This window comes from Acinetobacter sp. EKM10A (assembly GCF_011075215.1).
Classification (GTDB): Bacteria; Pseudomonadota; Gammaproteobacteria; order Pseudomonadales; family Moraxellaceae; genus Acinetobacter; species Acinetobacter baumannii.
The window spans coordinates 340,183-393,975 of record NZ_JAALLK010000002.1 but is presented as its reverse complement, the minus strand read 5'-3'; the positions used below and the strand labels follow the sequence as shown (position 1 = coordinate 393,975).

At 38.0% G+C, this 53,793-nt stretch carries 43 protein-coding genes and 2 pseudogenes; 27 read left to right on the top strand and 18 right to left on the bottom strand.

Features of this window, described 5'->3' with window-relative positions:
- The 3 genes from G9371_RS04695 to G9371_RS04685 form a co-directional block, all read right to left on the bottom strand.
- On the bottom strand, nucleotides 1-89 hold an 89-nt coding region (locus G9371_RS04695), incomplete at its 3' end, for a hypothetical protein (protein ID WP_371745839.1).
- Nucleotides 90-105: 16 nt separating this feature from the next.
- Entirely contained in the window at nucleotides 106-1,893 is a 1,788-nt protein-coding gene (locus G9371_RS04690) for an IlvD/Edd family dehydratase (RefSeq protein WP_000999643.1), read from the bottom strand.
- Between the two features lie 87 nt (nucleotides 1,894-1,980).
- Nucleotides 1,981-3,156 carry a fumarylacetoacetate hydrolase family protein gene (locus G9371_RS04685; RefSeq protein WP_029424000.1) on the bottom strand — a complete coding sequence of 392 codons (1,176 nt, stop codon included), beginning with the start codon at nucleotides 3,154-3,156 and terminating at the stop codon, nucleotides 1,981-1,983.
- A gap of 111 nt (nucleotides 3,157-3,267) precedes the next feature.
- Here G9371_RS04685 and G9371_RS04680 point away from each other — a divergent pair, with 111 nt between their 5' ends.
- The 4 genes from G9371_RS04680 (at nucleotide 3,268) to G9371_RS04665 (ending at nucleotide 7,667) form a co-directional block, all read left to right on the top strand.
- Nucleotides 3,268-4,203, top strand: coding sequence for a LysR family transcriptional regulator (locus G9371_RS04680; protein WP_000774594.1), 936 nt, complete (start codon nucleotides 3,268-3,270; stop codon nucleotides 4,201-4,203).
- A 210-nt stretch (nucleotides 4,204-4,413) separates the two neighbouring features.
- Nucleotides 4,414-5,385, top strand: a complete 972-nt coding sequence (denD, locus tag G9371_RS04675) for a D-erythronate dehydrogenase (RefSeq protein ID WP_029424001.1) — start codon at nucleotides 4,414-4,416, stop codon at nucleotides 5,383-5,385.
- 33 nt (nucleotides 5,386-5,418) lie between these two features.
- The gene (locus tag G9371_RS04670; protein ID WP_000389455.1) at nucleotides 5,419-6,795 is read left to right on the top strand and encodes an MFS transporter; all 1,377 of its coding nucleotides are present in this window, start codon (nucleotides 5,419-5,421) and stop codon (nucleotides 6,793-6,795) included.
- Complete coding sequence (locus G9371_RS04665) at nucleotides 6,795-7,667, top strand: NAD(P)-dependent oxidoreductase (RefSeq protein ID WP_000090984.1); 873 nt, start codon at nucleotides 6,795-6,797, stop codon at nucleotides 7,665-7,667. The genes G9371_RS04670 and G9371_RS04665 overlap by 1 nt, the downstream gene beginning before the upstream one ends.
- Nucleotides 7,668-7,761: 94 nt before the next feature.
- Here G9371_RS04665 and G9371_RS04660 read toward each other — a convergent pair whose 3' ends face one another.
- Nucleotides 7,762-8,646 (bottom strand): AraC family transcriptional regulator, encoded by an 885-nt coding sequence (locus tag G9371_RS04660; RefSeq protein WP_000013631.1) that lies wholly within the window; start codon nucleotides 8,644-8,646, stop codon nucleotides 7,762-7,764.
- Nucleotides 8,647-8,931: 285 nt separating this feature from the next.
- Between G9371_RS04660 and G9371_RS04655 the strand changes: the two genes are divergently transcribed.
- On the top strand, nucleotides 8,932-9,984 hold the full coding sequence (locus tag G9371_RS04655; RefSeq protein ID WP_000206303.1) for an NAD(P)-dependent alcohol dehydrogenase: 1,053 nt from the start codon (nucleotides 8,932-8,934) through the stop codon (nucleotides 9,982-9,984).
- Nucleotides 9,985-10,055: 71 nt separating this feature from the next.
- On the opposite strand, the pseudogene G9371_RS19370 reads toward G9371_RS04655, so the two are convergent.
- Nucleotides 10,056-10,166, bottom strand: a pseudogene (locus G9371_RS19370) (hypothetical protein); the annotation flags it as partial.
- Between the two features lie 256 nt (nucleotides 10,167-10,422).
- On the opposite strand from G9371_RS19370, the gene G9371_RS04650 reads away from it, so the two are divergent.
- Genes G9371_RS04650 through G9371_RS04635 form a run of 4 tightly spaced genes read left to right on the top strand, consistent with a single transcriptional unit; the run spans nucleotide 10,423 to nucleotide 13,704 of the window.
- Nucleotides 10,423-11,442 carry an ABC transporter substrate-binding protein gene (locus tag G9371_RS04650; protein WP_029424002.1) on the top strand — a complete coding sequence of 340 codons (1,020 nt, stop codon included), beginning with the start codon at nucleotides 10,423-10,425 and terminating at the stop codon, nucleotides 11,440-11,442.
- Between the two features lie 2 nt (nucleotides 11,443-11,444).
- Entirely contained in the window at nucleotides 11,445-12,455 is a 1,011-nt protein-coding gene (locus G9371_RS04645) for a FecCD family ABC transporter permease (protein WP_086221551.1), read from the top strand.
- Nucleotides 12,452-13,216, top strand: coding sequence for an ABC transporter ATP-binding protein (locus tag G9371_RS04640; protein WP_002047393.1), 765 nt, complete (start codon nucleotides 12,452-12,454; stop codon nucleotides 13,214-13,216). Before G9371_RS04645 ends, G9371_RS04640 begins: the two co-directional genes overlap by 4 nt.
- A complete protein-coding gene (locus G9371_RS04635; RefSeq protein WP_032009207.1) occupies nucleotides 13,213-13,704 on the top strand; it encodes a GNAT family N-acetyltransferase in 492 nt (163 codons plus the stop codon). Before G9371_RS04640 ends, G9371_RS04635 begins: the two co-directional genes overlap by 4 nt.
- Here G9371_RS04635 and G9371_RS04630 read toward each other — a convergent pair.
- The gene (locus tag G9371_RS04630; protein ID WP_029424005.1) at nucleotides 13,699-14,487 is read right to left on the bottom strand and encodes an AraC family transcriptional regulator; all 789 of its coding nucleotides are present in this window, start codon (nucleotides 14,485-14,487) and stop codon (nucleotides 13,699-13,701) included. The genes G9371_RS04635 and G9371_RS04630 overlap by 6 nt on opposite strands.
- A gap of 98 nt (nucleotides 14,488-14,585) precedes the next feature.
- Here G9371_RS04630 and G9371_RS04625 point away from each other — a divergent pair, with 98 nt between their 5' ends.
- The 12 genes from G9371_RS04625 to G9371_RS04575 all read left to right on the top strand — a co-directional run bounded on the left by G9371_RS04625 (nucleotide 14,586) and on the right by G9371_RS04575 (nucleotide 28,981).
- Entirely contained in the window at nucleotides 14,586-15,395 is an 810-nt protein-coding gene (locus G9371_RS04625; RefSeq protein WP_032009209.1) for a sulfite exporter TauE/SafE family protein, read from the top strand.
- A 181-nt stretch (nucleotides 15,396-15,576) separates the two neighbouring features.
- Nucleotides 15,577-16,461, top strand: a complete 885-nt coding sequence (locus tag G9371_RS04620; RefSeq protein ID WP_029424007.1) for a phosphoribosyltransferase family protein — start codon at nucleotides 15,577-15,579, stop codon at nucleotides 16,459-16,461.
- Between the two features lie 11 nt (nucleotides 16,462-16,472).
- A complete protein-coding gene (locus G9371_RS04615) occupies nucleotides 16,473-17,966 on the top strand; it encodes a nicotinate phosphoribosyltransferase (RefSeq protein ID WP_029424008.1) in 1,494 nt (497 codons plus the stop codon).
- 60 nt (nucleotides 17,967-18,026) lie between these two features.
- A complete protein-coding gene (locus G9371_RS04610) occupies nucleotides 18,027-18,794 on the top strand; it encodes an NUDIX hydrolase (RefSeq protein WP_029424009.1) in 768 nt (255 codons plus the stop codon).
- Between the two features lie 72 nt (nucleotides 18,795-18,866).
- Complete coding sequence (locus G9371_RS04605) at nucleotides 18,867-20,261, top strand: methylenetetrahydrofolate reductase C-terminal domain-containing protein (RefSeq protein ID WP_029424010.1); 1,395 nt, start codon at nucleotides 18,867-18,869, stop codon at nucleotides 20,259-20,261.
- A gap of 167 nt (nucleotides 20,262-20,428) precedes the next feature.
- The gene (locus G9371_RS19335) at nucleotides 20,429-20,551 is read left to right on the top strand and encodes a hypothetical protein (RefSeq protein WP_000737386.1); all 123 of its coding nucleotides are present in this window, start codon (nucleotides 20,429-20,431) and stop codon (nucleotides 20,549-20,551) included.
- A 756-nt stretch (nucleotides 20,552-21,307) separates the two neighbouring features.
- The gene (locus G9371_RS04600) at nucleotides 21,308-22,369 is read left to right on the top strand and encodes an HlyD family secretion protein (protein ID WP_029424011.1); all 1,062 of its coding nucleotides are present in this window, start codon (nucleotides 21,308-21,310) and stop codon (nucleotides 22,367-22,369) included.
- 24 nt (nucleotides 22,370-22,393) lie between these two features.
- Entirely contained in the window at nucleotides 22,394-23,941 is a 1,548-nt protein-coding gene (locus tag G9371_RS04595) for a DHA2 family efflux MFS transporter permease subunit (protein ID WP_005110806.1), read from the top strand.
- Between the two features lie 187 nt (nucleotides 23,942-24,128).
- Entirely contained in the window at nucleotides 24,129-24,917 is a 789-nt protein-coding gene (locus G9371_RS04590; RefSeq protein WP_075874782.1) for a hypothetical protein, read from the top strand.
- Complete coding sequence (locus G9371_RS04585; protein WP_029424012.1) at nucleotides 24,914-26,500, top strand: GH3 auxin-responsive promoter family protein; 1,587 nt, start codon at nucleotides 24,914-24,916, stop codon at nucleotides 26,498-26,500. The genes G9371_RS04590 and G9371_RS04585 overlap by 4 nt, the downstream gene beginning before the upstream one ends.
- Entirely contained in the window at nucleotides 26,497-27,825 is a 1,329-nt protein-coding gene (locus G9371_RS04580) for a TolC family protein (protein WP_029424013.1), read from the top strand. Before G9371_RS04585 ends, G9371_RS04580 begins: the two co-directional genes overlap by 4 nt.
- Nucleotides 27,818-28,981 carry a hypothetical protein gene (locus G9371_RS04575; protein ID WP_029424014.1) on the top strand — a complete coding sequence of 388 codons (1,164 nt, stop codon included), beginning with the start codon at nucleotides 27,818-27,820 and terminating at the stop codon, nucleotides 28,979-28,981. The genes G9371_RS04580 and G9371_RS04575 overlap by 8 nt, the downstream gene beginning before the upstream one ends.
- 198 nt (nucleotides 28,982-29,179) lie before the next feature.
- On the opposite strand, the gene G9371_RS04570 is transcribed toward G9371_RS04575, so the two are convergent.
- Complete coding sequence (locus G9371_RS04570; RefSeq protein ID WP_029424015.1) at nucleotides 29,180-29,620, bottom strand: HD domain-containing protein; 441 nt, start codon at nucleotides 29,618-29,620, stop codon at nucleotides 29,180-29,182.
- Between the two features lie 294 nt (nucleotides 29,621-29,914).
- Between G9371_RS04570 and G9371_RS04565 the strand changes: the two genes are divergently transcribed.
- Both G9371_RS04565 and G9371_RS04560 read left to right on the top strand, forming a co-directional pair.
- Entirely contained in the window at nucleotides 29,915-30,226 is a 312-nt protein-coding gene (locus tag G9371_RS04565; RefSeq protein WP_029424016.1) for a helix-turn-helix domain-containing protein, read from the top strand.
- A 722-nt stretch (nucleotides 30,227-30,948) separates the two neighbouring features.
- Entirely contained in the window at nucleotides 30,949-31,497 is a 549-nt protein-coding gene (locus G9371_RS04560) for a TetR/AcrR family transcriptional regulator (RefSeq protein ID WP_029424017.1), read from the top strand.
- Between the two features lie 88 nt (nucleotides 31,498-31,585).
- Here G9371_RS04560 and G9371_RS04555 read toward each other — a convergent pair whose 3' ends face one another.
- Nucleotides 31,586-32,320: a hypothetical protein gene (locus tag G9371_RS04555; protein ID WP_002064743.1), complete on the bottom strand. Its 735-nt coding sequence runs from the start codon at nucleotides 32,318-32,320 to the stop codon at nucleotides 31,586-31,588.
- Between the two features lie 129 nt (nucleotides 32,321-32,449).
- Here G9371_RS04555 and G9371_RS19190 point away from each other — a divergent pair.
- Nucleotides 32,450-32,569: pseudogene (locus tag G9371_RS19190) on the top strand (TetR family transcriptional regulator); the annotation flags it as partial.
- Nucleotides 32,570-32,670: 101 nt separating this feature from the next.
- Here the strand turns inward: G9371_RS19190 and G9371_RS04550 are convergent.
- The 6 genes from G9371_RS04550 to G9371_RS04525 all read right to left on the bottom strand — a co-directional run bounded on the left by G9371_RS04550 (nucleotide 32,671) and on the right by G9371_RS04525 (nucleotide 42,205).
- The gene (locus tag G9371_RS04550; protein ID WP_029424018.1) at nucleotides 32,671-33,567 is read right to left on the bottom strand and encodes a hypothetical protein; all 897 of its coding nucleotides are present in this window, start codon (nucleotides 33,565-33,567) and stop codon (nucleotides 32,671-32,673) included.
- 35 nt (nucleotides 33,568-33,602) lie between these two features.
- Nucleotides 33,603-38,216, bottom strand: a complete 4,614-nt coding sequence (locus G9371_RS04545) for a hypothetical protein (protein WP_029424019.1) — start codon at nucleotides 38,214-38,216, stop codon at nucleotides 33,603-33,605.
- A gap of 260 nt (nucleotides 38,217-38,476) precedes the next feature.
- Nucleotides 38,477-39,112 carry a PolC-type DNA polymerase III gene (locus G9371_RS04540; RefSeq protein WP_029424020.1) on the bottom strand — a complete coding sequence of 212 codons (636 nt, stop codon included), beginning with the start codon at nucleotides 39,110-39,112 and terminating at the stop codon, nucleotides 38,477-38,479.
- A 399-nt stretch (nucleotides 39,113-39,511) separates the two neighbouring features.
- Nucleotides 39,512-40,354 carry an SDR family NAD(P)-dependent oxidoreductase gene (locus G9371_RS04535; RefSeq protein WP_029424021.1) on the bottom strand — a complete coding sequence of 281 codons (843 nt, stop codon included), beginning with the start codon at nucleotides 40,352-40,354 and terminating at the stop codon, nucleotides 39,512-39,514.
- Between the two features lie 45 nt (nucleotides 40,355-40,399).
- The gene (locus G9371_RS04530; RefSeq protein ID WP_029424022.1) at nucleotides 40,400-41,260 is read right to left on the bottom strand and encodes an SDR family NAD(P)-dependent oxidoreductase; all 861 of its coding nucleotides are present in this window, start codon (nucleotides 41,258-41,260) and stop codon (nucleotides 40,400-40,402) included.
- 30 nt (nucleotides 41,261-41,290) lie between these two features.
- Nucleotides 41,291-42,205: an alpha/beta hydrolase gene (locus tag G9371_RS04525; protein WP_029424023.1), complete on the bottom strand. Its 915-nt coding sequence runs from the start codon at nucleotides 42,203-42,205 to the stop codon at nucleotides 41,291-41,293.
- Nucleotides 42,206-42,396: 191 nt separating this feature from the next.
- Here G9371_RS04525 and G9371_RS04520 point away from each other — a divergent pair, with 191 nt between their 5' ends.
- Nucleotides 42,397-43,422, top strand: a complete 1,026-nt coding sequence (locus G9371_RS04520; protein WP_029424024.1) for an AraC family transcriptional regulator — start codon at nucleotides 42,397-42,399, stop codon at nucleotides 43,420-43,422.
- A gap of 73 nt (nucleotides 43,423-43,495) precedes the next feature.
- Here the strand turns inward: G9371_RS04520 and adeT1 are convergent, their stop codons facing one another.
- From adeT1 to adeR, 3 genes are all read right to left on the bottom strand, one after another.
- Complete coding sequence (adeT1, locus tag G9371_RS04515; protein ID WP_000373596.1) at nucleotides 43,496-44,491, bottom strand: putative multidrug efflux protein AdeT1; 996 nt, start codon at nucleotides 44,489-44,491, stop codon at nucleotides 43,496-43,498.
- A gap of 123 nt (nucleotides 44,492-44,614) precedes the next feature.
- Nucleotides 44,615-45,688 (bottom strand): two-component sensor histidine kinase AdeS, encoded by a 1,074-nt coding sequence (gene adeS / locus G9371_RS04510; protein ID WP_029424025.1) that lies wholly within the window; start codon nucleotides 45,686-45,688, stop codon nucleotides 44,615-44,617.
- A 31-nt stretch (nucleotides 45,689-45,719) separates the two neighbouring features.
- Nucleotides 45,720-46,463: an efflux system response regulator transcription factor AdeR gene (gene adeR, locus G9371_RS04505; protein WP_000459546.1), complete on the bottom strand. Its 744-nt coding sequence runs from the start codon at nucleotides 46,461-46,463 to the stop codon at nucleotides 45,720-45,722.
- Nucleotides 46,464-46,608: 145 nt separating this feature from the next.
- On the opposite strand from adeR, the gene adeA reads away from it, so the two are divergent.
- On the top strand, nucleotides 46,609-47,799 hold the full coding sequence (gene adeA / locus G9371_RS04500) for a multidrug efflux RND transporter periplasmic adaptor subunit AdeA (protein WP_029424026.1): 1,191 nt from the start codon (nucleotides 46,609-46,611) through the stop codon (nucleotides 47,797-47,799).
- On the top strand, nucleotides 47,796-50,906 hold the full coding sequence (adeB, locus tag G9371_RS04495) for a multidrug efflux RND transporter permease subunit AdeB (protein WP_029424027.1): 3,111 nt from the start codon (nucleotides 47,796-47,798) through the stop codon (nucleotides 50,904-50,906). Before adeA ends, adeB begins: the two co-directional genes overlap by 4 nt.
- Before the next feature lie 131 nt (nucleotides 50,907-51,037).
- Here adeB and G9371_RS04490 read toward each other — a convergent pair whose 3' ends face one another.
- Entirely contained in the window at nucleotides 51,038-53,299 is a 2,262-nt protein-coding gene (locus G9371_RS04490; protein WP_029424028.1) for an ATP-binding cassette domain-containing protein, read from the bottom strand.
- Nucleotides 53,300-53,793 lie beyond the last annotated feature (494 nt).

The window sequence follows — 53,793 nt, the reverse complement described above, 5'->3', positions numbered from 1 at the left end:
TCACCAGTCGTAGCATGAATACTTTTTATTAAAGTGGAACTTTGTGCGCTGCGTGAACCGCCAATAAAGTTGTGTCCGATAATGGTCATAACAAATATCCTGAAATTAATGAGAGTGTCTTGGAAGGTTGTCTTGGTTTACGACCCGCATATATAAAGTTGCGGGTTCCAAACAACCACCAGTAGATAATTGACCTACCATGTTGCGATACATTTCTTGCCAAGGTGTTTGAGATGGAGATACCGTCGGTTTCCATTCACGGCGGCGTTGTTCTAACTCTTCGTCAGAAATGAGCACGTTGACAGAACGTTTATTTAAATCAATACGTAAACGGTCATTGGTTTTAAGTAAGGCAATTCCACCGCCTACAGCCGCTTCGGGTGACATATTGAGAATAGATGGGCTGGCAGAAGTTCCACTTTGGCGGCCATCTCCTAAGCAAGGCAGTGAATCAATCCCTTTTTTAATTAACTCTGCTGGTGGAGCCATATTGACGACTTCAGCACTGCCCGGATAACCCACTGTACCTGCGCCACGAATGACTAAAATACAATGTTCATCAATGTTTAAGGCAGGGTCATTGATACGTGCGTGATAGTCTTCGGGACCTTCAAAAACGATTGCGCGTGCTTCGAAGCTATTTTCATTGTTTGGATCTGATAAATAGGTTTTTTTAAATGCTTCGCCCACTACAGACATTTTCATAATGGCGCTGTCAAAGAAGTTGCCACTGAGCACAATGAAACCGGCACCATGTTTAAGAGGTTGTTCATAAGGGAAAATGACATCCGCATTTGAGGTTTTTGCATTTTTGGCAATTTCCCCAATTGTTTTACCGCTAACCGATGCACAATCTTCGTGTAATACACCAGCTTTTTGTAATTCGTGTAAAACGGCAGGAACACCACCCGCACGGTGGAAACCTTCACCCAAATATTTACCCGCTGGCATACAGTTCACAATAAGCGGAATGTTTTCACCCACACGTTGCCAGTCTTCTAAACTCAGCTCAATACCCATATGACGGGCAATTGCAATGAGGTGAGGAGGGCAGTTGCTCGATGCGCCTAAAGCTGAGGCTACTGCGATTGCATTTTCAAAAGATTGTTTGGTCATAATTTTAGAAGGACGTAAATCTTCTAAAACCATTTCACATATTCTTTTGCCGGTCATATAGGCCATTTGCCCACGTTCGCGGTAAGGAGCGGGAATACTTGCACATGTCGGTAAAGACATACCCAATGCTTCTGCCAAAGCATTCATGGAAAGTGCAGTGCCCATGGTGTTGCAATGCCCGACCGAAGGTGAAGCAGAAGTGGTCATTTCCATGAACCCTTCATAATCAATTTCACCAGTGGCAAGTAAGTTTCTTGCATGCCAAAGCACAGTGCCGGAACCAATTAACTCACCTTTAAAATGACCATCTAGCATTGGCCCACCAGACAACACAATTGCAGGTATATCTGTTGTGGCTGCTGCCATTAAACATGCAGGGGTAGTTTTGTCACAACCAGTGGTCAGCACTACACCATCAAGCGGATAACCATGCAAGATTTCAACCAAACCTAAATAGGCCAAGTTGCGGTCAAGTGCAGCAGTTGGACGACGGGTTTGTTCTGCAATCGGGTGAACAGGGAATTCCATTGGAATACCACCCGCGTCTCGAATACCCGCTTTAACGCGTTCAGCAAGTTCTTTGTGGTGACGGTTACATGGGGTCAAATCACTACCGGTTTGTGCAATTCCAATAATCGGGCGACCTGATTGTAACTCGGCGCGGGTCAAACCATAGTTCATGTAACGCTCAACATATAAAGCGGTCATGTCGGCATGTTCAGGATCATCAAACCATTCTTGGCTACGTAAAAAAATCCGTTTATTTTGATCATTCATTTTTTGATCCTTTCACTCATACTTTTTGAAATTTAGTTTATTTACGGGATGAATCTTGCAATTCAACCGATCGATAATACGTGAAAATTATAGTAATTCACGCTGCTTCAAATTACGCATCAAAGCATTTATTCCAAAATTCCACGGCGTTGCTTTATCACTGGTCATAACCGTGTTGTACAAAGTACCAAGTTTAGGTGAATGAATACGGACGACATCTCCGACTTTATGGGTAAAGCCAGCCCCAGCTTGTTCTCGGTCTTGAGTCGGTGCAAATAAAGTACCCAAGAACAAAACAAAACCGTCTGGATATTGATGGTTTTCATTAAGAGTTTGTTGAATTAAATCTTCAGGATCTCGGCTAATTTGCGACATAGAACTTACCCCATTTAACACAAAGTTATCGGTGCCTTGAATTTGCAGTTCAACATCGCAAGTACGAATATCATTTAAAGTAAAAGTATGGTCAAAAAGGCGAATAAATGGGCCAATCGCACAAGATGCATTGTTATCTTTCGCTTTACTCAACAGTAAAGCGCTACGGCCTTCAAAGTCCCGTAAATTCACATCGTTACCTAAAGTCGCGCCTAAAATCTTACCTTGGCTGTTGGCAACTAATACGACTTCCGGCTCTGGATTATTCCACTCAGACTTTGGGTGAATACCAATATTTTGTCCTGTGCCTACAGCTGCTAAAACAGGGGCTTTAGTAAAAATCTCGGCATCTGTACCAATACCCACCTCAAGATATTGAGACCACATTTTTTGTTCGATTAAATATTCTTTGAGTTGTAGCGCTTTTTCAGAACCGGGTTCGATTGTTTTTAAATTATCACCGATTACGCCTTGTACAACCTCACGAATCGATTGAGCTTTTTGTGCATCGCCACCGGCTTGTTCTTCAATCACTCGTTCTAACATGCTGGCAGCAAAGGTAACACCTGCCGCTTTAATTACTTGTAAATCAATAGGGGCTAAAAAATATGCCTTGTTGGTATCTGGCTCGGCGACAGTATTGGCAAATAATTCATCAATTGAACCAACTGGTCTTCCTTCAATTTCAGATAAAGCTTTTAAAGGATCGGCACTTTCAAGTAACTCGGAAATAGTATGAAATTTTTCCGAGATATCAAAAACTTGATTGCCTCTTAAAATAATAGGGGATGGACCCGAAATTTGATTTGGAATCCACGCACGGCCAATTAAGCATCCTTGAGTTGCATCATCTGGTAATGAGTTCTGGGAATTTAACGTAAAGTTCATTTAAAGCTTCCTTCTTTTATTTGAAATCATGATATGTTTCTTATTTAATAAACACCAATCGTAATAATTTAATTATTAATAACCAGTGGTTATCAAAAAGGAATTTTAAAAATGGCAGATTTGACTTACTCAAGTTTAAATAACTGGCTTAAATTCAAGCACTTGGTTTTGTTAGAGACGTTAGCTCGAACCAATAACATGCATTTGGCTGCCGAGCAGATGAATTTAAGTCAACCTGCCGTAAGTAAAATGCTAAAGGAAATTGAGGGCCTTCTTGGGTTTCAGGTCTTTGAGCGACTGCCCCGAAATATGCCTGTAACGGCATTGGGTGAACATGTCATTCGTTATGCCCAGCGGGTTTTGAATGACGCAAAGCATTTTGTCGAAGACATCGAGATTTTACGGTTGGGTGGACATGGGTTTTTAAAAGTAGGAGGAATATTTGCAGCAACCGCCGTGGTAATTCCAAACTCAATTATCGAAATTAAGAAACAATGGCCTCTACTTTCTATCGATGTTGTTGAACAGACCAGTGACCATTTAATGGAAATGTTGAGTGAACATACTCTAGATTTAGCCATAGGTCGCTTTACCGATGTGACGCAAAGTCAGTTTTTCGATTTCCAGCCGTTAGGCCCTGAACCGTTCTGCATTGTTGTCAATAATGCGCACCCATGTGCCCAGAAAAAGTTTTGTACATTAGAAGAATTATTAAAATGGCCGTGGGTACTTTATCCTAAAGGCACACCCATTCGGGAGCGTATGGAAGGTGCATTTGCCCGAGCTAAAGTCAAAATTCCTTTAAATACGGTAAATACCATGTCGATGCAGACCTTTTTACAGATCTTAAAAGGCGCACCTATGGTGGGTATGTTGCCAGAAGCAATGGTGATTGATCAGGTGAAAGAAGGACAACTACAGATTTTAGAAACAGACCTGATTTTAGATGCCCAAGATTATGGAATTTTGACACGTAAAGATGAACCAGTGTCTGATATAGCCGCAGCATTTATTAATATTTTACTTAAAAATGCAAAACGTAAGTAAAGTCCTCAGCCTCAAGTCATAGAAGACTTGGGGCTTTTAAATTAAAAGAAAGCCTATTTAATTTAGTCAAAGTTTCATCATAAAACTGATATTAAAAAGTTATCAATATTTAGAAATTATTCATTGGAAATTATTGCAAGGACTCCTTATCGTTTAATTCATGATGATTAAAAATCTTTAAGTGAATAAGAATTAGGAAAGGATCCCTGTATGAATGTGTTAATTACTGGTGGCACGGGTTTTATTGGAAAGCAAATCGCCAAAGAGATTTTAAAAACCGGAAGCCTGACTTTAGACGGTAAACAAGCTAAGCCCATCGATAAAATTATTTTGTTTGATGCGTTTGCTGGTGATGATTTACCGCAAGACCCAAAAATTGAAGTGGTGATTGGCGATATTACCGACAAAACCATAGTGGCAAATATTACAGAAAAAATTGATGTTGTTTGGCACTTAGCCGCCGTGGTGAGTTCGGCAGCAGAGGCCGATTTTGACTTGGGAATGGATGTAAACCTTTATGGCCTTTTAAATTTATTAGAAGAATTAAGAAAAAAACAAACCACGCCTCGAGTCATTTTTGCGAGTGGCTGCGCTGTATTTGGTGGTCAATTACCAGAAGTTGTAACAGATGATACGGTGGTTACACCAAAGTCCTCTTACGGTATGCAAAAAGCAGTAGGAGAATTGCTCGTTTCAGATTATTCACGTAAAGGCTTTATTGATGGCCGTGTTTTAAGATTACCGACTATTGTGGTTCGTCCGGGTAAGCCTAATAAAGCCGCATCTACATTTTTTAGCTCAATTATCCGCGAGCCTTTAAAAGGTGAAACGGCAGTTTGTCCAGTCCCGCCAGATACTCCGGTTTTTATTACTTCACCACGACGCTGTGTTGAGTCAATGATTAAGGCTGCGTCAATTTCTTCAGATGCACTCCAAGATAACCGAATTATTCCCTTACCGGGATTGACCGTTACCGTTAAGCAAATGCTTGAGGCTCTTGAAAAAGTTGCCGGTAAACAAGCAACTGATTTAGTGCGGTGGCAAGAAGATAAAACGATTCAAAGGATTGTTCAAAGTTGGCCGGTTCAAGTGAAAGCTGAATATGCCGAATCTTTAGGTTTCCAAGCAGATGAGAATTTTGAAAGCATCATTCAGGCACATATAGAAGATACCCAAAATTAATGGCAGTGATCGCCAATTCATGTGAGAGTTATTATGGAAGATATCAAAAATGTCACAGCTCTCGAAGAGCAGACAATTAAGCGTATTTCGAGTCGAATCATCCCGTTTCTTATTATTTTATTCATTATGGCCTTTCTAGACAGAACCAATATTGGTTTTGCTGCGCTACATATGAATGATGCAATTGGAATTACCCAAACTATTTTTGGTTTAGGGGCGGGTGTATTTTTCTTGGGTTACTTTATTGCAGAAGTACCGAGTAACGTTTTACTTCATCGGTTTGGTGCACGGATATGGATTGCTCGAATCATGATTACTTGGGGAATAATTGCCGGGCTTATGGGATTTATCCATAGTGGTACCCAATTTATTATTTTACGGTTTTTACTGGGTATTGCAGAAGCGGGTTTCTTTCCGGGGGTTATTTTTTATTTAACCTTATGGTTTCCTGCTAAATATCGTGCCCGTGTCTTCGCGACTTTCTATTTAGGGTTACCAATTGCCCAAATTATTGGAGCGCCAATTTCGGTCGGCCTTATGCAATGGGGCAATACCATTGGCTATGAAGGCTGGCGTTTGATGTATGTTTTAGAAGGGATTCCTTCCATTATTTTAGGATTAGTCTGTCTAAAATATTTAACTAATAACCCGAAAGAAGCACAGTGGTTAACAGCTGAGCAGCGCCAATGGCTCATGAATACGCTAGAACGTGAAGAAAGAGAAAAAGAGCAATCTGCCGATGCTGCTTTAACAAAAGGTGAACTCATTAAACAAGTGTTTAAAAATCCTTTAGTGTGGATTATGGCAATTGTCTATTTTGGAATTACATCTGGTTCAAATGCGATGTTCTTCTTCTTACCAAGTGTTTTAGAGTCGTTCCGTAACACCTTTGGTATGCAAATTAGCCTTATCCAAAATGGTTTACTTACCGCAATTCCATATGCATTTGCGGCAGTTGGTATGGTTTTATGGAGTCGCCGTTCTGACCGTAAACAAGAGCGTTATAAACACGGTGCCTGTGCTGCACTTATGGCGGCTTTCGCAATTGCAATTGCTTTGATTGTGAATCAACCGTGGGCAATTATTGTGGGCTTTATTCTGCTCGCGATTGGTGTATTTAGTGCAATTAACATTTTCTGGACTATCCCTGGGCAAACTTTAACAGGAGTGGGCGCCGCAGCCGGTATTGGCTTAATTAACTCTGTAGGTAATTTAAGTGGTTTTACTGGTCCATATTTAACTGGCTATTTATATACCACCACGGGCACCTATACAGTAGCGTTCCTTGCTATTGCAGGATTTGTCGCCATGGGCGGTTTAGGGTTACTGCTTTTGGCAAAGTTAAAGTCTGATAGCCTAAAAGTAGAACAACAGCGACTTAAAGTGCGGACTGCTACGGAGATGAAATAATGGCTCGGATTGGTTTTGTTGGAACTGGCATTATGGGAATGCCAATGGCCATGAACTTATTAAAAGCTGGTCATCAAGTTAAGGTTTGGAATAGAACTTCATCTAAAGCAGAAAGTTTAAAAGAGGCGGGTGCTCATGTTTGTAGTGAACTTGAACAAGTCGGAAAAGATGTAGAGTTTCTGATTTGTATGCTCAGTGATGGAAAAACCTGTGATGAAATTCTATTTCAAGAACGTGGTGCAATCTCACAGCTAAAACCCGAAAGCACGGTCATAGTGATGAGTTCGATACCTGTTGAAGTTGCAAAAACACAAAGTGAAAAATGTAAAGAAAGAGGACTTAGATATTTAGATGCACCTGTTTCTGGCGGTGAAAAAGGTGCTCAAAATGCAAGTCTGGCGATTATGGTTGGCGGCGATGCTCAAACATTTTCACATACTGAACATGTTCTATCTGCCATGGGGCGGCCAATTTTAGTTGGAGAGGCTGGCTGTGGAATGCTGGCAAAACTCGTCAATCAAATGATAGTCGCATCCACCATTGCAACCGTGAGTGAAGGTTTATTGCTTGCCAGTAAAGCAGGAGCAGACCCGATAAAACTCAAACAAGCATTAACAGGCGGTTTTGCAGACTCTCCGATTTTGCAACAGCATGGCGAACGCATGTTAAATCGAGATTTTAAACCGGGAGGTACAGCTCGAAACCAGCATAAAGATATTCATACAGCCGTTAGCTATGCTAAATCGCTTGAGTTGAATTTACCTATAGCCCAAAAAGTCAGTCAATTATTTGAAAATATGCTTGCTGCCGGAGATGGTGAGCTTGATCATTCTGGTTTAATTCGTGAGCTTGAACGAATGAATCATGTGTAATATTGCTTTAATTTTAGCGGTACTTGATGAATAGACATAATCAAGTACCGCTTTTTTTCTGGTATTAATTTGTTAATAGTCCACGTTATTGCTTTTATATATTCTTAATATCTACTGATGGAGAAACCCCAAAAAAGCGTTTATATTCTCTGGAAAATTGGGACAAGCTTTCATAACCGACTTGCATGCTGGTAGATGAAATATCGTATTCTTCGGTCATTAATAAACGCCGTGCTTCGGTCAACCTCATTCTCTTTTGATACTGTAAGGGACTCATTGAGGTTATATCCCTAAAATGTTGATGAAAACTTGATGCACTCATCCCCATTGTGCTTGCCAGTTCTTCAATACTAAATGGTTTCGCAAAATTTGTTTTCAGCCATTCAATCGCCTTCACAATTCGATGACCTGTAGTGCCTGCCGCTACAATACGTTTAAGTCGATCGCCTTGCGGGCTCATCAATAAACGATAAAAAATTTCCTTAATAATAAGAGGAGACAAGATGGGAATGTCTTGTGGCGTATCTAGTAGTTTTATTAACCGTATAAACGCATCATTCAGCTCTGAATTGACTACTCCAACAGCCATTCCTTTTTTCTCAGTATTTACATCTTTAAAGGGAATATGGGCCTCAAGCATGATTTGAGCAAGTAAATATGGGTCTAGCCTTAGCACAATTGAGAGATAGGGTTGTTCAACAGAAGCTTCAAGCACTTGAGCAATTACAGGCAGGTCAATTGCAGTAAAAAGGAAATGGTTAGAGTCATAAGTATAAGTCTCTTCGCTAAGAATCACCTGTTTTTTGCCTTGAGCAATCATACATAGACTCGCATCCATCATGCTGCTACTTGGTTTGGTCAATGTCTCTGCACGATATAAAGTCAGTCCCGTAATAGCTGTTTCGAATGTGCCTTTTTCTCGTGTCCATTGATCGACAAGTTGAGCCAATTCTTGATTATGGTTAGACCTATTCGCCATTCAGATTCTACCGATTACCCTCTGTATTTTTATTGTAGGCATTTCAAATAAGAAAAATAGTGAGAAGTGCAACAATTCGGAGGATTAGGCAAATCTGTGAGAGGAATAGAACAACACCTTGCAACTTTCATTTTTATACTGATGAACATGGCAAAAACTGATTGATTCAATTCTGCTGGACTACCGCTTCCAGAGCATATTTATATGGTTTCAAAATCAATAGCCATTAATGAATATCCAGTGAATAAATCATTTCTATTTAAACATTAAACATGAGAGAAAAATATGACAACTGAAGTTTTAGGTTATGCCGCGCTGTCATCAGAAACTCCTTTAGTTCCGTTTAAATTTGAACGTAGAACCCCACGTGAAGATGATGTTGTCATTCAAATTGAGTATTGTGGTGTTTGTCACTCTGATCTACATCAAGCTAAAAACGATTGGGGATTTAGTGCTTATCCATTAGTTCCGGGCCATGAAATTGTTGGACGTGTTACCTCAATCGGTCCTAAAGTCACAAAGTATAAAGTTGGTGATTTAGTGGGCATTGGCTGTATGGTCGATTCATGCCGTACTTGTTCTGCTTGTCATTCAGGACTCGAGCAATATTGTGAAGAAGGTAATATCCAGACTTATGGCGGCGTAGATCGCCATGACCAACGCCCAACTTATGGTGGATATTCACAAAGCATTACCTGTAGTCAAGATTTTGTATTAAAAGTACCTGAAAATCTGGATGCTCAAGCTGTACCACCACTACTTTGTGCGGGTATTACCACATGGTCACCGCTACGTCACTGGAATGTTGGAAAGGGCAGTAAAGTTGCTGTCGTTGGTTTAGGTGGTTTAGGACACATGGCAATTAAACTTGCCAATGCTCTAGGCGCTGAAGTGACACTATTTACTCGCTCAGCAAACAAAGAACAAGATGCAAAACAACTTGGCGCACATCATGTAGTGTTATCAACAGATGAGAATCAAATGAAGTCGGTATTAAATCAATTTGATTTAATTGTTGATACTGTGCCTTATAACCATGATTTGAAGCCTTATATTCCAACTTTAGCTTTAAATGGAACCATTGTATTAGTTGGATATTTAGGTGAAATTAGCGCAAATTCAGTACCTATGATTTTAGGTAGAAAATCAATTGCAGGCTCGGTTATTGGTGGAATTAAAGAAACACAAGAACTACTCGATTTTTGTGGTGAGCATAATATCGTTTCTGAAGTAGAGATGATTAATATGCAAAACATTAATGAAGCTTTTGAACGTATGCTAAAGAGCGACGTGAAGTATCGTTTTGTGATTGATATGAAAACATTGTCTGAAGATTAATTCAGACATTATTTGAGCTGTGCATACTATAGCTATGTGTGCACAGCCCATCAGGTTAATTAATGCAAGCGCTATGATTTAGAAGGTATATATTTACGCATAGCAAAGATAGCAAAGATAAATAGCTTAAATAAAATACTAAATCCAAAAACAGGTATGCTGAGTCCTAACACGAGGCTCACCGCTATAAACATGATTAAATTATTTGACTCGCTTTTATAGACTTTTTGCCCAATCATTAAATAGTTTTTATTAGTTGGTAAATTTGGCGTTTTTTTTGCTTACTATCTAAGGCGTTATCTAACATACTTAATTTGATTGTTGTATAAATGATGATTCAAACCGTCTTGCTCTCTTATGGTGTTTTTTTCACATGAAAAATGCACTAAATAAACACATCTTTTTATTTTGCACTCTATTTGTGCACGGGGTGCCATAATGAAGTTATTGGCTTCATTACTCACTTTACTCATTCTATGTGGATGTTCCTCATCTGAGCAAAATAGAAAAACTCAAGAAAACTCAACCTCTCATTCAATATGTGTCTTTGATAGTACAAATACAAAAGTCTGTGTAACCAAACCTGCCCAAAGAATTGTCTCTTTGTTTGAGTCGGGTTTAGATGGCCTCTATATGCTAGGGCAAGGTGACAAAGTAATTGGTATACCTGCTGAAGTATACATTCAACCTTTATTATTTAATGCCTATTCAAAAATAGATAAACGCATTGCTAATAAGCAGCTTGCAGCACCTTCGCAAGGAGCCAATGCAACCAATATTGAAAGTCTCGTGTTGCTAAAACCAGATCTGGTGATTGTAGGAAGCGGGCAGACTCAAACGATTGAACTGTTACGGCAGTTTGGCATCGCTGTATATGTAATGGAGTCAGGCACCTATAAACAAGTGAAAGAAGAACTGTCTGAAATTGCTATTCTGAGCGGCGCCCAAAAGCGAGCTCAGGAAATTTTAAATTTCTCTGATGAAATTGTGGCAGAAGTCGCAGCCAAAACGGCCCGTCAGCCAAATAAACAATCGATTTACTATGCTTGGTCTGGTGGACGAATTTTTTCTACCTCGGGACGTCAGTCGATTACCAATGACTTTATTGAGCTAGCGGGTGCGTACAACATTGTTCAGACCGCTGCTAACCAACCTAACGTAAACCCCGAGACATTAATTGAATGGAACCCTGACAATATTGTGCTTTGGAATACCAATCCTAAACTGATTTATGAACGAAAAGAATTACAGGGTTTAAGCGCTGTACTAAACCGAAAGGTATTTAATTTGAGTCCTGCATTTATATATAACCCGCACACCATCAAAATCATTATTACGGCGATTTATCTAAATCACAGTATTTATCCTGAACAGTCTGATTTACCAGTAAGTACTTTACAACAGCGTATTTTAACCAAGTTGTATGGTGAGCAGCTTGCTAAAGCGTTGGTGCAATGAATATGGAAAAGCTGAAATATTATTGGTTTTACCCGTTACCTTTCATCATGATTTTTATCTCATTGCTTATTGGGCCAACTCAAACATTGAGTGCATGGGATTATTTGCGGTGGGGGATGCAAGCAGTCTTTGGTACACCTTATTTTGATGCAGAACAATTTAGGCTGATGCAAAACATTTTAGTAAATGTCAGGCTGCCTAGAATTTTACTGACCTCTATGGTGGGAGCCGCATTAGCAACCGCGGGTAATGGCTTGCAGGCCTTGTTTCGTAATCCCTTGGTCGACTCGTATGTACTTGGTATTTCATCTGGCGCTGCGTTCGGTGCAGCCTTGGCACTTTCTTTAAGTTGGCTTTCACCCAATCTATCAGCCTTTATTTTTGGCGTTTGTGCTGTTGGCTTAACGTATTTATTTGCACATCAAAAATATGAAAGTCAGACGTCTTTAGTGATGGTAATTTTATCGGGCATGATTGTTTCGGGACTGTTTTTAGCAGGACTTACGATTATTCAATACCTAAGCGATCCATTTAAATTACAAGCAATTGTGCAATGGACGATGGGCAACTTACATCAGGCTTCTTGGCAAAAGGTTCAATACGCCGTGCTTCCGATTTGTATTGGTCTTGCTGGGTTATTTGCGATGCGTTGGCGCTTAAACTTAATGGCACTCGGTGCTGAAGAAGCACAGGCGGTGGGTGTTAACCCAAGGTGGGAACAACTTCTTTTAATTGTACTAGTGACTGTATGTACCTCAACTTCTGTGGCTGCGGCAGGTATTATTAGTTTATATGGGCTGTTTATGCCGCATATTGTGAGAATGTTGGTTGGGCCAGATCATCGCTACAGTATTCCTGCCAATATGGTGTTAGGTGGCAGTTTTCTACTGTTGATTGATAACTTTTCTCGGGTTTTACTGACATTTGAAATACCGATTGGTATTTTTACCATGCTCCTTGGCGCACCATTTTTCTTATTATTAATGAAAACACAGAGGACTCAGTGGGCATGATTCAAATTGATCAGTTAAATTATGCCTATGGGCACAAACAGGTTCTTAAAAATATTCATCTAGAGTTTCCTGAAAATCAGTTTTCAGTGATTTTAGGGCGTAATGGTTGTGGTAAATCGACACTGTTTAAATTGATGGCGGGCCTAGAACCTGTAAAAGATGGCTTGATTCGTTACTCAGGAAAACCATTATCGGACTTTAAAGGTAAAGATCGGGCTGTATTGCTCGGCTTTTTACCGCAGTTTCATAAAACCGTATTTCCATTTTTGGTTAAAGATGTCGTGATTACGGGGCGTGCTGCTTTTAGCAGATATAGACCTTCAAAATCAGACTGGGAACGTGTAGACCAAGCTTTGCTTGATTTAGATATTGAGCATTTGCGTGATCGTCCTTATACCGAGCTATCGGGTGGTGAAAGACAATTGGTCATGATTGCCCGTATTTTAGTGCAAGCACCGAAAGTCATTTTGCTCGATGAGCCAACCAATCATCTCGATGTTTATTACCAGTCTTATTTAATGAAAAAGTTGCGTCAGTTATCGCGGCAAAATTTTACGGTGATTGCAATTATGCATGATCCCAATTTAGCTTTTTTATTTGCAGACCATTTATTTTTTATGCGCCAACACGAAGTGGTTAAGCCTGAGTCTAAAACACGAATAACCGATCCTAAGTTTTTAAAAAGTGTCTATGATGTTGAGTTCCATGAAGCCATGATTCAAGACAAAACCATTGTGATTCCTGATCATTCTTGGCTATGAATATGTTGAATTATCAGCTAGTGGGCAAATCAGACTATGTGTCTGCGGTAGAATTCGCGCTTTATACAAGACAGCTCTTATTCCCAGAAATTTATCATGGGCAAGTCCCCAAAGATTTACAAAATTTTGAACAATATTATGTCCATGACCCATTGGGCTGTTTTATTACGGTAAAAGATCAAAACCGCATTATTGGTACAATTGCATATCGAGCTTATGACCATCGTTTTGATTTAAATTTACCGCTTAATACGGTTGAGGTGGTTAAGTTGTTTGTATTGCCTGAATACCGCCGTAATGGTATCGCAACTCAGCTATGTGACATGTTGTTTAGCCATGCCAAAAACAGTGAAATTACGACTTTGTATTTGCATACTCATCCATTTTTACCGGCGGCTGAAGAGTTTTGGACTCTACAAGGTTTTGAGGTTATTCAACGCGAATGGATCGATACGTATGACACGACTCATATGAGTAAATCTTTATAGCGTCTTATCATACGCATGAAATCTTTTTTGAAAATGGGTAGGTGGATAACCCATAATTTTGCTGAACATTGCGGTAAAAGCTGCCGAGTGTTCATAGCCCAAACTAAAAGCAATTTCCGTAATCGAGATATTTTCTTTTAAGGCATTTAAAGCATAGATGATGCAGACTCGATTACGCCAAGCTTGAAAGGACAAGCCAGTTTCAGACTTAAACCAGCGGTGAAAAGTCCGTTCACTTTTATTGTGGTCATGTGCCCAATCTTTAGGGCTGCTATGAATATCGGGACGCTCCATAAACTCAGCACATTGTTGAGATAGTAATGTGTTGCGAGGCAATGGAATAAACAGAGGCAGGGCTGGTGCAATTTCTAATTCATATAACAATAAATCGATAAGAGCACCATCACGGCCTGCACGTTGGTAGTCAATAGGCAGTTGATTTGCCTGAATGAGCAATTGATGTAACAAAGGCGAGACTTGTATAACCTCGCAATAGTTTGCTTGTCTTGCGGCACTACTCACTTCTATATACAAACTATAAGTACTGACTTTAGATAGCCATACCCGATGTGGTTTGCCTGCGGGTATCCATACACCGCTGTACGGTAATACGAGCCATTGTCCATCTTCAGTTTCAACTTTCATGAGGCCTTCGGGTGCATATAAGAACTGTGCACGGCGATGGCTATGTGTATCTAACAAGGTATCAGCAGGATAATCTGACCCTAACGCTAGAACTGCTTGTGGTAGATGGTCTACCTCGTTAATTGAAATATTACGCATATATTTTTGGCTGAAACAAATAAAAATATGGCTTTTCTACGTTAGTTTGCCATAGAGCTATTTTATATCATGCCTCTATAAACGTGAGGAAGATAATCATGCTATATGAGCTATTTTTATTTGGGCTACTTTCAGGCATAACCACTTGGTTATTTGGTTTTGGCGGCGGATTTGTTGCTGTACCTTTGCTTTATACAGTCATTATTCAAAAGTGGGGCAATGAAAGTAGTGTCGGCATACATGCTATGCAAATCGCCGTAGCCACATCAGCGTTTGTCATGCTGTGCGCGGCAAGTTTTGCAGTCTTTCGGCACTATCGGTCTGGACATATAGATTGGCAAAAAATCCGCTTTTTGTGGGGTGGTATTGCACTTGGTGGAATTGTCGGTGCGGTAATGGCCTCATTGTTTAATGGAAATTGGCTTCGCTGGATCTTTATGGGCTATGTGTTCATAACCATTCTAGATTGTTATTACCGACCAGGCTTTATGGTGACCTCAAAGCAAAAGCAACACTATGGACAAAACAGTGAACTCATTAAAGGGGGCATTATTGGTTGGGTTGCAGCACTTTTAGGTGTTGGAGGAAGTGTAATGACGGTTCCTTTATTACGGCGGCGGGGCAGTTCTATGGCAGAGGCTGCGGCTATTGCAAACATTCTCACGCTGCCTTTGTCTTTAACTGCAACGCTGACCTATTGCGTATTGTCACTTTGGCAACCTACATGGAGACCCAACGGATTTATCGGTCTCATCTGGTTTGAAGCTGCTTTATTCTTGGTTGCTGGAACATGGATTGGACTATATTTTTCAGAAAAATTTATTTCAAAACTACCTGATTTATGGCGGGCAAAGTTATATCCGCTACTTTTAATAGTAGTTCTACTCGTCATGCTTTTTGTAAATTAACTTTTTATTTCAATTAATTGAAGAATAATCTCTCTTAAATATCGAATTTCTAAATGCTCTAAAACTGCAAATTTTATGTCTTAAAGGGCTTTGAAAAAAGTTTAAAAATTAGACTTGAAATATATAGTGGCTTTGTGCCACTATATATTCATCGAAGGTCATCAGACAAAAAGAGGATGATATGGCTATCCAGCTTTTAGATGCGGCAAGAAACGAAATTCCAGTGAAATTTACGCAGTTTTCTGGTGGCGAGCGTCATGTTCAAATTGATGAGACAACCTTAGGTTCACTATATGGCAATGTATTGGTTCGTGCACACATGGCCTCAAGTCACGATGTGATGGACTATTTACTACTTGAAAATATATTGCTGACTCAGGGTTTAACCATTGACCTAGAAGTTCCGTATTTTCCATATGCACGTCAGGACCGTATTTGTGCAGTAGGCCAAGCGTTCTCGCTTGATGTGATGACCAAGTTACTCAACATCAATGCTGACAAAAAGGCGGGCAAACAAGGCAAGGTGACTGTTTGGGACTGCCATAGTGAAGTAACAACAGCCTTACTTGCTGCCAATACTTCTTTTAGTGAAGTTGTAAACATCAGTTCAGTCGACATCATCGCAAAGAGTGAAGCGCTAAGCACATTGTTAAAAGATGAAAAAACAGTACTGGTTTGCCCAGACAAAGGCGCAAAAGCGCGTACACAAATGGTCGCAGATGCTTTTAATTCTGAGCGCAAACAACCAATCACTATTGTTCAGTGCGATAAAAAACGTGATCCGGTGACTGGCAAAATTTTAGGTACACATGTACATGCGACTGATTTATCAGGCCTCACAGCGGTCATTACCGATGACATTTGCGACGGCGGTGCAACCTTTATTGGTATTGCCAAAGAACTGCGTCGCCTCAATTGCCATAAGGTCGTTCTATATGTGACCCACGGTATTTTCAGTAAAGGAACAGAGGTTTTTGATGGACTGTTAGAGCAACTGTTTACCTCAGACAGCTTTCCACAACAACCATCAGACAAAATTTCAGTAATTGCTTTTGCAGCAGAATAAAGAGAACAAAGATGACGATTAAACTTAATCCATTAAACGCTATCGATTTTTATAAAGCCGACCACAGACGTCAGTATCCAGCAGGTACAGAATACGTGTACGCAAACTTTACGCCGCGTTCATCTCGACTCGCAAAAATGTTGCCTGACTTCGATGATAAAGTTGTGTTCTTTGGTCTTCAGGGTTTTATCAAACATTTTTTAATTGATACATGGAATGAAGGCTTTTTTAAGCAACCTAAAGACAAAGTGGTAGCTGCTTATAAACGCCGTATGGATAGTTCATTAGGTGAAGGTGCTGTGCCGGTTGATCACATTGAAGCATTACATGACTTGGGCTATTTACCATTACGCATTAAAGCTTTGCCAGAAGGCAGCCGCGTCAATATGCGTGTACCTGTGCTTACTGTAATTAATACCGACCCGCGTTTCTTTTGGCTCACCAACTATATTGAAACTGTATTAAGTGCTGAACTTTGGAAAAGCTGCACTACAGCAACGATTGCCTACGAGTACAAACGTTTATTAACTCAATATGCCGTAAAAACTGGCGCACCACTCGATTTTATACCTGTGCAAGGACATGATTTTAGTAGCCGTGGCATGAGTGGAATATATGATGCGGCACAATCAGGAGTAGGCCACTTAACCAGTTTTATTGGAACAGACTCGGTTGCTTCAATCGACTACGCAGAAGAATATTACAATGCCACAGGTGTGATTGGGGTATCTGTACCAGCGACCGAACACAGTGTGATGTGTATGGGCACAGAAGACAGTGAGCTCGAAACATTTAAACGTTTAATTTGCGAGCTTTATCCGTCTGGTGTTGTCAGTATTGTGTCTGATACTTGGGACTTTTGGCGAGTCATTACAGAATTTACGGTGGCTTTAAAACCTGAAATTTTGGCGCGACAACCTAATGCTTTAGGCTTGGCTAAATTGGTTTTCCGTCCAGACTCTGGTGACCCAGTTAAAATTATTTGTGGTGACACAAACGCCGAAGTCGGTAGCCCAGCATATAAAGGCGCTGTTGAATGTTTATGGGAAGTGTTTGGTGGTACAACAACTGACCAAGGCTATAAAGTACTGAATGAACGTGTCGGTTTAATTTATGGTGACTCCATTACCCTAGACCGTGCACAGCGTATTTTAGAAGGGCTAGAAGCCAAAGGTTTTGCTTCAAACAACTTGGTGTTTGGTATAGGCAGTTTTACCTATAACTACTTAACTCGCGATACCTTTGGGTTTGCTGTGAAAGCGACTTGGGGACAGGTGAATGGTGTAGGCCGCGAACTGTTTAAAGACCCGATTACTGACTCAGGCGTTAAAAAATCTGCGAAAGGTCTATTACGCATCGAAGAAAGTGAAAATGGCTTTACTTTGTTTGATGAGCAAACGGCCGAACAAGAACAAGGTGGAGCACTAAAAACAGTCTTTGAAAATGGTAAACTTCAGTATGAGTGTACTTTGGATCAAATACGTGAGCGTTTATCCATCGCATAACTGAGTTTAGATGAGCCGTTGCATGAGTATCGGCTCATCATTTTCACTGAGAGACTGAACGTGACTATTCAAACTGAACAAGAATTCCTTGCCAGTTATGATCGCCGAGATTATGACGCACCTTTACTCACTGTAGATATGGCTATTTTCTCGGTATTTAATGGTCAGTTGCAGGTATTACTCATTAAGCGGCCCAACTTTCCAGCTAAAGACCAATGGGCTTTACCGGGTGGTTTTGCCGATTTAACCCATGATCAAGATTTGATGGCCACAGCTTATCGTAAGCTCGTCGAAAAAACAGGGATTAGTTCACCTTACTTAGAACAAGTTGCTTCTGTCGGTAACGCGAAACGTGACCCGCGTGGTTGGGCCGTGACTATTTTGTATTTTGCATTAATTGATTTTAATGCCTATCAACATCAAGCATTGGCTGAATACAGTGAATGGGTGCCTGTAGCAAAAGCAAAAGATTTAGCATTGGCGTTTGATCATAATGAACTGCTCAGCTTAGCTTTAGAGCGTTTAACCAATAAAACTCGCTATACCGCATTGCCAGCCAGTCTCATGCCTGAGTTGTTTACACTTACTGAGCTACAGACTATTTATGAAATTATTCTTGGGCAATCCTTAGATAAAAAAGCGTTTAGACGCCGTATGATAGAAGCGGGCGCAGTTGAAGAAACCAATCACAGTAAAATTGTAGGCAAACGACCAGCTCAGCTTTACCGCTATGCACTCGATTCTTTCGATTTTATATTTCCTCGCTCACTCGAATTACCTAGAAATAAAGAGAGTGAAGATAAGCAAAACAATGAGCTTTCTAACTAGCGCATCTTGATGCACTTTGATTTATAATGCCGCGCTTATGATTGATGTCATGTTTTGATCAGCACTTTGCCTATGTCTCACGTTTCTCCCTGCTTCCAGCAAAACCAGTTTTTTGTGTTGGTGGAATATCTCACTTCACTACATGAAATTTATCCTGTAAGACATGAGTTTGCAGGATATCCGGCTGCAATGACATTGGCAGATCGTGTACATTCAGATCATGATATCGCGCCGCTTGAAGCCAGCAAAAGTTACCCTGACTCAATAGAGAAAGTCTTACACTTTTCAGGTAAGGCCCGAGACATACAAGACTTTGAGCGCTTTTTAGAACAAGCCAAGTCTGCCAATATTCAAAACTTGTTATTGCTTACAGGCGACAAACTCAAAGAACATCATAATGGACGAGATGGGCAGCCTCGTAGTCGTTACCTAGAGTCGGTAAACGCCGTAATGGCAGCTAAGCAACATGGTGGTTTTCGTATTGGGGTTGCTTTTAATCCGTTTAAATATGTCGAAGCTGAGCGTGATGCACAGTATTTAAAACTGCATAAGAAGATTAAAGCAGGTGCTGACTTTATCATTACCCAATTGGGCTATGACATTGAAGCCTTAAAACAAGCCAAATCATTTTTAACCAAGCATGATTATTCGCAGCAAATACTAGCTTGCGTCATGCCACTGACTTTAGGCCGTGCCAACTTCATGGTAAAGCATAAAGTTGCGGGTATTGTGATTACTCCACACATGCTAAAAGTCTTGGCAGAAGAAAAACAGACAGGGCATACAGACCGTGTTTATTTGCGCTGCGCTTTACAAATTTTAATATGTAAACACTTAGGATTTGCGGGTATTCATTTATCTGCTTGTCATAAGCAAGAAGAGCAAATGCTGCTTGAAAGTTACATCGAGCAATACAGACATCTTAACCTTAAGGCCTTAGAAGAGCTTTGGAATTCACTTTGGCAAGTCACGACAGGCAAAGAGTTTACCCCTGAAATTGCTCGTTTTTCACGTCAGCCAACATCTAAACAAATCATTAAATATCGCCAACTGCATGTGATGCATGAGGCCCTGTTCGGATCTAAAATTGCCAAAGGCGTTGGGCGGTTTATTTTTAAAGCGCCTTTTTGGGAAAATTCTGTGGTTGCTAAAGCATTACTTAAAACAGAAGTATTGAGTAAACATAGCCTAGTCGGTTGCGAAAGCTGTGGTCAGTGCCGTTTAGGTGACACTTTATATATTTGCCCTGAAACATGTCCCAAAGGCTTAGCCAATGGTCCTTGCGGTGGAACAACTTTAGACCGCTGTGAATTTGGTGATCGTGAATGTATTCATTCTGTCAAAGCAAGACTTGCCAAAGCGGTTAAAAAAACCGAAATATTAAAAGAGAAACTGATTCCAACGGTGCCTCTTGAAACGAGAGGAACCAGTTCTTGGAAAAACTGGTATTTAGCGACTGAGGCTTAAGTTTTGTACTAATCCGTGATTTGAACTTGTTAAACAATCAAATGATAGGCTAAAGAACAGCAATAATTTAAAAATAACAATTAGTTGCCTTAATTATGTCCAGTCAAAATGGCTACCGAGGAGTATACTTAAAGCAAATCTTTTGCGTTAAAGGAAAGGCTGTCTCAATGAAAAAATTGGTTGCTGTACTTACTGTAATTGTTGTTTTAACTGGATGTGTTTATGACCCTGTTAATTACGACAAAATACACGACCAAGAGTTCCAAGACCACCTCAGGCAAAACGGTTAACAATAAAAAAGCCCACTCAATGAGTGGGTTTCATTTGGAATAGCTTTGAAGAAATTTTTAAGAGTTTAATTAATAAACAAAACCACTTAAATCACTATTTTTAAAGGTTTGTTCACCTTTTAATAATAGGTTTAAACTTATTTGTAAGATGGTTTTATCTAAAAATAATAAGCTATTTTAGTTGTTGTAATAGCTTATTTATTAAACAATCATTACTTATAAGATTAAACATTCTGTCAGTTTTACTGTTGTTAATTTAAAGAAATATAATATTTATAACTTATATATCTTATTCGTATAACTATAACAATTTAAATTGTTAATCAATTTTGAAATTACACATTATTTTAATTAATAATACTTAATTATTACATAATTAAACTTATATTTAATAATACTGCAATAAAAGGCTATTTAGTAAATTTAAAAAAACTATGTCTACTAAGTGGTAATTTATTTGTAAAACAATTATTTATATTTAATTCTTTAAAATAAATTTATATCTAAAATTTAGACAAATTCGAATTACATAATTTTTAAACATAGTTTATATAATATGATTAATTGACATAAATAGAAGAAATATATGTCAAAGAGGTCAATGATATTTAATTCACTTAAGAACCATAATTTGCACCAAATTTTACGCTGTCACGATTCATTGAATAAAACCAAGTGAAAAGTTACGTAAAAAAGAAACCAATAATTTTATTGGCTTAAATAAAAAATCGAATATTACAAATAAGCGGAATGATTATGGATAACGTAGCTCAGCTAGAAACTGATACTAATTTCCAAAGCCGAAAGAAAATAACTTGGGGTGTTTTTAGTGTCCTGCTGTTATTTTTAGTTGCTGGCATCTTATATTATTTTTTTGTATACCGATTCTATCAATCTACTGATAATGCTTATGTACAAGCCGATGTCACTTGGGTGATGCCAAAGATTTCAGGCGAAGTGATGGAGTTATTAATTAACGATAATCAGTTTGTAAAAAAAGGGGAAACTTTAGCAGTATTAGACCATCGTGACTACCAAGCTCGTTATGACCAAGCCCGTTCTGTGGTCAGCCTAAAAGAAGCTGCACTGGGTGTACAACAACAAAATGAAAAGTCTGCACGGTCGTCAATTATTGAAGCAAATAGTGGTGTAGTGGCAGCGCAAGCAGATCTAGCGCGTTTGAAAAAAGAGTTCGAGCGTTATCAAGATCTATTAAAAGATGGCGTAATTACCCGACAAAATTTTGAAGGGATTCAGTCTCAATATTTAACGGCTCAGGCACAGCTCAGCAAAGCACAAGCCGCCGTAAATGCAGCAGAAGCTCAGTTGGGGAGTTTACAAGCGAGTCGAGCGCAGCTTTTAGCAGATATTCAAAGTGCCCATGCAAATTTAAACCTGTATCAAGTCGATTTGGCTTCATCAAAAGTGGTTAGTCCTGTAAGCGGTAAAATCGGTAGTCTGGCAATTCAAAAAGGCTCACGTGTTTCTCCACAAACCCGCTTAATGGCGATCATTCCTGAAAATAGTTTGTATGTACAAGCGAACTTCAAAGAAACCCAAATTGAAAAAATGCATATCGGTCAGAAAGTTAAATTAAAACTTGATGCTTATCCAAGCCTCAACTTTACCGGAAAAATTGAGAGTTTTTCTCCCGCTTCAGGCGCGACTTTCTCACTTATGCCACCAGACAATGCCACAGGCAACTTTAACAAAGTTGTACAGCGTATTCCTGTACGTATCGCCATAGATTCAAGCCCACATATTGATTTGATAAAACCTGGAATGTCGGTGAGCGTCACCGTTGACCTAAGAACTTAATAATAAAATTTTGGGTAATCATAAATGAATAAGCATGTTGAAGCCGAGTGGAGGTTTCCCGCAAAAACTGCATGGGCAATTTTTGCTGCCATGATTTTTGGCAACTTCATGGCGATTCTTGATATTCAGATTGTGGCGAGTTCTTTAAACGAAGTACAAGCTGGCATGAGCGCAAGTCGTTATGAAGTCACTTGGGTACAAACGGTTTATTTAATTGCCGAGATTATTGCGATTCCAATGTCGAGTATTGTCTCGCGAGTGCTTTCAACACGGGTGTATTACACCATGTGTGCAATCGGCTTTACGGTGAGTTCTTTACTTTGTGCTTTGTCATGGAACTTGGAAAGTTTACTGGTGTTCCGTGGCATTCAAGGCTTTATGGGTGGCGGGATGATTCCGACTTCCATGACGGCGTTGTATTTACTGTTTCCAGAACCAAAACGCTCATTACCTTTGGTCATGTTTGGCATGATCAGTACTTTAGGTCCAGCAATTGGCCCAACCATTGGCGGTTGGCTCACCAATAATTTCTCATGGCACTGGATGTTCCTGATCAATATTATTCCGGGCATTATCATTGCCACGGTCATCTACTCAGGTCCAAATATCGACCGTGCGAACTATTCACTCATCAAAAGTATGGACTGGTTCAGCCTCGTTGGTATGGCGATGTTTTTGGGTGGGCTGGAATATTTCCTTGATGAAGGCGCACGACATGACTGGCTTGCTGATACAGGCGTTCGGGTTGCTTTTATGGTCTGTGTTGTAGGTGGCATGATTTTCTTCTCTAGAAGTTTTACTCAGCCTAAGCCTTTGCTCGATTTATCGGTATTTAAAAATAAAAACTTTACCCTAAGTGCCATTACAACGTTTGTGATTGGTATGGCGCTGTATGGCTTGGGTTACATGATTCCTGTCTTTCTTGGACAAGTCCGTGAAATGAACAGTAGCCAAATTGGCCACGTCATGATGGTGACAGGTATTGTCATGTTCTGCTTTGCGCCGTTTCTTGCGTGGCTCATTCCCAATTTTGATACGCGCAAAACTGTATTTGTCGGAATGATTCTGGCGGGCTTTGGTGTCTGGCTCAATTCACATTTGAGCATTCATAGCGATTATGACTTTATGTTTTGGCCACAAATTTACCGTGGTATTGGCCTCATGATTTGCTTGATTGTGGTTTCGCATTTGGCCATGAGTACATTGCCACTCAGTAAAGTTGCCGATGCCAGCGGTATTTATAACCTGATGCGTAATATTGGGGGCGCAGTTGGACTGGCTCTTATTAACTCATCGTTAGACTGGCTGACCGCCATGCATGTCACCCAGATTAATCAGTCGATGACACCGCAAAACTGGATATTTACAGAAAGACTCGACCAGCTTACGGCGCAATATCAAGAAGTTGGTACAAATGCTCAGCAAATCGCACTGAGTGTGATTTATCGTGACATTCACTTTCAAGCACTGACATCGAGTTTCAATGACTTATTACGCATGCTCGCAATCATTATGTTTGTGACCGCCTTTTTAACCATATTTATGGATCGGGGGAAGAAAATGAATATGTAGCGATTTAGAAATAAAAGGCAGCTTTCAAAGAATGAAAACAATAGGGCATATCAAAACATATCCCTTCATAGAAAAAGAACATTGATATGAGTTTCGAATATCGCTGTATGAGATAGGGGAACTCACAGATCTGGATGTGGGAGATTAAAGTATTATGATTAATACAACATATAAACTGATTTCAAAATTGAACCTGAAAAACGCAACTTATGGGCAATATTTTGAAAAAGAGCAAATCGATACTGAACGATTGAAAGTGATGTATTCCATTTACGAGCAGTATTATGAAAATACCAGATTTTCTATTTTCGTAGATGATTTTAAAAATAAAAGCGGTGCGATCTTAATTTTTGACTCAGAAACAGATGAGATTGTCGGTTTCTCGACGGTAGTTGTGCAGCATTTCTACTTAAACGGTAAAGATTATACCGTGCTCTTTAGCGGTGATACGGTCATTTTGAAAAAGTTTTGGGGCACGCGTACATTGCAAAGTACCATGCTCAAACTCATGATCAAGCTTCGAATTAAATATCCTTTTAACGAACTTTATTGGCTTCTCATTTCTAAAGGCTATAAGACTTATCTCTTACTTGCCAATAACTATTATGTGTATTACCCAAACATTAAAGATGAAAACCAACATCTTTCGGAAGTTGTTGAACATTACTGTGAAAAATTCTTTGGTGAATACTACGACAAAGAAGCCGGTTTACTCAACTTTGGCGATGATTATCAACCATTAAAAGGCGAAGTCGCACCGATTACTGCCGAAATGAGAGAAAAGAACCCAAATATTCATTTCTTTGAGCAGAAAAATCCAACTTGGAGAGCCGGTACAGAACTGCCATGTATTGGTCGACTTGGTTGGAAAGATATTGCCCGTTTCCCTGTAAAACTGATGACGAAGCCGACAAGCAAAGGAAAATTTGAAGCGCAGTTAAGCCATAAAACAAAACGTAGAGAGGCTATCCAATGAAATCTAATCAATGGTTGACTCTCGGCTCGCATCTTATTTTAAAAAAATGGTGTGATGCATCTGACCGTAATTTCCAAAAACAGTTTAATGCCTTAGAGACTACGCAACGTCAAATTTTGCATTCGATTTTACAGACCTCTACTTTGGCCAAAGATAAACAGGTTCAAAACTATGAGCAGTTTGTAAAAGCTTTTCCTGCAACTCGCTATAGCGCTTGGCGAGAAGACATTCAGCGCTACCGTGAACAAAAGCTTTCACTCTCTAGCAGTAAACTGGTTCGTTTCCAGCCGACCAGTGGTTCGAGTGAACAAATCAAGTTTATTCCATATACCAAGTTGTTTTTAGATGAACTTGACCATGCGATTGCACCGTGGATGGCAAGTTTATACCGTAAGTGTCCAGAGCTTAGCTCTGGTACACACTACTGGTCGGTGTCGTGGTTGCCTGAAAGTCAGCGTGAAGTTTTAAAAGATAAAAATTTAAATGATGACAGTGCGCTACTTGGTATAGGTAAGCGCATTTTGTCTAAGTTTACCCAAGCGGTTCCAAGTAACGTTGCATTTGCGGCCAATGCTGACGATGCACTGTTTGCCACCATTTGTTATTTGGTCGCAAACCGTAGCTTAGCCATGATTTCGGTATGGAGTCCAACGTTTGCATTGCAATTACTTGAACGTTTAGAGGCATTGCAAAAAGACGTGATTGAGGTTTTACAAAGTGGTAAATGGGGCAGTCGTCACGCTTCCTTAAAAGAAGTCACTGCACCGCATAGCTCTGAAAGTGCTCAAGCCTTAATTGCAAGTTCAAACGGCGTACAGATCGACTTTAAAAAACTTTGGCCAAAGTTAAGTCTGGTTTCGAGTTGGGACACCGCAGGTTCAAAAGCGTGGGCCGAAAAATTAAAAGAGAAATTGCCCAGTGTTCAGTTTGAAGGTAAAGGCTTATGGGCGACGGAAGGTGTAGTGACTATTCCCTATAACGACCAATACCCATTGGCTTACCAAAGTCACTTCTATGAATTTGAATATTTAGAGGGTGAGAAACAAGGTCAAATCGTTCCTTCATGGCAGCTTAAACAAGGTGATGTGGTCAGCCCACTGATTACTTCGGGTAATGGCTTACTGCGTTACTGTCTGGATGATTGCTTAAAAGTGACTGGCTTTTTAGAGCAAATTCCGTGTTTTGAGTTTCAAGGCCGTCGTTTTGGGGTAGATCTGGTCGGTGAAAAACTAGCACCTGAAACCGCTCAACAGTTGTTGTCTCAGTTAAACGAAACCGAGTCAAAAGCGATTTCTTTACTGGCGATTGATACCCAACAACAAGTAAAACCATTTTATTGTGTGCTTTTTGAAGGTGAAATTCATCACAGCATTAACAATGAATATATCGACAGTATCTTACGTCAAAACTTCCACTATGAACTTGCACGAAACTTGGGGCAGCTCGATCAGCCTCAAATTCGCCAAGCCAATAATGGTTGGAATGCGTACAAGAAACTAGTCATGTTTGATGGCATTATCGAAGGCAATATCAAGCCTGAGCCACTCAAAAAAGTCACCCTGAATAGTTTGGAACAACTATGAAAGGGATGAAGCCATTTAATACCCGGTTTTTAACACTTCGACACGCCTTATATCTAGGCGTGTTGTTGGTGTCGAATACACATGCCATGACTTTAGATGAGGCTTTGTCTGCAAGTTTAAAACATGAAAGCCAGCTTGAAGTGAGCCGTTTAAGTGTGAACCAGTCCACCGCTATGCTTGAACAGGCCAAGCAACGTGATGGACTCAAAGTTAATTTAGTCGGGCAACTTGACTATGAAAGAATAAATACGCCTTCACACGTCTTGTTTCCAACCGAAGGAAACCGTAAAGGCCGAAGTTTGCAATTGCAGGCAGATTATCCGATTTATACCTCTGGACGACACCGTTTAGGAATAGACATTGCCGAGAGTCAGCTTTCTGCCCAACACCAAGGCTTATCAGATCAAAGATCGGAAACGATTTTAAATACCGTGATGGTCTATACCGACGTATTAAAAAAGAAAGCCATTTTAGAACTCAGACAAAAGACCATGGCAAATCTGCAACGGTCTTTATATGAGTCAAAGCGCCGTTTTGATGTCGGTATGATTACCCGTGCAGACTTAGCTCAGGTGTTGGCACAAGTTGCACAAGGTCAAGCCGATATTACACAAGCGCAATCTAACTTGACCGTAAGTGAAGCGCAGTTTTATCAAGTGACAGGTACAACACCTGACAACCTTGTTCCAATCAATCAATTACCTCCTATTCCCGCTAACCTAGATGAAATATTGGCTCAAACCAAGAACCACCCGGCGTTAATGCGGGCTAAATATGAAAAGCAGGCTGCCGAAAAACAATATGCTTTAACTAAACGCGAACTCTGGCCAACGGTCATGCTGACCAGTCGTGCCGGAAAGCAAGATGAAGCGAGTTATATTGGCTCTGAAAGTAATAACTATATGGTTGGGGTGCAGCTCAATGTGCCGCTCTATGACGATGGTTTAAATCGGGCCAATGTCAAAAAAGCGCAGGCCGATATCGATTTGGCTGCGCAAAAAATTCGAAGTCTTGAGCTGGACTTGAATAAGCGTACCCGTACCACCTATGCGCAGCTTCAAACCATTCGACAAAATAAAGACGCATTGGCAAATGCCATAGAGGCAGCGTCTATTGCCTTTGTCTATACCCGTAAAGAGTTCGATGTGGGCACCAAAACCACTTTTGATTTGCTTAATACCGAGCAGAAGTTACTCGATGCACAAACCCAGAAAACCGTAAATGATCAAGACGAAGTGGTGTTTGTCTATCAGCTACTCGACCAAATGGGGCGTTTAAACAATTTGGTTCCTACACAGACCGCACAACAGGTGAATAATGAATAAAACAAATACACCACTTACTGATAATACGCTTATTACCCGTGAAGCGACTTTGGCAGATGACGAGGCTTTACGAGAGTTAATTGCCGTACCCATGACCACCAAAGGCATACAAATCAGCTTTCAGCGTGAACCAAGTTATTTTAAGGCATCCGACATCGTCTATCGGCATAAACTGCATGTCGTGATTGAAGATACCGAGAGTCAAAAGAAAGTTGCCTGTTATAGCAATGGTTACCGTCCGTGTTATATCAATCGGAACATTCAAAACTTACGCTATGCTGGAGATTTACGGGTAGATCACAGCTATCGGGGTAAATCATTGGTGAAAGTCTTAGGCAAACATGTAAAACGGACTATGCATGAACCAAACTATAGCCAAATGATAATTTTTGATGATAACCATGCCGCACGTGCTGCCATCCAAACAGGCAAAACGGGAATGCCCGATTATTATGATGAAGGACTTATAGAGACACTCAGCCTGACGAGTACAGGCGCAAAAAGGAAAATCACGGCTTTTCTAAAGCAGACTTCTAAACAGAGTCATCTTCAAGAGATTCGCAGCTGTGTTGCTGAAGCTGAGCATGTGCCAGCCATGAATCAGTTTATTAGCAACATGGCAGAATACTATAACTTTATTCCAGCCTATAACTTTGAAGAACTTGCCCAAGGTCATCAGTATTTTTCAGGGATGAAACTATCTGACTTTTCACTTTACTTTAAGGGCGAAAAACTGGTCGGTATGTTTGGCTTGTGGGATCAGCATAGTATTAAACAAACCAAAATTTTAAATTACAGCTCGGCCATAGCTGTGCTTAGACCCGTCTATAACTTATTAACGCCAATTACCAAAGGCATGCGTTTGCCTAGACTCGGTGACTCTATCAAATACCATGTGTTACATACGCTTATATGCCATCCAGAAGATTTGGCTTTGCATCATAAAATGCTCGAAGATGCCTATAACAAGTCAAAACTGCAGGGCGTTGGTGTGGTGAGTTTTACGCTTTCCCATAAAGACCCGCGCTATCAATTAAACCAATTTTATAAAGGTGAGCGTTTAACGGGTATGCATGGTTTTATTAGCTTTGAAGGTGATCCTCGGCCAAGTTTTGATAAAAAGCTAATTCCATACTTAGAGGTTGGACGTATTTAACCCTTAGATAGTTTCGCCGTAGGTCATGAATGCGCAAATATTTGCTCATTTTTAGGCAAATTAAATAGATTTGAGCAAATATATGCGCAAAATGGTGAATGCTCGCTAGAGCAAGAGACTTTTTAATAGTTATTTTGATTTCGTTACAAAATCAAGATAACAGATTTTTGATTTAATAAACCTAGTAAATTTGGCTCTTTAGCCCAACTTATCTTGCGCCGTTGAAACAATCAACATGGTTTGAAGGTAATAATCTACACGTGATTGATTATTTTCTTTATGTGAGTTGTGCGCATTAAACGCTGCATCATGAAGTTTCACGACTCGAGCGATCGGATTTGAACTACAACGAATTAAATATTCTTCGCGTGTTTCCGTTTCCCGTTTAGTTAATGCATCTACTGCATCACGGACTTCTTTTCCGAATAAACTTTCGATTTTGTCTAGGGTAAGAGGTGTGTCTTCAACACTATCGTGGAGAAGGGCTGTAATAATATAGACTTCTGAAAATTGGTGCTCAATTAATGAGTTGACCACACCTTTAATATGGTAATCAAAATAATCATGAGAACCATACTTTTGGCCTTGATGAGACTCTTTTGACAATTTCTCTGCTAATTCAACTTTATTTTGAGTCATTTTTTGCTCTTATTACTTTGAGTTATAACGCAGCCTAATTGGTGAGATGGGCCGCTTAAGTCATAATTTTATACTGAATAAGCTACTTTGTTGTGAATACTCTCGTTTGTTTGGTGAATCTCCACAATGTAATATTCAACATATGAAAACGAATAAATAAACTATCACTATCTATAAATATGAGATGCGCAAAAATTTGCTCACTTTTATCTAAAATAAATCAAATTGAGCAAATATATTCACAAAAACTTATTTTTATAGTATTTTCGAGAAAATAATTGCTCATTTACACGAATGAAAAAATTAACAATACAAGCCCAAGACCGTCAACAGATTCTTATAGATTTATATAAACAATATTTGTTGAGTGAGATTACTTTGGGGCAATTGCTATCGTATTTACGCAAAAATGTGTTGGGTTTATCGCAAGAACAATATGCTAATTTGGTGGGTATAAGCCGTCGGACTTTGACGGACATTGAGCAGGATAAAGGTAAACTCACTCAGTCTGTGTTAGATAAAGTATTTAAGCCACTTGGTTTAAAAGCAGGGCTTGTACCTACGCATGAACATATTGTTAGCAAAATTATCAAGCCAACCGAGTAAGCAACTACTTAAATGTTCACAAGGGAACGCTTGTGAACACTAAAATGATAATTTTTGAACCAATCTAATATATAAATTTTTCCAACTTTAAAATTTAACTTAATGATATAAAAGCAGATTGTAAATATTACTTAAGAATATCCTTAATTATGTAATTAAATGAAAAATAATAATTATTTAAATATTTTCTAGCCAATTTCACATTGACACTTCAAATATTGAAGATTACCATTTGCGGGCTGGCCTACATCGCCAGACGGTTTTAGCAGACCGTATACGACCGCATCAGAATTTATTCCTTCTGAGGGATAGTTCTATGTGTACCTCTCGTCTCTTTCCCGTAGCGGTAGGACGGGAGAGGGACACCTGCGGGTGTGCTGGTTGTCGTACCAGTCTGCTAACCCTTTCTCGTTCTGCCACCATAAATCTTATGCTCTGGCAGAACTCCATAAATAAGGAGTTGGCTTTGCGCATCCATCATTTCTTGGCACCCATTGCCAAAAGCTATAACAACACAGCTTAAAACTTTTAACGCAGCTTGATCGCCGTAAGGCTTTGTCAGGCTCTAGCTCGTTATTACTTAAAACTTAGACAATTAAAACTTGAGATGTGCTGGGCACAGTCTTTAGGGCTTTGCTATGCCTTTTTTTCTCCCAAAAAAGTCAGCAGTTTTTTATATCTCATTTATATACAACAAAAATTTAATTTATAACGGTAAAAATATGCCAAATTTAACTCTCCCAACACGTGCATTAAAAGTTGTAAATACATCAATTGAGTTATTTCACCGCCGCGGTTTTCATATTGTCGGCGTCGACAGACTTGTAAAAGAATCCGAAATTACCAAAGCAACTTTTTATAACTACTTTCACTCTAAAGAACGGTTAATTGAAATCTGCCTAATGGTGCAAAAAGAACGACTCCAAGAAAAAGTGGTTGCTATGGTCGAATACGACCACGACACAAACGCAATCGATAAACTCAAGAAACTCTACGTCTTACATACCGATGTAGACGGGCTGTATTACCTGTTATTTAAAGCCATTTTTGAAATCAAAAATACTTACCCAAACGCGTACACAACCGCCGTGAGATATAGAACATGGCTAATCAATGAAACCTATAGTCAGTTTAGAGTACTTAAACCCGATGCTTCTTTTACCGATGCCAAACTATTTTTATATTTAATTGAAGGCGCCATTATTCAGCGTTTATGTTCAGATGAAGTTGATGAAAGAATGGTTGAGGTGTTTTTGAGGGGGATATTATAAAAACTCTATTCTGTGATTTTATAATATTAACTATTGATCAAATTTAATTTTTATCAATAGTTAATATAAGTTATAAATAATATTAGTATTATTTATTAAGTTTCTGAAATAATCTAATGAAATATCTAAAATTAAATAATTTAATTAAAAATATAAGCTTAGTGTTAATCTTGGATTTTTCAATTTTGGTATTTTTATCCCTAATATCAAAAATATCTTTCAATGATAAGGCTGTACTTGCTTTACCACCAAAGTATGATGCTCCTAAGACCAGAACGACATATATTACGCCTGAAAGAATTTTATAAAATGCATAGGTGTCCTTATTTATACTTTTACTTGAAATTAATTCTTTAAGGAAAAATACTTCAAATATTATTAACCCCAAATAAATAAATGCAGCACAAATAAGAATAGTTATTGAGATTGATCTGATTTTCTTGATCGTTTTTTCTTTAAAGATATACTCTAAATGTGCTTGATTATTTTCTACTACTTGTTTTAGAAAAAAATAGCCATGATTTAAATTTGAAAAAACCTTATTGAAGTTCCATAAATTATTAATTCGCTCATTGAACAAGCTATAGTGATACCTAGTAGTTCCTAAAAAATGATTAGTCGCATATTGGAACTGTATAGGTTGCAATAGCTTTTGGCTGAATTTTTTACATAAATCTAAATAATTATCTAACTCTATCTTATCTTTTTCGAAATTTTTCTTCCTCAAGTCAATACGAAATCTTGGTAAAAAAAACCATTTAATAACTGTGCCTAAAAAGCCAAGCCCTACTAAAGCTTCTACTATTATTTTAAACCACTCCATATGTAACCTCCAATTTATTAATGAGTCTTTATCTAAACAAAAAAATTAAAATTTATATAGATAGAAAGGTCAGTATTGCGTCATAAATTGACGTGTGTACTTTATAATTAAGAGTTAGGGGCCTACTATGTTATTTTTACTGATGCCAAACTATTTTTATATATGATCGAAGGCGCCGTCATTCAGGGCTTAAGTGTGGGTGAAGTTGATGGGAGAGTGGTTGAGGTGTTTTTGAGGGGGATGGGGTGAGGTGGCATTTTGATTGAAGTGCCGTACCAATAAGTAAATTTAATATGTGGTACGGTATTTAAATATATTCTTTTTATAGAAAGAATTATATGATTTGAGAATTAATCATTATTGTTTTTGAGTTTAGGTGAAAAACCTATTCTTGATATAATATGAAATACTGCTTCTTGTGCTTTAATGATATCTTTAATATCAAAATCCTTTTCTTTCCCATACCTTAAATTTGGATTGTTTATAAGTCCATTAATAATATTTATTTCTAATTGCTCCACATATCTATCATTAAATGCTTGAGCTAACTTATCTATTTTGTGACCATATTTTTCTTTTAAATCTTTTAATGTTAATTCAGACTTTAATAACCATGACTTAATAATTTTTTCACCGACTTGTAAATATGAAAATAAAGCTTGTCCATAATGAGGAAAAGAGTTATCTAATTGTATAGATATATTGTTCATATCTGCATAAATTGCTTCTAACATAGCGACATCTTCCTCTCTCCAACCATTGAATATTTGAAAGATATTTATTGCTTTTTTATATTCATTAAATATATAAATTAGTTCATTGTCGTCAAGAGTATTGACATAAAACTGGGTCATATCTTTACACATTCTTAAAATATTTGTTTCATGATTTTCTCCTTTATCAGATAAATCTGTTTCTATAAAAAAGTTACAAGTTCCAAAGAAACGAGGTACGCGATATTTCCATAATTCTTGTTTAATTATTATATAAAAAGCTCCTAAATCCATATTTAATTTTCGCTTATCGCCATATTTAGCTGTATACCAATTATCTAAACATGAACTTAAATAATATTCTAAAGAACCGTCATCTATTTTACCCTTGGGATAAAGTAATATTGGTACATTGAATATATTACTAATTTCTGTAGTTGCTTCCAAAAATCTATGGGCAATAGGAACTCTTCTTTCAATTAATTCATTATCAATCTTTTCAAAAAGCTCATTTAAATTTAATTTTTTATTCATATTATCAACTCTAATTTTCAAATTTTCTAAACTATTTATGCTAGAAGTCCGAAATCAAGCTTATCTGTCATATTCCTTGTAAATGAATGATTACTAGCTAATAATTCGTCCAACATATCTAAGCAATAATCTAGTGTTTCATCATCTTTATCATTTTCTGCTTGATCATATAATCGTTGAATGACTCTCGTGATAGTATCTACATCCATGCGGCTTACTAATTCTTGAGTGTTTAACTTAAGAATATTTTGAATCATGATAATGATAAGGTCACTAAATTGAGCCATATTCATTGAACTTTCTTCTATTGAGTGTAAAACATTATAAATATTATGATTTAAGGCTTTTGAGTGAATATATATATAGAAAAACTCTCGAGCATATCTTTTCGACCAAAACTTTTGATTAAAAAAACGCCCTATATTTTTAAGAATTTCCTCATTTTCTGAATTAACTAAGATGTTAAAGATCCGTTTCATTTTTTGGTGATCATATCCTTTTGTATCATTACCAAGAAGTTGGCTAATTACTGAAGCATAACCCAAAAGACTTTCATGATTTTTGGACTCGAGTCCTTGCTTCAACTCTTCTTCAAATAAACCATTGAATAACCATCGAGCAATAACTTGTTTATGACCTTCTTTTCTAACATCTTGATATGGAGAACTCACCATCATTTGTACAAGAGCTATAAATGACTCTTTAAATTCAATATCAAAAGCTTTATTAAAATAATAGTAATAGCCATTGCTTAGAGTATTTCTTAAGTCCTTTTTACACAACTCTACAAACTTTTGAAAAGCATAATTACGATCATAATTATACATAGGTAGTAGTAAATCAGCAGTTGCCATTCTTACGGCTGCATGTTCATCGTTTAAAGCATTTTCAATAATATGTTTGTGTGAAAGAGCATATTCTTTATCATCCCAAAATTTTTTAGCCAATCCTTTATATGCGCTTCCTCTTGTACAGTTAAGGGTATTTCCATATAAATCATGGCTTGAAATTTCATCTATTTGATTAGGTTGACCTCCTTTGTGAATATTTAATTTATCTAGTAGTGGGTCATCCGCTGATAAAGCAATATCTTCTAATAGCTTTAGATATTTAGTAGATAATAATTTAACTCTTCCAGAAAGTAATTGTTGAAGTGCTCTAGAGTAGTTTTTGGCAGGAAAATGGTCGATAACTTGCTCAATCCACTCAATAGGGCATGGTGACCATTGTTCTTTAAGATGATCTGGGACTTGATCAAGATTATTTTCGCTTAAACCTGAATACAAAGCATCAATATAATCCTGATGTATATGTTTAGGTAATTTTAAAGCGAATTCTGCAAAACGTTTAGGTTCAGCATTCACAGCACTTCTAAAATTACTTGAAAACTGCTGAATACTACATTCAGTACTTTCCTGATCAAATTTAAAGCCTTTAAACTCTTTTGGATCTGTCAGTATTAGTTTTTTCCAAGCCTTACTGGATAATTTTCCAGCATCTTTAATTGGCGATTTAATAGTATTGACTAGACTATTACTTCGATGGCAAAAATCATCATCTGTATATTTTGCAAATTTACGATTGAGTACACTAATTAATTGTGTAGATTTATTGGAAATACGTGAGGTATCCAATTTAGGCAGTAAATAGAATTGAGTTTTTCCCCAATAAGGAGCGTAGTAATTTTTGCGAGTAGCTTCTAAACGCCATTTAATCTGATCTAAATTATACTCAGAGTGAATATAGTAGATAGTGTTTTGAATAAGTTCAAAGTTCTCTAGTGTACAATGAGGTGAAAATTTTTCAATTAGTTTCCCAGCCAATTTCCAAACAGGTTCTTCGTTATCATTTCCTAATTTGAACTTATGATTTGGGTTGTCTAACAGCCATTCAATTACAAAATCAGTATGATCTATCTCAAGATTTAAAAGAGCATTAGCATATATACGATTAAATATTAGATTGGAATTATTTTTTAATGGAATTAATAATTGAAAAAGTTCAGTAGATTGTAAGGCCATATTCTGAGAAGCTTTAATAACGAGAGTGAACAAGGCTTTGTATATAAAAGTTTCAAACGATGTTCTTACAGCATATTCTTCAGACCATTTAAAAGCATCAAAATCCTCAATTAGAGGTTCAGAAAAATACTGATCTAAAAAAGGTAAAAAAATCCTTAGCACATCTTGTGAATGGCTTTCAGCAAGTTTCTCAATAGACTCTGTGTCGTAATCAGACCATTCTTCTCTTGAGCTTAATCTTGTATATAATTCTTCATTACACATGAGCTTTAATAGATGCAAAGCTCTCAATGGATATTCTTTGGTTAAGTCATCCCAAAAAATATAGCGACTGCTGACTCCATTTTGAATTAGCTCAATGCGAAGATTAAATAATTCCTCTGAATCATCACTCATTTTCCAACATAAACAGTTGTATATCTTTTGATTCCACTCAGGTGATCGATTCACAAACTTAGATAATTCATTAATTAACAAATTTGGAGCTTTATCAGAAACTGAGCTTAAAAGCTCTAGAGCTTTAGATTGCATCTCATCATCTTCATCTAACCAATCACTTAGATATTGATTTTCAGAAAGATATTGAACGAGTGTAGGGCAACCGCTACAACTTAATCTTATAAAATGAGGTGCTAGATCAGAATCTGAAATGATCTTATTTATAAGCTTTTTAAGGGGAGCTTTAAAGTTCTCTATATGCCGTAATGTACTAAATACCAATGATTTTAAGTGGAAACGAATCTCAGAATGAAAAAGAACTGCTTCAATACAATTACAGAAAGCTCTTTCATCTGCTTCATATAACATCGCGAGTGCATATCTGAGATGCTCTCGTTTTAAAAGGGTTTGTTGATTTTTTGAACCTAATTCATGTAAGAAATCTTCAGGTGAACTAAGACCTTGCGAATATAACTTTTTTCCTATTGCATAATCATGGATTGCTTGATGTCTAAAACTAATTTCTCTATTTTGCTCAGTGAGTAATCCGACAGAAATCATAGCTTTCTTAATTTCTGATGAACCAATTGATAATTGAGTTGATGAAACACTTAATTTGTTAGCTTGATTCATTAAATTTATAACTTCATTGAAGAAGTTTTCACTATTTGCTGTGGAAATACCATGACTATCAGTGAGTTGTTCAAATCTATCATCGATGAAAGATTTGATTAAATCTAATTTGGTTGTAAATTTAGGAGCGCACCCTAAATCATTGGCTAGATCCATATAAATACCTAGCCATAAAGGAATTTTTAAAATATTCTGTTGCTCATTACTCAACTGATCATAGTCTTCAAATTGGCTAACATATGGCTTAATCTGATCTGGCTCAAACAGTTTTAGTTCCATCTGTTTGACATCACTATTGATTTCACTGATCCAATTCCTTAGACGCACATCATCTTCGAGCTCAAAATTTCGTGTTGCCATAATAATTTTTATATTGGTATGGGCATATTGACGTAGTAAAAGAATCTCTTTAACCATTTTAATGCATATATCTAATGCATTTGATGAGTGAAGAGCAGTCCAACGAAGAGCGTCTAATTGATCAAGCAAGATGATAATTTCTTGACCCTGTCCATATTTTTCTAAGCATGCAATGGGCGAATATGGAAATCCTAAATCTTTTCCAAATTGATCGAGATTTTTTTCAGGAACTCGTCTATCTAGTCGAATAGGAAGAACGATAGTCCCAGATTGAACAAAATGTTTTTTCAAATCTAATAAGAAAGCACTCTTGCCAACCCCTGCATCAGCTTTAATTATTGTGATTGGGTTATTATTAACAGTATCTAATGTAGTACTGAACTCGGCACGTTGAATGTTTTGTTGTGATATTAAATAAGGCTCGATTGAGCGATCAAACTCATCATTTAGCGTTGCTATTACGTCGGATATATGAGGATGACCCGGATAGGTTTTAAAGGAAAAGTGGTGGACTTCTAAATCTGCTTTAAGAGTATGAGATGTAATACGTGTTCTTAACTTACCACATTTAACAGGGTAAGTTTGAAGGAAATGAACAAGATGACTAGGAGGCTGATAAACTAATTTTTCAGCTAATAATATACATAGTTCATTATCTATATCATCTTCATTAAATTTCTTTATTTCAAAACTCTTTAGAAACTGAATAGCTTTGTCCAAATCATCTAAATTTGATGAATCCAAATTTAAACGGCTACATAATTCATTAAATAATTTTAGCCTATCTGGGCTTATATTTTTAATTTGATATTCAAAAAATTCAGAGCTAGAGTTTGTACTGTTTCTAGCACTTTCACAAATATCTTCCAGTAGTCTAAATCCAATTCTAGATACAACTTTGTAAGATTTAGAGCCAGATAAGATGTGTTGTAAACCTTTTGTTAAAAGTTGTTTGGATTGGAGTGTGGCAAGTGTCCAAGCATTATCAGAAAGATTTCCAATTTTGCATTGATGATGTTCTTTAGATCCATCCAAATTACCAATAATAACATCTACAGCATCTTCATCTGGACCAATAGGCTCTACTTGTACATAAGAAATTTTTTCATCCAATAATCTTAAGAGTTGATATGCCACCCAAGAGGATTCATAACGATTTCCAATTTTTTCTGTAAAGCCACCTGGTTCTAAAGACACAAACACTCCTCAATTTTTAAAATATTTTTATCATTATAATTTATATATTTTTTTCTAATTTTCCAATAAGTAACGTTGATAATATATTGGAAATTCAATGTTTTTAAATTTAATAGGTAAAGATTAAAAATTAGTAAATTTTATTCAAATAAATTTGAGAAGAAATATGAAAGATATTGAAATTTTAGAGATCAATAAAATTGGCGATAATTTGTCATGAGGACACTTGTAAATTAGCAGAGAATGTCGCCTGTGGATTGCTATTTAAGAAGTAAGGATTGGGCAGCTATATTTTTTAGGTATTTCGGTACTCTAGATATACTAAGTTTATTAATGGCTAACAATAAATCTTGATCAATGCTATTGAAGCCATATGTGTGACAAATATTCGTACAAAGATAGTTGAATAATTGAGCCGTAACTTCAGCATCTGCTTCTGCGCGATGAGCTGTGCCATTAAACTTAATATTGAATAAGTCTGCCATTGCCCCAAGTCGATAACTGGGTTGATGAGGTAAAATACGGCGAGCAAGTTTCAAAGAACAAATGAGTCCATTGTGTGATGGACTTAACTCCTGTCGAATACTTTCTGCTTTTAGGAATTTCTCGTCAAATCCTGCATTGTGAGCAAGTAAAGGATCTGTTCCAATAAAGTCCAATAGAGAAGGAATGACTTCTTCCACTAAAGGAGCATGGTTAACCATATCTTGAGTAATACCAGTCAACTGTGTGATGTAGTATGGAACCTTTACACCACAGTTTATTAATGAAACAAAACGCTCTGTGATTTCACCTTCTACAATACGTAAAGCCGCGACTTCTGTAATACGATCACCAGCCTCAGGGCTGACTCCTGTGGTCTCGAAATCAAGTACAATGATTGGCGAAACATTCATAAAACGCTTTCTCTATTAGAAATTAGATATTAATAGCACAACACTTTTCATCATATTTTAGCAAAAGAGTTATGTGTTCTTTCATTCAATGGAACTACAGGTGAGCAATTATTGTTGTAGAGATATATCACAATAGATAGATATTGTGTTTAACATACAATGAAGTTATGCGACTTCAGAATGACCTAACAAGAAAGAATTATGTCTTCAAAAAGAAGCTATGACTGCTGTTGCTGAATTGTTAGAAGTTGTTGGTGAACATTTTTTGCATCTGAAAAAGAAAATTTTAATAGAAAGTAGCTGCGCATAAGACTTATGGTTTGAGTCAATTATTAGAATTTTGCTGCTAGTTAATTAAATAAACACGGATATCTCAACAACATCTGTGTCCGAAAAGACCTAAAATGAATTATGGTTTTTCTCTGCCAAGAGCATAGTCTGTTTAAGCTGCTTACGATTAAAACCTAAAAACTCAATCACATTTCTAAAAAGTGATGGTGCTTTAGCAATCGGAGTATTGATTTTAGGTACAACTGTCATATCTTTACGCCGTTCTATGCTTTCAACTACACTCGAGACAACTTCTTCAATAGATACATATTTCCAAATACCCGAGTTACCTTTCCATACAGCTTTACCTGCTGGGTCATTTTGAATACTGTCCATCATTGGGGTCTTAAAGAAAGTTGGATGAAGGCTACCAACATCTATATTTGAATATTTTAATTCCAGACGAAGGCTATCACATAAAGCCCAAACACCTGCTTTACTCGAAGTATAGTGAGTGTTTAACGGGGAGTGGACGAAAGCTGCCATTGAAGATACAGCCAGTAAGTATCCCTGACTTTGTTTTACATACGGTATAGCTGCGCGAAAAGTACGAAATACCCCTGTAAGGTTAATATCGATGGTTCGCTCAAAGGTTTCGGGAGCCATATGTTCTAGTGCTTCGGTTGAAGCTATGCCAGCATTTGCAATAACCACGTCAATTTTACCGAAGTGTTGAGCTGCATTTGCCATAGCCATTTCTAAGCTTTCCAAAGAGCGTACATCTGCTACCCAACCTGCGGCAATGCTTTGCCCACCTAGCTGTTTTGCCTGACTTTCAACTTTGTTAAGGTCTAAATCTAGGAGTACTAGTTTTGCGCCTTTGGCTTGTAATGCTTGAGCAATCGCAAGTCCTAGACCACCTGTTGAACCTGTGATGACCACAACTTTATCTTTTAATTTGTACTTAGACATATCAGATTTCCAGACATTTTTATAAATGGGCTTTAAGGCAATAGATTATTTCTGGATAGGTTTAGATTCACTTTCAAGTTGTTGAAGTAATCCCTGTAATTTCTTATGGCGTACAACCATTGCATCACTACCTGCATTAAACAGTCCGCGTAATATTGAGAATGGAACCCAACGCACTGGAGCAAAAATCCGTGGCTGTCGATGCTGTACACCTTTTACAATTGCTTGCGCCATATATTCCGGAGAAATAGGCTTGCGCAACCATGCTGGAAATGCTGCTTCAATCATCTTCGTTACAGTTGCGTTACCCCCAAAGGCAACCTTAGCGATTGGTGTTGCTGTCCAACCCGGATAGACAACACTAGCGGTTGCACCAGTATATGCAATCTCTGTACGAAGACTGCGTCCGAGCATTTCTACTGCCGCCTTTGAAGCCGCATATGGAGCGTTTGCCATTCCATTGACGAAGCAATAAACAGAAGAGGTTATGAGGATTTGTCCTTTGTTGCAAGTCACCTCTGGTAAGGCAGCACGGACTGTGCGCCAGACACCCAGTAAATCAACCTCAACAATCTTATCGAACTCAGCTTCATCACAGCTAGCCATTGTCGAAGCGCCATCACGCCATGAGATACCTGCATTAGCAAAAGCTATATCAAGGTGTCCAAAATGTTTTATTGTTTTCTGGACTACATCTTTTGTGGCTACTGCATCAGTAACGTCTAGCGCTAATGATAAAACACGAGACGCCTCAAATTCAGATGCAAGTTTATCTACAGCTTCCTGTTGCATATCAGTGAGTACCAAGTTTGCACCTAATGCATAAAATTCACGGGCTGTTGCTGCTCCAATCCCTCCAGCGGCTCCTGTAATTAAAACAACTTTTTTGTTCAGGTCATATTTCATGGTCTTTCTCCAAATGTTTTAAATTTACTGTTACTTGACTGGAACGATGCGTTTAAGAAAGTCGATCTGATCACGAACAACACGCTCAAAAGCTTCTCCAACGTAAATTTCAAAATGACCATCGGCGTAGTGCTTAATTTCATGATTGGGTGTATGGCTCGCATGACGTAATGTTGTTTTTGAGGGGGCAACAGAGTCGGTATCACAGACACAAAACAACACGGGGGCTTGAATACGTGCTGTCTTACGGCCCGGGTAATAGCGTATGATGTCGAGTACAAAACGTGCAGCGACATAGTTTGGAATATTTGAACCTGAAGGCATGAGTGCGAGATAGCCTGAATAAGCATCAGGTGCATTCATTAATGCTGTATGTCCTGTTGGAGCTGCAAGAGGCACCATGACTGGCTTTGTGCCGAGCATTGATCCAATCTTGTCTTTTAAAGCGAGTCCCGTGAGCTTAAGTGTCGTTATTGGGTTCATTGCCATGCTAGATGAGAAACCATCAGTAAAGGGGCATTGTGATATAACAGCAGCAAGCCGATTATCATTAGCAGCTGTTGCCAATACATGGCCTCCACCGAAAGAAGTCCCCCATATAACGACGCGGTTTGGGTCAATTTTGTCTAGGTTACGTGCATAGGCAATAGCAGCTTTCCAGTCTTCGAGCTGACTTTTTATGTCTAGTAATTGTCGAGGTTGTCCTTCGCTATCACCAAAATAGCGATAATCAAACACTAAACAAGCATAACCCTCTGCCACAAAGCGCTCTGCAAAAGCGGTTAAACGCATTCTACGAGTACCACCCAGACCGTGCGCCATCACAATAATTGGTGTAGTGGCCTCGGTCGCTGGACGATATAAATAGGCACTGCATTTCATGCAATTTGAATCAAACTGAACATCAAGTGGTGCTTGGGGCACATTATTTAGACTTTTACCCATCGTATTTTTCTCAATATTGGCTATAACGCTATCTTCTAAAAAATAATGGGATTAGGCTTGATGAAAGCTGCCATATTGCTTGACACTTTGCGCCAAAATTTGGATTGAGTAGGTGTGTTTAGTCATTTGCTTTTGTTTAAAAGCTTTAAGTACACTAATTGATAATTGGCGCCAAATTAGAACCATACGGAATGAATGGATTGAATAAGCCGTTGTATAGAAGAAGGATTTCTGAAATCTATGTTCAGTTATTATTTGAATATCTGGAAAAACTAGGACATGACCCAGAAAAGGTATTGGGTGAACCGTGGCCTAAAGCAGATTCAAATCATTTAGAAGGCGTAGATATCGACCATTGGGAAAGTCTTCTCATTATTGCCAAAGATTATTTAAATGACCCTTTCATTGGTTTACATGTGGGTCAAACCATTACAGCACAGCATCTAGGTGTTTTAGGGTCAGTATTTCTTGCTTGTGAAAATCTGGGGGCAGTTTTAGAAAGGTTTGAGCGATATCAGCGGCTTGTCTATGATGTTTATCCAGCCACTGTTCGTATTTATACTGAATATGTAGAGCTTTCATGGGATACAAAAGGTGAGCAAGTCGGCCCTTTATCGGACGAAACTGGCCGTACCGTTATAGTTCAATTTTGCCGTAGTCTAATTAGAGGAAAAGAAAGACTTAAAGAAATACATTTTATTCATGAACAGCCTGAAAATGTTCAGCCTTATGAGGAGTATTTTGGTTGTCCTGTGCTTTTTGAGCAACCCGTGGCACTGATGCGTTTCGATAAGGAAATCTTAAGTCTACCGCTTAAAAACTCCGACGCCGCCTTAGTTGCCATACTTGAAAAACATGCCGACAAGTTACTGGCAAGCCTGCCACATATTGATGAAATTACAGATCAAGTTCGTAAACAGATTGCTTACTTACTTCATCAAGGCGAACCTACTATTGAACAGCTTGCAGAGCTATTAAATTATTCACGTAGAACCTTGCAACGCCGTTTAACCGAGGCAGGTACGAATTTTCGGAAAGAATTAAATACTGTCCGTTACGAATTAGCAAAATCGTATTTAAAAGATCTAAGGCTACAAATTGTAGAAATAGCCTTACTGTTAGGTTATGCCGAACACAGCCCATTTACACGGGCTTATAAAGAGTGGTCGGGTAAAACACCACAACAAGCTAGAGAAGAAATGAATGAGTTAAGGTAGAACTTATACTATAGGTCCTACCTTTTAAGTCTATACAAATGCTTTAAAAAAGATATGCAGATGTTTTGAGTGTTCATTCATCGTTTAATGCACATTCAAAATTACTTGGGTTTTCTTTACATCTTACTTTTTTCAAAAAATTCATCATTTTGGGGTCGTAGATACCTGCTTTGGTTAGCTGTATACGTGCTTCGCGCATCATTTTCATATAGTTTAATTGTTCATTTTTCGGAATATCCATCCAATATTTTGAAGGAATATCACTTTCATATTTGGCAATAATACCAAATGTTCTATTGAGTTGGCTGGCTACCCAAGTTCGAGACTTTTGCCCAAAACCTGCTGGAAATTGGTCTTTACGAATAATGAAGTTTGCTGAAATTTGAGTCAAAGGAAAACGAACAATTGCTCCTTTCTCACCTAAACCTTTGTAGAGTTCAAAAGGTTTAAACGCAACAATAGGAGCGGGCACAATATCAATTTCATGGTTATTAAATTTTGCACCGGCATTGGTAACGTCTACCGATACAGCCTGACCACCGACATGTTGAACAAGCTTTGGTTGGGCTTCATCGTATTTAAATACCCCAATTTTTTTACCGGCAGCCTTCGCGAGAGTATTGATACTTCTATCATTTACAAATAAATAGGCAGGACCAATTGTGCCCAAACCTGCAATTTCATAAGGACCTACCACCATATTTTTTGCGGCCATAGGTGATGACAACAGCTTATAGGCATTAATTGCCGTTTTCATATTTGTTAATGCACCAACAGCATCTAAAGATCCTGTATATTTATTAAACTGACGGCCACGTAAACCGCTAATAATAGCACCATCACATTTTCCAACTTTCAAATCTTCAGCAGCTACACGTTCATCAACATATGCTTTTAAAGATAGATCAGCTCCCCAATTTTTGGCTTCAAGTGCATAATCTTTGGCTAAAGCGAAAGCGTCTCCCGATTTACCAATGGGGTCAAATACACAGACGACTTGTTGTTTGGCATAAAGAGTTGTTGTTAAACATGTACTTGTAATAAGTAAAATAGCTTTAAAACGATCCATATCTAGTTATCCATTATTTAAATTATAAAAATTATTTTATAAATCTTGCTTAGATTAGATATGACATTTAAATAAGAATTTAAAGAGAAAAGGTCAAAAGAGAACTTAGGGTCAGGAGGTTATTTAGTTATTCATAGGAATTTTTATGGTAAAAACACTTTTCGAGCCTTGATTGCTATATTGAATAGTACCTTTCAGTGCCATAACAATTGCATGTACAACAGCAAGACCTAAACCTGTGCCGCCAAATTCTTTATTCCTTGATTCTTCTAATCTAAAGAAAGGCTTAAATAAATCGTCTTGGAACTCGGTTGCAATGCCGGGGCCTTCATCCTCAATTTTTAATATCCAGTTTTGTGATACCACTTCCGAGGAAATTTTAAGTTTGCCTGCATGTGAATAGCGTATAGCATTATCAATTAAAGCAATTAAAACTTGCTCAATACGACGGCGGTCGCAATATACAGGAGTGGATGTTAGGTCAAGTTCTGGTACTAGCTTAGCTTGATCCAAACGATCTTCAAATGCTTTAAGAACTTTTTCAACTACCGCCTTCAAGTCAAACAATTCATAATTTAACCGGAGTTGCTGGTTCTCTACTAAGCTTAAAGTCCGTAAGTCTTCGACTAAGTGAGATAAACCTTCAACTTGATTTAAAAGACTTTTAAATAGAACTTCATCAGGTTTAAAAACGCCATCAATAATTCCCTGTAAACGACCTTGTAATATCGTTATAGGCGTTCTTAACTCATGTGCGATGGCTGCATTCCAAACCTGCGCATTTTTAACGGAAACCTCTAGCTTTTGAGCCATATCATTAAAATTATATAAAAGCTCCGACATTTCGGCGGAGTGAATTCGGTTATCGTAAGCTCTAGCAGAGAGGTCGCCGTGACTAATTTTTTTTGCTGCTTCGGCTAAGAAGTTAATTGGCACAATAAAACGCTTTGCGAGGCGCATGCCAATCACTAATGAAATAATACAGCCGCAAAAGATAACAGTGGCTAACCAAATCCAGTCTACAAAATGAAAACTGGTCCAATCTTCTTGTTGAAATGAGCTTAAACTAATCCAGCCTTTTTCAATCGCATAGTTATAAATGACATAACCCAGTACTACTGAAAATAGCGTAACGCTTAAATTTACAATAGTTAAGGCAATAAAAAGTTGCTTACTAATTCCTAACTTACTTTTCATAAAATATTCCCTAGCTATTTTTTAATATTATTTAGGCGTCATCTTTTACAGCTAGGGGATTATCTAGCCTATATCCCACGCCACGCACATTAATTAACATTTGAAATATGCCTTGTTCTTCTAGTTTTTTTCTCAGCTTACTTACATGGCTATCTACGGTTCGCTCTAGTGCATCGCTATCATTCATGCAGTGATTCATAAGTTCTCCGCGCGTAAAAACTTTATGAGGCTGGTCAATCATGAATGAAATAATTTTATATTCAGTCAGCGTCAGATTAAGCAAGATTTTCTTATTCTCAGAGTGTATATAAACGCTATGAGTGTCGGTATCAATTTCAATATTTTTATAGAGTTTATTTTTATTAGTTGCCTTGTTTGCAAACTGAGTACGTCTTAAAACTGCCTGAACTCTAGCGACGACTTCATTTGGGTTAAAAGGCTTCACCACAAAGTCATCTGCACCTATGCGTAATGCCATAACTTTATCAATATCTTGATCTAGCGCCGTCAGCATGATCACGGGAGTCTGAGCTTTTTGGCGTATTTTATTTAACACTTCCCAACCGTTTAATTCGGGTAATTTAATATCAAGTAAGATTAAATCGATGGGTTGGCTCGCGTGCAATTCAATCGCTTGCTTTCCATTCATGGCCCGAATAACACTCATGCCTTCACGTTTTAAATAATTTTCAATAATGTCACCAATATCGTAGTCATCTTCTACCACAAGAATAACTTTATCTTGGCAATCAAAAGAAAAAGAATGATCAAACATAGAAAATCTGGCTATAGAAAGTGCTTCAACTCATCATACGCTAAATTATCGGTATTTCTCCACACTTACTCCACACTTTAGTGATTATCCCTACACACTCATCAAAAATAATACGAACATCAAAAACTCACTAGGTTTGGACAGTATGCAAAAGCATCTTTTACTTCCTTTATTTTTATCTATTGGGCTGATATTACAGGGGTGTGATTCAAAAGAAGTCGCTCAAGCTGAGCCACCACCGGCTAAAGTCAGTGTATTAAGCATTCAACCGCAATCGGTAAATTTTAGTGAAAATCTTCCTGCACGTGTACATGCGTTCCGTACGGCGGAAATCCGTCCGCAAGTCGGAGGTATCATTGAAAAGGTTCTATTTAAACAAGGTAGTGAAGTTAGAGCAGGGCAAGCTTTATATAAAATTAATTCCGAGACTTTTGAGGCCGATGTAAATAGCAATAGAGCTTCTCTCAATAAAGCTGAAGCTGAGGTGGCAAGACTCAAAGTTCAGTTAGAACGTTATGAGCAGCTATTACCAAGTAATGCAATTAGTAAGCAAGAAGTAAGTAATGCTCAAGCTCAGTATCGTCAGGCTCTAGCCGATGTCGCTCAAATGAAAGCATTGCTGGCCAGACAAAACTTGAATCTCCAATATGCAACAGTTCGAGCGCCTATTTCTGGGCGTATTGGGCAATCTTTTGTCACTGAAGGTGCATTGGTCGGTCAGGGTGATACCAATACGATGGCAACTATCCAACAGATTGATAAAGTCTATGTTGATGTAAAGCAATCAGTTAGTGAGTATGAACGCCTACAAGCTGTGCTACAAAGTGGTGAATTATCAGCAAATAGTGACAAAACCGTTCGTATTACCAATAGCCACGGACAGCCCTATAACGTCACAGCAAAAATGTTGTTTGAAGATATTAATGTTGACCCGGAAACGGGCGATGTCACATTCCGTATTGAAGTTAATAACACTGAACGAAAATTACTTCCGGGCATGTATGTGCGTGTCAATATTGACCGTGCTTCTATTCCTCAAGCGCTATTGGTTCCGGCGCAAGCGATCCAACGTAATATCAGTGGCGAGCCTCAAGTATATGTCATCAATGCCCAAGGGACAGCGGAAATTCGTCCTATCGAAATTGGACAGCAATATGAGCAGTTCTATATCGCTAACAAAGGCTTGAAAGTCGGTGACAAAGTCGTTGTTGAAGGTATTGAACGTATTAAGCCAAATCAAAAATTGGCATTGGCAGCATGGAAAGCACCAGCCGTCGCGAATCATGCTTCAAGTGTAGAAACCAAAACTTCTATAGCTGAGGGGGCGCAACCATGATGTCACAATTTTTTATTCGTCGTCCCGTTTTTGCTTGGGTTATCGCGATCTTTATTATTATATTTGGATTGCTGAGTATTCCTAAACTGCCCATTGCACGTTTTCCAAGTGTGGCCCCGCCACAGGTGAATATTAGTGCGACTTATCCTGGTGCTACAGCTAAAACCATTAACGATAGCGTTGTAACCTTAATTGAGCGCGAATTATCAGGTGTAAAAAATCTACTCTACTATAGTGCGACAACAGATACTTCCGGTACAGCAGAGATTACCGCTACGTTTAAACCGGGCACAGATGTGGAAATGGCTCAGGTCGACGTTCAAAATAAAATCAAGGCTGTAGAAGCTCGCTTACCGCAAGTTGTACGTCAGCAAGGCTTACAGGTTGAGGCTTCATCGTCCGGATTTTTAATGCTGGTCGGGATTAACTCTCCAAATAATCAATATTCCGAAGTTGATTTGAGTGATTATTTGGTTCGAAATGTTGTAGAAGAGCTAAAACGTGTCGAAGGTGTAGGGAAGGTTCAATCTTTCGGTGCCGAGAAAGCTATGCGTATTTGGGTCGACCCGAATAAGCTTGTTTCTTACGGTTTATCGATTAGTGATGTGAATAATGCCATTCGTGAAAATAATGTCGAAATTGCACCCGGCCGACTTGGTGATTTACCAGCTGAAAAAGGCCAGCTCATTACTATTCCGTTGTCGGCTCAAGGGCAATTGTCTAGTCTCGAGCAATTTAAAAATATCAGCTTAAAAAGTAAAACTAACGGTAGCGTAATTAAATTATCTGATGTTGCCAATGTAGAAATAGGTTCACAAGCATATAACTTTGCCATTTTGGAAAATGGTAAGCCTGCTACCGCGGCTGCAATTCAATTAAGCCCGGGAGCTAACGCCGTGAAAACTGCCGAAGGTGTTCGAGCAAAAATTGAAGAATTGAAGCTAAATTTACCGGAAGGCATGGAATTTAGTATTCCTTACGACACCGCGCCGTTTGTCAAAATTTCAATTGAAAAGGTAATTCATACATTACTTGAAGCCATGGTTCTGGTTTTCATTGTGATGTATCTATTTTTACATAATGTCCGCTATACGCTTATTCCAGCGATTGTGGCGCCTATTGCCTTACTCGGTACTTTTACCGTGATGTTGCTTGCCGGCTTTTCAATTAACGTACTCACCATGTTCGGTATGGTACTTGCCATCGGGATTATTGTCGACGATGCCATTGTCGTGGTTGAAAACGTCGAAAGGATTATGGCGACAGAAGGATTATCGCCTAAAGATGCAACCTCTAAAGCAATGAAAGAAATTACCAGCCCGATTATTGGTATTACGCTGGTCTTGGCTGCAGTATTTTTACCTATGGCATTTGCGAGTGGTTCTGTAGGGGTAATCTATAAACAGTTTACCTTGACCATGTCGGTATCTATTTTATTTTCAGCGCTATTGGCACTCATTTTAACACCGGCACTTTGTGCCACAATTTTAAAGCCAATCGATGGGCATCATCAGAAGAAGGGCTTCTTTGCATGGTTTGACCGTAGTTTCGATAAAGTCACTAAAAAGTATGAATTGATGCTGCTTAAAATCATCAAACATACAGTTCCAATGATGGTGATCTTTTTAGTAATTACCGGTATTACCTTTGCCGGAATGAAATATTGGCCAACAGCATTTATGCCAGAGGAAGATCAAGGTTGGTTCATGACTTCGTTCCAGCTACCTTCAGATGCAACCGCTGAGCGTACCCGGAATGTAGTCAATCAATTTGAAAATAATTTGAAAGATAATCCCGATGTAAAAAGTAATACCACCATTTTGGGATGGGGTTTTAGTGGCGCAGGCCAAAACGTAGCTGTGGCTTTTACGACACTTAAAGACTTCAAAGAGCGGACTAGCTCTGCATCCAAGATGACAAGCGACGTTAATACTTCCATGGCGAATAGTACGGAAGGCGAGACTATGGCCGTATTACCACCCGCTATTGATGAGTTAGGTACTTTTTCAGGTTTCAGTTTACGTTTACAAGACCGCGCTAACTTAGGTATGCCTGCTTTACTGGCTGCTCAAGATGAACTTATGGCAATGGCAGCCAAGAATAAAAAGTTCTATATGGTTTGGAATGAAGGGTTGCCACAAGGTGACAATATTTCTTTAAAAATTGACCGTGAAAAGCTTAGTGCACTGGGTGTTAAGTTTTCTGATGTTTCAGACATCATTTCTACATCAATGGGTTCAATGTATATCAATGACTTCCCTAATCAAGGACGTATGCAACAAGTCATTGTACAAGTTGAGACTAAATCACGTATGCAATTGAAAGATATCTTGAATCTGAAAGTCATGGGTTCAAGCGGTCAATTAGTCTCGTTATCAGAAGTTGTAACACCACAATGGAATAAGGCACCACAACAATATAATCGTTATAACGGACGACCATCTTTGAGTATTGCTGGTATTCCTAACTTCGATACGTCATCGGGTGAAGCAATGCGTGAAATGGAACAACTGATTGCGAAATTACCGAAAGGTATTGGCTACGAGTGGACAGGTATTTCCTTACAGGAAAAGCAGTCTGAATCACAAATGGCCTTTTTACTTGGTTTATCCATGTTAGTGGTTTTCCTTGTCTTGGCTGCACTCTATGAAAGCTGGGCAATTCCACTTTCTGTGATGCTGGTTGTGCCACTCGGTATTTTTGGAGCAATCATTGCCATTATGTCTAGAGGGTTAATGAATGATGTGTTCTTCAAAATCGGGCTAATTACCATTATTGGTCTATCGGCAAAGAATGCAATTTTGATTGTTGAATTTGCGAAAATGCTGAAAGAAGAAGGCATGAGTTTGATTGAAGCCACTGTTGCCGCAGCCAAACTTCGCTTACGGCCAATTCTGATGACATCACTTGCATTTACCTGTGGTGTAATTCCATTGGTAATTGCTTCTGGTGCAAGCTCTGAAACTCAACATGCTTTAGGTACAGGAGTTTTTGGTGGCATGATTTCAGCAACCCTTCTGGCTATTTTCTTTGTTCCCGTGTTTTTTATCTTCATTCTGGGTGCAGTAGAAAAGCTATTTTCCTCTAAGAAAAAAATCTCATCTTAAGTTCAGTGCATCAGGGGAAATACCAATTTCCTCTGATGCATTTTTACTGATCTGAATGAGAGAATATTACTAACTAATTATAGTCTTTGGGGTTTTAAATTTATATAAAAAGTCAGACTAGCCTATATTTTTTACAGCTCTAAATATTTTTTCAAATAATAACCTGTTAAAGATTTTTCTGCTGAAAGCAAACCGCTAACAGTTCCTGAGAATACCAATTCACCACCTTTGTCACCCGCCAAAGGACCAATATCAACAATCCAGTCGGCTTGACTTATGATGTCTAAGTTGTGTTCAATCACAATGACTGTGTTGCCTTTCTCTACTAAGTTATTTAATAAACTAATTAGTTTTTCAGTATCAGAAGGGTGTAGACCTGTACTCGGTTCATCCAATACAAAAATATTATCTGTTTCATTAATTTGTTTTGTGAGTTTTAACCTTTGACGCTCACCACCCGAAAATGTATTTAAGCGTTGGCCGATTGCAATGTAGTCTAGCCCCAAACTCATCAAAGAATTAAATTGTTGCTGTAAAATTCGATCTTCAAAAAAGTTGTTTGCTTCTGCAACCGTCATTTTTAAAATTTCAGCAATATTTTTATCTTTATAAAGATATTTTAAAACTTCAGGTGCATATCCAGAACCATGACAAACATCACATGTCATTTCAATATCATCTAAAAATGCAAGTTCAACCCTTTCGATACCAGATCCTTTACATTGAGGGCAAGCACCTTCACTATTAAAACTAAAGAGCTTGGCACTTACTTTATTTGTTTTTGCAAATAGCTGACGAATCGGATCAAGAAGATCAAGATAGGTCAATAAATTTGAGCGAATACTTGCAGTAATTGCAGATTGATCAACAACTTTTGTTTCAGGATATTGTTGTGGTAATACTTTACTTATTAATGTGCTTTTTCCTGAACCAGCGACTCCTGTAATAACGGTTAGACAGTTCTTAGGAATGTCGACATCAATATTTTTTAAATTGAATAAATGAGCATTTTTAATTGAAATCCATTCATTGCCCATACGTGGTTCTTTCTTATAGGTATTTGGCCTTCTAAAAAACGCACCTGTTAAACCTGATGAATTTTTTAATTCTTCAAAAGTTCCTTGGTAAATAATTTCACCGCCGTTAATACCAGAAAGAGGCCCCATATCAACGACATGATCAGCTGTTCTAATAAGATCCGGATCATGTTCAACCAATAAAACACTATTTCCCTTATCTCTAATTTTTTGAATAATTTTAATAATATTATCTAAATCTTTGGGGTGCAGGCCAATACTTGGTTCATCAAAAATATAGAGTAGGTCAACCAGACTATTACCCAAATGTTTAACCATTTTAATTCGTTGTGATTCTCCTCCCGACAATGTATTGCTGACGCGGTTAAGGTTTAAATAGCTGAGTCCAACGAGATTTAAGTTATTGAGTTTATTTTTTATTTCGTGCAAAACGGTTTCAAATTTTTCACTTTTTATCGATTCGAGAAACTCTAAAAGACTTGATACGGATAGGGCCGTACATTCCGCAATATTTTTACCATTAATTTTACAAGATAAGGAATTTTGATTTAGCCGTTGTCCCTTACATAAGGAGCATTCTTTGATTGTAATAATTCGCTCAAGTTTATTTCCATAACGATTTCTTTCCTGTGCTTCACCTTTTAAAAAGTTACGCTCAAATCTGGGAATTAGTCCTTCATAAAGTGCGGTTTTTCTCCATTTACTTGTCGGGTTTAAAGGCTTGTGCTGAGGAGCATACAAAAATAAGTCCCATTCTTTTTCACTATAATCTTTTAATTTTTTATCTAAATCAAAGTAACCTGAATCTGCATATCGCGTCCAACGCCATGCTGTAGGTTGATAAGTAGGGAAGTCTATAGCACCTTCTTCATTTAAGGATTTATCTAAATCTAATATTTTGTAAATATCAATTGTTTGCTCGATTCCAATACCTTCGCATTGTGGACACATGCCATTTGGGTGATTAAAAGAAAAGACATTGGAGTATCCAACAAACGGCTCACCCATACGTGAAAATAACAAGCGAAGATTGGCATAAATATCTGTAATTGTTGCAACAGTTGAGCGAATATTGCCCGTTAAAGGTTTTTGATTAATAATCACAGGTACATTTAAATTTTCAATTTTATCAACGTCAGTAACACCAAAATGTTGCAAGCGATTACGTACAAAACTATCTTGAGTTTCATTAATTTGTCTTTGAGCTTCTGCGCCAATAGTCTCGAAAACTAAAGAAGATTTACCTGAACCAGAGACTCCAGTAAAGACAACGATTTTATGTTTAGGAATCTTCAATGAAATATTTTTAAGGTTATTTTGTCTGGCACCATAAATATTTATTGTTCTTTTAGTCATGTGTGATCACTTGAAATCAAAGATTTAGCGTAAAGATAAGGTAAAATTGATGAGAAGGATGTATATGTTTCTTAAGAAAATAGTTTAAATATTTAACTTATAAGCCTTTCTATATATCAATAAGCAATAAGGGCACTGAAGAACAAGTTTTATAAATAAACACATTGTATAAAGTTCATGGTGTCAGATTTTGCTAACAGATAAGATTAAATTAATAGGGTTAAGGTTGACCCAAACAAGTAATAGAAAATTTCTTAAATTTGTTATGAATTAAATTTTGCTGCATTTCTAGGAGTGAACTTATACCTAATCAATTTGTGGTGGATTATAGTAAAGGTCAAATGTAGCTAGAGCAACAACACAGAGTAAGCAAAGCCTTATATATGGTAGGTTTTCAAATATTCTATTTAACATAATATACATTATACGAAGCGGTAAAAATAACTATGTGTAATGTATAGCTTTATTTCGGTTTTCCGAAGATTTCAGGATGT

Excerpts from the sequence above, each read along its gene's own strand:
- adeT1 (WP_000373596.1), bottom strand. The coding sequence starts at position 44,491 with ATGGATCGTTTTAAAGCTATTTTACTTATTACAAGTACATGTTTAACA.
- G9371_RS04570 (WP_029424015.1), bottom strand. The coding sequence starts at position 29,620 with ATGACTCAAAATAAAGTTGAATTAGCAGAGAAATTGTCAAAAGAGTCT.
- G9371_RS19335 (WP_000737386.1), top strand. The coding sequence starts at position 20,429 with ATGAAAAAATTGGTTGCTGTACTTACTGTAATTGTTGTTTTAACTGGA.
- G9371_RS04555 (WP_002064743.1), bottom strand. The coding sequence starts at position 32,320 with ATGGAGTGGTTTAAAATAATAGTAGAAGCTTTAGTAGGGCTTGGCTTT.
- denD (WP_029424001.1), top strand. The coding sequence starts at position 4,414 with ATGAATGTGTTAATTACTGGTGGCACGGGTTTTATTGGAAAGCAAATC.
- G9371_RS04550 (WP_029424018.1), bottom strand. The coding sequence starts at position 33,567 with ATGAATAAAAAATTAAATTTAAATGAGCTTTTTGAAAAGATTGATAAT.
- G9371_RS04625 (WP_032009209.1), top strand. The coding sequence starts at position 14,586 with ATGCTATATGAGCTATTTTTATTTGGGCTACTTTCAGGCATAACCACT.
- G9371_RS04620 (WP_029424007.1), top strand. The coding sequence starts at position 15,577 with ATGGCTATCCAGCTTTTAGATGCGGCAAGAAACGAAATTCCAGTGAAA.
- G9371_RS04655 (WP_000206303.1), top strand. The coding sequence starts at position 8,932 with ATGACAACTGAAGTTTTAGGTTATGCCGCGCTGTCATCAGAAACTCCT.
- G9371_RS04525 (WP_029424023.1), bottom strand. The coding sequence starts at position 42,205 with ATGGGTAAAAGTCTAAATAATGTGCCCCAAGCACCACTTGATGTTCAG.
- adeR (WP_000459546.1), bottom strand. The coding sequence starts at position 46,463 with ATGTTTGATCATTCTTTTTCTTTTGATTGCCAAGATAAAGTTATTCTT.
- G9371_RS04490 (WP_029424028.1), bottom strand. The coding sequence starts at position 53,299 with ATGACTAAAAGAACAATAAATATTTATGGTGCCAGACAAAATAACCTT.
- G9371_RS04630 (WP_029424005.1), bottom strand. The coding sequence starts at position 14,487 with ATGCGTAATATTTCAATTAACGAGGTAGACCATCTACCACAAGCAGTT.
- G9371_RS04580 (WP_029424013.1), top strand. The coding sequence starts at position 26,497 with ATGAAAGGGATGAAGCCATTTAATACCCGGTTTTTAACACTTCGACAC.
- G9371_RS04585 (WP_029424012.1), top strand. The coding sequence starts at position 24,914 with ATGAAATCTAATCAATGGTTGACTCTCGGCTCGCATCTTATTTTAAAA.
- G9371_RS04605 (WP_029424010.1), top strand. The coding sequence starts at position 18,867 with ATGTCTCACGTTTCTCCCTGCTTCCAGCAAAACCAGTTTTTTGTGTTG.
- G9371_RS04595 (WP_005110806.1), top strand. The coding sequence starts at position 22,394 with ATGAATAAGCATGTTGAAGCCGAGTGGAGGTTTCCCGCAAAAACTGCA.
- G9371_RS04650 (WP_029424002.1), top strand. The coding sequence starts at position 10,423 with ATGAAGTTATTGGCTTCATTACTCACTTTACTCATTCTATGTGGATGT.
- G9371_RS04670 (WP_000389455.1), top strand. The coding sequence starts at position 5,419 with ATGGAAGATATCAAAAATGTCACAGCTCTCGAAGAGCAGACAATTAAG.
- adeS (WP_029424025.1), bottom strand. The coding sequence starts at position 45,688 with ATGAAAAGTAAGTTAGGAATTAGTAAGCAACTTTTTATTGCCTTAACT.
- G9371_RS04615 (WP_029424008.1), top strand. The coding sequence starts at position 16,473 with ATGACGATTAAACTTAATCCATTAAACGCTATCGATTTTTATAAAGCC.
- G9371_RS04635 (WP_032009207.1), top strand. The coding sequence starts at position 13,213 with ATGAATATGTTGAATTATCAGCTAGTGGGCAAATCAGACTATGTGTCT.
- G9371_RS04640 (WP_002047393.1), top strand. The coding sequence starts at position 12,452 with ATGATTCAAATTGATCAGTTAAATTATGCCTATGGGCACAAACAGGTT.
- G9371_RS04685 (WP_029424000.1), bottom strand. The coding sequence starts at position 3,156 with ATGAACTTTACGTTAAATTCCCAGAACTCATTACCAGATGATGCAACT.
- G9371_RS04645 (WP_086221551.1), top strand. The coding sequence starts at position 11,445 with ATGGAAAAGCTGAAATATTATTGGTTTTACCCGTTACCTTTCATCATG.
- G9371_RS04565 (WP_029424016.1), top strand. The coding sequence starts at position 29,915 with ATGAAAAAATTAACAATACAAGCCCAAGACCGTCAACAGATTCTTATA.
- G9371_RS04540 (WP_029424020.1), bottom strand. The coding sequence starts at position 39,112 with ATGAATGTTTCGCCAATCATTGTACTTGATTTCGAGACCACAGGAGTC.
- G9371_RS04520 (WP_029424024.1), top strand. The coding sequence starts at position 42,397 with ATGAATGGATTGAATAAGCCGTTGTATAGAAGAAGGATTTCTGAAATC.
- G9371_RS04690 (WP_000999643.1), bottom strand. The coding sequence starts at position 1,893 with ATGAATGATCAAAATAAACGGATTTTTTTACGTAGCCAAGAATGGTTT.
- adeA (WP_029424026.1), top strand. The coding sequence starts at position 46,609 with ATGCAAAAGCATCTTTTACTTCCTTTATTTTTATCTATTGGGCTGATA.
- G9371_RS04660 (WP_000013631.1), bottom strand. The coding sequence starts at position 8,646 with ATGGCGAATAGGTCTAACCATAATCAAGAATTGGCTCAACTTGTCGAT.
- G9371_RS04680 (WP_000774594.1), top strand. The coding sequence starts at position 3,268 with ATGGCAGATTTGACTTACTCAAGTTTAAATAACTGGCTTAAATTCAAG.
- G9371_RS04665 (WP_000090984.1), top strand. The coding sequence starts at position 6,795 with ATGGCTCGGATTGGTTTTGTTGGAACTGGCATTATGGGAATGCCAATG.
- G9371_RS04530 (WP_029424022.1), bottom strand. The coding sequence starts at position 41,260 with ATGAAATATGACCTGAACAAAAAAGTTGTTTTAATTACAGGAGCCGCT.
- G9371_RS04600 (WP_029424011.1), top strand. The coding sequence starts at position 21,308 with ATGGATAACGTAGCTCAGCTAGAAACTGATACTAATTTCCAAAGCCGA.
- adeB (WP_029424027.1), top strand. The coding sequence starts at position 47,796 with ATGATGTCACAATTTTTTATTCGTCGTCCCGTTTTTGCTTGGGTTATC.
- G9371_RS04560 (WP_029424017.1), top strand. The coding sequence starts at position 30,949 with ATGCCAAATTTAACTCTCCCAACACGTGCATTAAAAGTTGTAAATACA.
- G9371_RS04575 (WP_029424014.1), top strand. The coding sequence starts at position 27,818 with ATGAATAAAACAAATACACCACTTACTGATAATACGCTTATTACCCGT.
- G9371_RS04535 (WP_029424021.1), bottom strand. The coding sequence starts at position 40,354 with ATGTCTAAGTACAAATTAAAAGATAAAGTTGTGGTCATCACAGGTTCA.